Below are 57,671 nucleotides of genomic sequence, written 5' to 3'. Positions count from 1 at the left end.
CAAAAGATTCGGTTGATGTAAAAGGAAGTAGTTTACTTGTTTTAGGTAGTTTTCTTTTAGTCTATCAAATCATTTATTTTAAAAATATCACGTCAGTCGTTATTATTTTAATCGGATTAGCTTTGCTGTTTTTCTTTAGAAAAGTAGAAAAAGTAAGATTAAATAAAAAACAAACTGTATTAGTGGATTTTTCAGTATTCCAAGAGCCTAATTTTTTAAGAGGAATTGCGAGTGTTTTTTGTGTTTATATGAGTATGTTTGGTTTATTCTTTTTGATGACGTACTACGCACAACTTGGTTTAGGAAAAAGTGTTTTTCAAACTGGTTTTATCTTTTTACCGTTAGGGATAGGATTTACATTTGCTTCTATTGCCTCAGCTGACTGGTTAAAAAAAATTGGCAATCAATTACTGCTACTTGGTGTTTTAGGCATGCTTGGAAGTCTGGTAATACTTATATTTAGCCTGAAATATCAACCAGATTTATTTACTTTTTTCAATTTATTTTTATTATTCCTATATGGTCTATTTTTAGGAATAACAACAACGCCTTTAATAGGAATCATATTAATTGATGTTTCTGCTGAATTTAGTGGATTAGCTTCTTCTATTATTAATATGGTCATGTATTTTTCTAATATTATGGGTGTTGCACTGATTGGAGGGGCATTTAAAAAAATTGCTGGACAAACAAATAATTATCTCTCTGGCTTTAGTTATTCGTTAATTGGAGTTTTATTGTGTTTAGTTTTAACAGGTTATTATTTTAAGACGACTTTTATAGAAGAGAAAAAAAGGAGCTCTAGCATTTAAGCTGGAGTTCCTTTTTCAATGGCATATTTAATTAATAATGGTGAAAATAGAGTAGTTAAAATAATCGCTACAACTATAGCTGAGTAAAGTCCTTCATTAATTAAACCAAGATTTTCTCCCATTTTTACAATAATAAGGGCCATCTCTCCTCGAGACACCATCCCAGCACCAATGATAAGTGATTGACTACGATCTAGTTTCGTCACACGACCACCTAAATAACCACCAATAAGCTTTGTTAGCGTTGCTAAAAGTGTGAAGACGATAATGATGACTGCATACTCTTTAAAGGCTGACAATTCAATATCAAGGCCAATAGAGACAAAGAAGACAGGAATAAAGACCGAGTAGCTAATCACAGAGATGTTATGCTCTATTTCATGTTTACCTTCTTGACGAGATAGTAATAGACCAATAAAGAAAGCACCAATCACATCACTCATTCCTACATGCTCAGAAAGGATGGCAAAGCCAAAACAAAGAGCTAGAGCAAAAGCTGTTTCAGCCTCAACAGCTACAATTTTTTTAGTTAAAGACAAGAGAGGATCTAAAATGAAATTAGCAAATAGATAAAGACCAATGAAAAAGAGAATTTTAGTTCCTAAAAGGTCCCAAATAAAGCCAACTCCCATGGAAGACGTATTGCCATCCATACTTAAGACAGCACTAAAAATACTAACAATTAAAACAACGGCAATGTCATCAACAACTGCAGCTCCTAAAGTGACAGAACCCTCAGCCGTATCAAGACGCTTGTATTCTTTTAACACCTGAACTGAGATACTAACTGATGTGGCACTAAAAATCACTCCTAGAAAAATAGCTTCTTTCCAAGGAATATCAAAGAGATGGGCTGCTCCACTGATAAAAATCATGGGAAACACAATCCCGAATAAGGCAACCATAACAGAAGGTGTGAGGTATTTTTTTAGTTTCTCTAAATCACTTTCTAATCCAGCTAAAAACATGAGTAAGATAACACCAACTTCTGCAAAAATAGAGATGGTATCTGTGTGTGCAACCCATCCTAAAAGAGCAGGTCCTAAAATAACGCCAGTTAATAATTCACCGATAACAGCAGGAATTCCGATTCTGTGACACAGGTGACTGGCAAACTTTGTTCCAACAATAATTAAGATTAAAGCGAGTAATAATTCCATTAACATTTATTTCGACCTCCTAAAAAATAATTAAAAAAAGGCGTGCTTAGGCGTCTCTTCCCGCCCTGAAAGAGTTCACCTTGAAGCTAACGCCTAACCTTGCAATTTATTCACTTTTATTTTTACATATGCTGAAAAAAATTTCAAATATTTTCTATTGCTATTTGACTAATTCTTTAAAAGTTTCTCCAAGAGCTTCTACACGTTCTTGCCAATCTGTTAAAGAAAGATTATTTTCAACCACATAACGATTACGTTCATGAACGCGACAGTTATGAGAGCAACCACGAAGGTATTTATGTTCATTTTCTTCAGAACATAAAATTTGTCTGTTACACTCTGGGTTAGCGCAATTAACGTAGCGCTCTGAGGGTGTACCATCAAACCAGTCTTTTCCAACGATAACGGGATTAACGTGATTGATAGGAACGCTGATTCGCTCGTCAAAGACATACATAGCTCCGTCCCATAATTCACCTTGAACTTCAGGATCTCTACCATAAGTAGCAATCCCGCCGTGAAGTTGTCCCACATCTTTAAAGCCTTCACGAACTAGCCAACCAGAGAATTTTTCACAACGAATACCACCAGTACAGTAGGTAACAACTCGTTTGTCCATGAATTCTTCTTTGTTGTCACGAATCCATTGAGGTAATTCTCTAAAAGAACGAATATCAGGACGAACAGCACCTTTAAAATGACCTAAATCATATTCGTAATCATTTCTAGCATCGATAACCACAGTATCTTCATCTAGAATTGCTTCCTTAAATTCTTTAGGAGATAGATAAGCTCCAGTTAACTCTAACGGATCAATATCATCTTCTAAGGATAAGGAAACGAGTTCAGGGCGAGGTCTGACAAACATTTTTTTGAAAGCTTGTTCCTCAGATGGATCTATTTTAAAGAAAATATCTTTGAAGCGTTCATCTGCTCGCATATGAGCAATGTATTTTTCGGTATCTTCTGTTAAGCCAGATAAAGTTCCGTTAATTCCTTCATTAGCAACTAAAATACGACCTTTTAAATTAATCGATTGGCAAAAAGCTAAATGTTCTTTAGCAAATTCTTCAGGGTTTTCTAATGGAACATATAAATAATATAATAAAACTTGATATTTTGACAAAGCAATTCCTCCTCTAGTTTGTACCAAACTATTATAATTTAGAGGTGAATAAAATAGCAACATAAGTGCTTTATTCACAAAGATAAGGTATATTAATAAGTAATTAAATAGTTGACGTACCTTTTTTTTCAGGATATGTTACTAAGAGTAAGAAGAGATTTTACAAATGAGGAGAAAAAACACGCATATGATATGGAAAGAACTTAAAAAGCAGTGGCGATTTATGGATGGTGTGGTCATTATCTGTCTGATAATTTTGTCATTTGCTCCTCTTGTTGTTTTTTCATTGAATCAAACAGATGAAGCAACTAAAGAAGGCAACATTGCTATCATTTCGATTGATGGTAAAGAAGTTGATCGTTTTGAATTGAATGAAAAAACAAAACACAAAGAAAAAACCTATTATCCAGGTAAGGATAAATATAATATAATTGAAATGGAAGGCACGAAGATTCGGGTAAAAGAAGATAATAGCCCTGATCAAATAGCCGTTCGAACGGGTTGGATTAGTAAACCAGGCCAAACAAGTATTTGTTTGCCTCACAAACTAGTAATTGAGATAGTTTCTAATGAACCAGTTGATGAAGAAGATGACATGATTATTACTTATTAGGAGTGGATCATATGATAAAAAAAGTAACAGACAGAAAGTACTTGGAACAAATACATGAATTAGGAAGCTATGCTTTTAATTCAAATCATACTAAAGAACAACGTGATATTTATTTAAAGAAAAATGAATCTATTGATAATTATGTGGATGAAGTCGATGGGCAGGTGACAAGTCAAATTGTTGGCTATCCGTATCAGGTAACAATCAATGGCCAAGTAATGGGAATGTCAGGTATTGGAGATGTAGCAACTTATCCTGAAGCACGAGGCACAGGAAGTATTAGATTACTTTTTGAAGCTATCTTTAATGACTTACATGAAAAAGGAACAGAGCTTTCTTATCTAGCTCCCTTTTCTCAAACTTTTTACCGAAAATTTGGCTACGAAAATATCTTTGATTATGATGAGATAAGGATTCCAAAAGAGACAATTGTACAAATTAAACCAGAAAAAACAGGTAGCATCAAACGTGTTTCATGGGAAAATAAAGAGGCTCAAGAAACCATTAAAGAATTATATCGCAAGACATTAGGTACGCATAATGGAAGTTTGGTTCGGGAAGATTATTGGTGGGATTTTGTGTTAACTTTTAATCAAGGAAGAAGACTAGCTATTGCTTATGATGACCAAAAGCAAGCATGTGGTTACATTGTTTATGGCTTAATTGGGGCATCAGAATTTATGATTTATGAGATGAGCTATACAAATCTTTTTGGTTTAAAAAAATTAATGACATTTGTTTCTTCCCATAGTGGAAGTTTTGATGAGTTCGTCTCAACTAATCTGCCGGATCCAAAAATATTAGAACTTTTTACTGAAACACAAAATATTGTTAGAAAAACTCATAGCAGTATGATGGCAAGAATTGTTAATTTTAAAGAATTTATTGAAAAATTTAATTTTAAATCTAGTCCAAAGAAAGAAATTGTTTATTTAGAAGTTAATGACAGCACATGCTCATGGAATAATGGTATTTTTAAGTTAAGCATTGTTAATGGAAAATCAACTTGTGAGAAAATAGATCCATCTAATGAAGCAATGATTCATTATAGTGGCAGCATTCAAAGATGGACACAGATTTTTATGGGAAGAGTGACATTTGAAGAGGCTCAATGGCTTAATTTGATTGACTCTAAAAATGAAAATACCAATTTCTCAGAATTATTCTCACCTAGTACACCACGCTTGTACGACTATTTTTAATTAAATTAGAAATAAGGTTGTGATAGAAGTTACTTCTATCATGACCTTTATAATAAATGAAGGAGTGAAAGCATGATAAGAAGAGTAACAGAACGTCAAGAAATTGAGGAAACACGTCAATTAGCTAGTTATGCATTTAACGCGAATCACACAGATACACAAAAAGAGGAGTTTTTAATTAAGGGACAGTTTATTGATAATTATGTAGAAGAAATTAACGGGAGAGTTACCAGTCAAGTGATTAATCATCCTTATGAAGTAATGATTAATGGACAAGTCATGACTTCAGCAGGGATTGTTGATGTGGCAAGTTATCCAGAACGAAGGGGAACAGGTAGTATTACGCGTTTATTTGAATACGCTTTCAAAGATTTGTATGAAAGAGGAACTGAACTGTCTTATTTAGCCCCTTTCTCGCAACCCTTTTATCGAAAATTTGGCTATGAGATGATCTTTGATATTGAAGAAACATATATTCCAACGCATGTTATTCAACAAGTTAAGCAAGAGAAAAAAGGATACATGGAACGTGTTTTCTGGGAAGATGAAGAAGCACAAAAAATAATAAAAGCGCTTTATCGCAAAACGCTAGGGAGTCAAAATGGAAGTTTGCTTAGAGAGGATTATTGGTGGGACTTTGAGTTCAAATATTTTGAAGGTAAAAGATTAGCCATTGCTTATGATGATAATGATGTTCCTTGTGGCTATATTAATTATAGTTTAATAGGTTTTTCTGAATTTAAAATTAATGAATTAGCCTACACTAATATGTTTGCACTTAGAAAATTAATGACGTTTGTCTCTTCTCATAGTGGTAGTTTCCCGATGTTTGTTGCCAAAAATATTGATGTCAAAATGGTGTCTGAATTATTCACTGAAACCATTGAAGTCAGAAGAAAGAAACAAACAGATATGATGGCAAGAATTCTTGATTTTGAGCGTTTTATCGGAAAATTTAAGTTTAGAGATGTGTCTACAAAATATAGTCTTTATCTAGAAGTTAATGATGCGAATTGTCCTTGGAACGACGGTATGTTTAAAGTAGAGATTGAGAATGGCCAAGCAAACTGTCAAAAAGTAGAGGAAGGAAAAGCAGATTACAGCGGAACTATTCAGAGATGGACGCAAGTATTTTTAGGCAAACACACTGTTGAGGAAGCTATTTGGGCTGAATTTCTTGAGTTTAACGGGGAGAAAGAAGTATTATCTGATTTGATTGAACCAAATACACCGCATTTATATGATCATTTCTAGAAATAAATAAGAGTAAATTTTTAATCCCCTAACTATAAAAAACTAATCAAATAAAAAAGTTGACGTTGGGTCAGCTTTTTTAATTAACTTTACATGAATATTTGTATTTATTTATTCATGAATAAATGTTATAGTATATTCATAATGAGAAGGAGGCCTGAAGATGTCAAAAAAATTCTCAGAGTCTGATTTAAAAGAAATAAAAAAGAAACTTCAAGAAGCGTGTTTGGAAAGCTGGAAAATAAGAGGATACAAACAAACTAATATTCCTTTACTAACTAAAACAGTTGGTATTTCTTCGGGTGCTTTTTATTTAATATATAAAAGAAAAGAAGATTTGTTCTTAGAGGTCTTAGAAAATGTACAAGATAACTTGTTGATGACTTGGTCTAAGTTTATTGAAGAAGAAAATCAAAAAATAGAAGGCTTTAAAAAAGGATTACAATGGCTATTTCATGAATTCCAAACATTTCCCAATTTGTACGACATGAATAGTGCGGAATATGATTTGTTTTTAGCGAAATTACCGACAGACAAAATAGAGGAATTAAAACAAAAAAGTGCAGAGTTATTTGAGCAGGCAATTAGTCAAGCGAATCTTAAGTTACTTTTACCTGAAGATGAGGTAATGAATATCATCCATTCAATTCTATTTTTATCCTTAGTTGATCGAGATACACTACAAGGAACAGAAAAAACATTTAATTTTTTATTGGATCACACACTTTATGATTTATTTGAGGAGGGGAAAAAATAATGATGATTGAACAATTTTTTAAAATCGGTTTAGATAGGATTCATCCTCATTTGGGGAATATTTCTTTAATAATGGGAATCATTGCTATTATTTGTTTAGTGTTAGCAGGAGGAATGGCGTTAAGAAAAAAACATCAGGCTAAATGGTTTGGTCTAACAGGATTTTTGTTGTTAATTAACCCGGCTATTTATTTTTTCACTAATTAAAAAGGAGAATAAGAATGATAAGAACTATTAATCGAAGTATCAATAATATTAATAAAAAAATTGGTCTTGATTTAACTATTTCCATGCCATCAAAAGAGTTATTAGCCTTTAATGAAAAAACAAATACAGTTATTGCTGTTGCATGTGTTTCAGTAGGTGTTTTGGCGTCATCTAAAGTTTTATTTGGTTTAGGAGTTGTAGCAGGAATCGGTGCCGGTGTATCACATATAGAAAAGAAAAAATTATAAAAAAAGCCAATCAACTTTTTTATGTTGATTGGTTTTTTAGTAATCAATAATAGTTAAAGCATCGCTAAACTCTTTTTTTAAGTGTTTAGCTCGATATTCATTAAATTCATCTTGTTGATTTCTTAAAATTCGTCGTACTTTGTAAGGATTAAAAGAAGTCATCAATTTATTTTCGAGCATGAAATCTTTAGTAAGATGCCACTCATAGAAATAACCTAGAGGACGAGCTGAGTAAGAAATCCCATTAATCACTTGATTATCTATCCGACGATGGGTATGTCCAAAGACAACTCGTTGAATATTGTCATAAGTCTCAAACAGTTCTCCTGTTGCTTTAGCACCTAAAAAAGCATTAATTTGATTCCATCTCTCATATTCTCCATCAAAATAGCGGACAAATTCTTGTTTAGGAACAAAATGAGTTGCTACAATTACTTGTTTACCCGCATTTTTTAAGTCATCTAAACTGTATTTAAGTTCTTTTAAAATAGATACCAACGTATCAGGATCATTTAATGGTCGTTCAATGATTCGGTCATACCAGTATAGATTTTTAGAGGCTACAATTTTGTCATAGTCTTTTTCTAGGGCAAAACTGTAGTCGTACCACCCGTTAACACCTAGTAAAACAAGTTGGTTGTTGAGTTCTTTATGAGAGTGATTAAGAAACCGAGAATCAGGATAATCTTCCATTTCAATCGTCTTTTTTATGCTAGGCAATTCATGGTTACCAAAATTAAACGTAGCTGGTATTCCTTTACTTTCAATAAAGGAAAGTGTATCTAAAAGAAAGGCTACTTGATTTGCAGTATCTCCTGCTAAATGAAGATGAGTTATTTTTTTCTCATGTAAAAGATCAGTTAAAAGCTCTAACTCAAATTGACCTAATTTATTTATATCAACATGTAAATCACTCATAATACCTAATCTTCCCATAAAATCACCTCCTTAAAAAGTATAGCTTAAAACGCTTGTAAGTTGAAAGAAAAGGATTGTGACACAAAAAAACAGGTCATCTCAAAAGATGACCTGAAAAAGGAGTTGTTTATTTACTTTGGAGGAGTAAATAAATGAAAAAGTTTGTTTGGGTTGTTTTGTTGGTATGCTTATATAATAAGGGATAGATATGTCAAAATAATGATAAAAATAAGATAAATAGTGAAAATTCTTTAAAGAAAAAGTTAAGAAGGAAATAAAAATAATTATTTTATTAAAAAAACTGCAACTAATTAGGGATGAAAAACGAATATAAAGGTGATAGGAAAAAGGAGGGTAGTTCTAAAATGATTAGTGATAAATACCTAATTCGAAAAATCATAAAAAAAGGCTCTAGTGCTGCAGCGGATGAATTGGTTAGACGCTATTATGATGAGCTGTATCTTTTTTTATACAGACAAATTGGGAATAAAGAAGATTCCTTGGATATGACACAAGATGTTTTTATAGCAGCACTCGATAATTTAATGACTTATAACGCAAGACGAGCCAGTTTTAAGACCTGGTTATTTCGGATAGGTACTTATAAAGTTATTGATAGTCGTCGTAAAAAACAATTACTTTACGAAGAGTTAGATGATAATCAGTGGTTAGAGGAAGTTGAAATAGATGAGAAGTTGTTAGAAAAAGAAATGTTAGAAACTGTTAATCGATATGTCGCTACTTTTAGGCCAGAAATTCAAGAAGTATTTCGTTTAAGGATATACGGTGGACTATCGTTTAAGGAGATAAGTGAGTTACTTGTAGAAAAAGAAGAGAAAGTAAAAGCGCAATATTATCGCTTAATAACAAAGATTAGAAAGGAGTTTAGAGATGAAGCCTAAATATTTGGAAGAAAGTGTCCTAAGTAATCAAGAAAAAGAGAGAAGCATTCAATATATTTTAGAAAACACAACGTTGAAAAAAGCAAATTTTGGTGAGTTTATCTGGTTATTTTTTAAAGCATTTGATTGGAAAATTGTCTTTTGGGGATTAACTGAAATCTTTGTTTTAGTGATGAGTGTTCTACTTGCTTTAATTATTTTTATTTTAAGTGCATCTAGTCGAGGCTCTTTTAATCACATGTGGTTGTTTCAGGAAGTAGGTGAAAAAGTCTATTTTTATACATTTTTGTGTGCGCCTATCTTTTTTAGTTTGTTTCACTATTTAAGCATTTGGAAAGAGATTCAATTTAAAACATTTGAATTAAAAATGACACTGAAAGTATCTTTACAAGAAATAATGGTTATTAGAACGTTATTATTTAGCTTACTTTCATTAACCGCTTCTGTTTTATTAAGTGTTGTTATCTGGTTTGCTGCTAATCAAGAATTATCGTTATTAAAATTAATTAGTTTATCTAGTACATCACTTTTTCTATTTTCTACCGGTCAATTAATACTGGATCATTTTTTTTCAATGAGAAATAGTTATAAAATAAGCCCGATTATTTGGTTAGGCATTGGAGCAGTTTTAGTTTTAAAGATAGATATAATTTATCCCTTATTAATGGTGTTACCTGAAACAATAGTAGTCTTGATGGCTGTGATAGGTTTTTTCAGCTTTATCTTGATGCTTCGCTATGATTATTTAAATCAACGAGAAAGGAGTGTTTACTATGTTAGAACTTAAAAATGTTAGTAAAAACTTCAAGGAAACTCAGGTACTAAAAGATATTAATTTAACCTTTGAAAATGGTGTTTATGGCTTACTTGCTCCAAATGGCGCTGGTAAAACAACTTTAATCAAGATGATAACGACTCTTTTGTTTCCAAGTTCTGGAGAAATACTTTGGGAGGGGCGCTCAATCGCAGATTTAGGGAGGGTGTACCGAGGAAATTTTGGTTATTTACCACAAGATTTTGGTTACTATGGAAATTATACGCCAGAAAAATTTTTGATGTATCTTTCAGTGTTGCAAAAAATGGACAAAAAAGTAGCTAAAAAAAGAGTAGATGAATTACTTGATTTAGTTGCTTTATCTCATGTGAAGCGTAAAAAAATGAAAACTTTCTCAGGTGGAATGATTCAACGAGTGGGCATTGCCCAAGCGATGCTAAATGATCCTAAATTGCTTGTTTTAGATGAACCAACAGCAGGCCTTGATCCAAAAGAAAGAGTTCGTTTTAGAAACTTGCTTCATCAATTAGCAAAAGATAGAATCATTATTTTATCTACTCATATTGTTTCTGATATAGAAACAATAGCGAACCAAATTATTCTTTTAAAAAATCATGAAGTTTATCTTTCTGCTTCTCCAGAAGAAGTTACTCAAACGGTTCAAGGTAAAATTTTTGAAATTCCTAGTAATGGAAAAGTAAGTTCTGAGCAATTTATCTTGAGCGAACGTCAGACAACTCAAGGAGCGGTTTTACGTATTGCAAGTGAGAACCAAATCGAAAAAGCTAAAGTAGTTACACCAACATTGGAGGATGCTTTTTTATATATTTACCGAGATGAGGTGTAGACGTGAATTTACGATTGGTTGGCTTTGAAATAAAAAAATTAGTAGAACAACCTATTATTTTTCTTTTTTTATTCGGATGTCTTTTGTTTAACACAGGTCTGCTTTTAACATTAGATGTAAATGATGACTATCTTAATAGTATCAAGCAAGTAAACATAGAAGAAGGACAGAAAGTCACACCAGAATTAAAAGAAAATATTCTATCTAAAGAAAAGAATCAACGGGTGAAAAATGATATTAAATCAGTTGAGGATATTTATGACACTCTTCAAGGAGAAGAACTATCGAAAAAAATGATTGATGTGTTTCAAGTTCAAGGAAACTATAGGGGAAAATTGGAAGAAAAATACCAACAATTAAATCCAGTAATAACACAGTTGAGTAAAGAAAAAGCTGCTTTAGATATTGCTCTTGGTAGTGAAACGTTGCCTGTCTTTAACCATCTTAAAAATGTGGTTCTAAAAGCACTATTAATAGAGAGTTTAATTTTTGCTTGTCTAATTGGTTTGTTTTCTAGTACAGCAGAAAAGCTAACCAAAACAGATAAGTTATTACTCACCTCCGAAATAGGGAGAAAGGTACAGGTGAATAAGTATATAGCAGGTATTTGTTTGTCTCTTCTTTTTTATATCATTCTTCATCTGTTTAGTTTAAGTACACTTTTTCTTTTTTATCCTATGACTGAATTGCTAGATAGCAGTGTTTCTACTTACTTTTTGACTAATATTTATGAAAACAGCTTATTATTTGTTGAAATGCCATTTATTACTTGGCTACCAATGTCTATAAAAAATTATGTTATCTTTTCTATTCTTTTAGGTTTAGGATTACTAATTATTTACTTTACCTTATTTTTCTTTATCGGTTTATGGAAGGAAAATATGGCTAAAGGACTGGGAGTAGCCATTGTTTTATTTTGTGTGCACAAAGGCCTTGTGTCATATACGAGTAGTAAAATGGACTATTTCTTTTTATTGCTAATGTTTTCTCCGCAACAAGTACTTGAAAATTATTCTTTTTGGTTCACTGAAACAGGTCCCTACACAATAATACCTTTTCAAGAAACAGTTGTTGTTAGTGCTAGTTTAGTTTTATTAAGTGGTTTTAGCCTTTTATTTCGTTATTTTTATTCAAAAAAGGAGGTGCTTTAACATGTTTTTACAAGAGTTGAAAAAAATAATTCGACCCGCCATGTTAGTAGTTGCTATTCTCATCAGTCTTATTTTTTATAAATTAGAAATCAGCTTCTTTTATACGATGTGGCCAAATGGCTCATTGATTGAATCTTATCAGTTTGCCCATCAGTGGAAAGATGAGTTTGGGAAAAAAATGCAAGATGAAGATTTTAAACAAGTAGCAAAAGAAACAGATAAATTGATAGAGACAGCAGATAAACAAATTTCAGCAAGTGATTTTGGAAAAAAACACAAGTTGACTAACTATCAAGAATTTGTGTCATATAGAGACTCGTTACCAGAAGGAGCCGTGTATGATTTAAATGAAAAAGATAAAAAAGAAAGACAGCTTTTATTTAACTTTTATCAAGAGTTAAATAAAAATCAATTAATCAGTAAAATAGAAATAGCTCAACAGATTCAAAAAAGTATCTCTTATTTTAAAGACGAGAAGGTTTTTTTAAAACAGGTTAAAGTAAAAGATGAAAAGGAGAAATTGAGAATTAAGCAGGCAATATTTGAAGAGGAAGATTGGCGCAATATTTTACCAGAATACTTACCAAGTACAGTAACAAGTTTAATGGAAAATGTTTTACTGCTAAGTCTGGTTCTAATGGTTGTCCTATTACCGAGTCATTTAGTGCGAGACAATATACTAAAAGTAAAAACGCTCCAGTGGAGTAGCAAAAAGGGAAGAAAAATTAACTATACACAATATGTCTCAATTATGTTTGCTGGTTTCATGATTATAACCATTTCTTTAGTCGTCTTTCTTGCTCCTATTTTGAGTACAGGATATGTACGCTATTTTGATAGTGGGTTAAATTCATTTTTTTCAGTAACAGACTTTGATTTTATTTATTCTTATCTCTCAATAACCTTTGGGAAGTGGTTAGGTCTGTTAATCTTACTTATTTATTTAATCGGGATGGGATTCTGTAGTTTATTATTTACTTTATCTCAAACAAGTAAAAATTATTTATCCATGACACTGAAGATAATTCCTTTATTAACGATTTTTACTTTAGTTACAATGAGCATTATGAAAAATGCTTTTTACAATCAAAATTTTTGGTATCGTTCTTTTGGTTTTTTTAATGGTGAACTTTGCGTAGCAATTTTCCTATTTTTAGCAGGTATCTTATTTGCTATGAGACTATTAATAAAAAATCAACGACAAGATCTTAGGTAGACAAAAAACAGGTCATCTCAAAAGATGACCTGAAAAAGGAGTTGTTTATTTACTTTGGAGGAGTAAATAAATGAAAAAGTTTGTTAGGTTTGTTTTGTTGGTATGCTCATATAATAAGGGATAGATATGTCAAAATAATGATAAAAATAAGATAAATAGTGAAAATTCTTTAAAGAAAAAGTTAAGAAGAAAATAGGTGACAAGAATGTAAGTAACATCAATTTTTCCTGTAAGATGAGTTTGTTAAAGTGTAACTATAAACAAATAAAGGAGAGATTATCATGAAAAAAATTATCCCGATTATTTTTGTTGCCATATTAGGAGTAGTTGGATTTAAAACATACGCTTATTACAATGATACATATAAAGCCACAACAGCTTATGCAGTAGTACCTGCTGAAGTACCTGAGAAGAAAGAAGCTCTTGATATGAGCGGAAAGAAAATTAAAGAAAGTGATGGTACTTTAAATTATTCTTACGATTATTCATTTGATTTTGTTAAGGAAAATGGAAAAAGACAAACTCAAAGTTATAGCATGACAAGTCCTAATCCAACTCCTTATCAACCAGGAACGATTGTGAAAGCAGAGATTTCTAATAAAAGAGTCGTAAAAGGGCCTTACGTAACGGAAGAAAAAAACGTTCCAAAAGATATCTTAGAACAATTAAGAAAATAAAAAGATAAAAAAGCAATCAAGTAACTGTCTCTCATAGTAACTTGATTGCTTTTTTTGCATTGATCTCAAGAAAAAGACCCCTAGTCAATACTAGAGGTCAAAAAAGGAGTTGTTTATTTACTTTGGAGGAGTAAATAAAATGAAAAAGTTTGTTAGGTTTGTTTTGTTGGTATATATATATAATAGCTTCTAATTGTGAATAAACTTTGATAATCATGACTCCTTTTTATGAAAGATTTATTTTGATATAATAAATTGTCGCCTATCCGACAGTCTAGCGGCTGAGAAGAGGTGTTACTGTGATAACGAACTTTCTTTGCTCCCTTCTTGTAGGTATATTAATAACCTTTTTTGATTACTGGCTGAATAATCGAGACAAGAAGTAAAACAAAATTAAGGCGACATTAGCCCACAAATAAGCCCCTGAAGAATCCGACTTCTTCAGGGGCTTCGTGTTACTGTGATAACTTCTTTGCGATACCATTATAGCATGATATCAAAATTGTATCAAAATATTCATGAACCTTTTACAGGGACTGGCATTCCTTTTCATGAAAGATTTATAATAAATAAAAAAAGACTAGTCACCCCAAGACTAGTCTAAAAAAAGGAAAAGTATATTTACTCATTAGGAGCAAATAATAATGAAAACAACTAAAGTTGTTATAGTCATACCTTAACAAAATGCTGTGACAAAGTCGTGACAAAATAAAAACTTTTTTTAGATTGCTAAATAATTGCGCAATTAAGAAGATAATTGCTGTAAAATGTAAAAATAATCTGTCATGATTGAGTGAGGAGGTCAGCAAATGAGTGAAGACGCAGGTAACTTGATATCGCAAAAGAGAAAAGAAAAAAAGTTAACACAAGATGACTTGGCAAAAGAATTACATGTAACAAGACAAGCTGTTTCTAATTGGGAGAGAAATGTAACAGTTCCTGATAGACCAACTATAGAAAAGTTATCAGCAGTATTAGGAGCTAATCTTGATCAGCTAGTTCGAAAAGAGCAAAGTAGTAAAATAGGAGATGACCAAAAGATGATTGATAAGGAAGTAGAAAAAATGGAGATGCCAATTAATAAATACGATACGGCTATTGGTTTATTTTATGCTGTTTCGCTATTTGTAGGAATGATGGTTTCATTGCTATTAGTTGTCTTAAAAAAACCAGAAACTTGGCAAATGTGGACTATTTTAGTGGCAATAGGCTTGCTAGTTTTTCTTATCCTAGGGTTAACAATTCACGGTATTATTACACTAGTTCGAAAAGATGAGGGCAGAAATAATATCTATTGAGAATGATTAAGGTCCGAAAAAAAAGTGTTCCCAAGAAAAAAATTAGACCAATACTAAAGGTGACTGTTAGATTGAGAAAAAACAGGAAGTATTTCATTTTTGTAGACTCTATTTTTGAAGCAAAGAAAATACCGATAGCACCAATAATTGGCGTAAAGAATATGAATATAGGCGGATCATTAGGGTTGTAAAAGAATAGATTTGGAATCCAACAGATCCAGCCTAAAATAAAGAGAGAACAACTTATAAGTGAGAAAAAATAAGATTTATTCATTCAAATCATCTCCTTTTCTTTTTTGAACTTCTTAATTTAGAGAAAATAGTTGAAAATAGATTTGGACGAAATGAATCAGATATATCTTCCCATGTGTCTAAATTGGGTATTTCTTTCTTTTCAAAATAATTAAGAAAAATAGTGATGACTTCATTCATATTTTCAGTTTCATAAGAATAGTGTCGTATCTCGTCATTAGGTAAAACAAGGCGTAATTCTACAGAAAACCCGTAAATTATTTGAATATAGAGGCTGTTTTTAATAGGCGTCTTTGGTTCCAAAACGATAAAATCAAGTTCATTTTTACTTAATTTTTGAACTAAATCAATAATAGTTTGACTAGTTATATGGGGTGATAGAAAAAGGTTATCACCAGTATCTAGTTTAAAAGTATTTTCCATTTTAAAAGTATCCTTTTTATTTTATTGAAATAAATATTGTATCTAATTATACCATGATGCCTTTAAATCAAAAAAAAACGACCAGTCATCGACTGATCGCTTTAAAAAGGAGTTGTTTTATTTACTTTGGAGGAGTAAATAAAATGAAAAAGTTTGTTAGGGTTGTTTTGTTGGTATGCTTATATAATAGAACATAGATGTGTATAAATTGTGATGAAATTAGGATAAAATAAGAAATTTTTATAAAGGAATTATTAAGAAAAATAAAAAATTAAAAAATGAGATGATAAACTAGCGTTTGGCAAACCGTATTAAATCAAGCTGTAACGAATTGTATCACACTTTTTTTAGATGAAAAGGGCTTATTTTTAAACGGATAAGGTATGATTAATTAAAGGGGTGGTTACAATGAAAATAGGTGAGATGATAAAGGAAAATCGAGTGAATAAAAATATGACACAAGAAGACTTAGCTAAGAAGTTATTTGTGAGTCGTCCTTTGGTTTCAAAATGGGAAACAGGAAAAAGCTATCCTGACTTACATCAACTCATCCAATTAAGCGATTTCTTTGAGATATCTTTAGATGAATTGATGAGAGAAGATATTCATTTAGTTAATAAGAAAGATAATTATGTTAAAAAGGGCATAGCTTGGGAAAATTGGAACAATCTAGTAGGGTTGATTCTTGTATGGTTAGCAATCGATATAGGATTTAATTTTTTTGAAGGAAATGAGTTATTTGATATTGATTACGCTTGGTATTTTAGATTTATTATGCTTGTTTTAATCGGAACAATCCTTTGGCATAATTTTTTAGAAAAAATAATAAAGAAATTATTGAAAATTGATTAATTTTTAAATGACGAATATTTTATTACTGGATAAACCACTGCACCAAAGTCGGAAGGACAACAATTGTATAAATGGTTCGACTGATTTGGATAGCTGCAATTTTTGGCATATCTCCTCCTAATTCGCCAGCAATCAATGAGATGTCTGTTGCACCAGCAGGAGAAGACGCAAACAAAGCTGATTTTAAATCAAGAATACCTCTCTTATAAATAATGACACCAAATAAGACATTAATAAAAAGATAACTAAATAGTAATAAAGTTGCTGGGACAATCAGTTGATGAATTTGAGTCATACTATGTCGAGTAAAAGTGCTTCCTATAATTGATCCAGCAAGAATTTGGGCAAGATATCGAATATTGCTATTAAGTTGAGCGGTGTTTTTAGTTAATTTTAAAAGACAAGAGAAAATAAGTGAAAAGATTAAAGCGCCAACAGGAATTCCTAGATAAATACCAATTGCCCCACCAATACCTGAAACAATTAAAATAAGTAGGTCATTTGACAAGTGTCGATTTGTACCAATGGGTAACGTTTTTTCTAATTTTTTTGGAGACGTATTGGAAGAAGTTTCTTTCTGTTCGTCTCCAAAATGTTTTAATAAAAAATTAATCCAGACTGGTAAAATTAGAAGAATTCCGACAAGACGAGAAAGCTGCATTGTTGCGACTATTTCTGATTCTGCTCCCATATCAATACTGATAAGTGAGACATCCATAATCCCACCAGGCATACAACTAAGTAGGGCAGTCACTAAATCCATTTGAAAAAAATGATGAAAAACAAATCCCATAGCAAACATATTGAAAGTAAAAAGTAACATCAAAAAGAGAATAGATTTCCCTATTTTAGGTAAGTTTAGTAGGTCAGCTTTACTAACTTGTTGTCCAATATAGGCTCCACTAACAATTTGTGCAATTATCTTGAACGTACTAGGCATAAGAGTTTGCTCAGTTAAAACAGAAAATAAAGCGACAGCAAGCATACTACCAGTCATAAAAGGGGCTGGTATTTTTATTTTTTTAGCGATAATGCCACCTAGTAATCCTACGATAAACGTTTCAACCATTCTTAAAACCATCCTATTCACTCCTCTGTCACTTTATTATAAAGTAGATATTTTTATATGAAGAGGATATCTAAAAAAAGAACAGTAAAAGGACAAAAATATAAATTAGCACTAATCAGTAAAAATTAAAGTAATCCGAACGTTCGGACAGAATAAACGAATGATATTTATAATAAAAAACATTTTAATTCGTATTTTAAGTTAAATATCTTGAATTTAAATATAAAAATGATATATTGTTCTTAAATAAGTGATGAATGGGGAGAACAATGTGTCAAAAAACATATCGTTAGATTTTATTAAGGGATTACCAAAAGCTGAACTACATTTACATTTAGAAGGAACACTAGAACCTGATTTAAAGTTAAAATTAGCTCAAAAAAATAAAGTGGATATTGGTCAAGAAACGATTGAAGAAATTAAAGCTTCTTATCAATTTGATTCTTTACCATCATTTTTAAATATTTATTACCCAGCAATGAATGTACTTCAAGAAGAAGAGGATTTTTACGAATTAGCCATGGCTTATTTGAGAAATGCTAAAGAACAAGGAATCAAACATGCTGAACTTTTCTTTGATCCTCAAGCACATACAACACGTGGTGTATCCTTTGAAACGGTTGTTAATGGTTACCATCGTGCTATTTCAGAGAGTGAAGAATTAGGAATTACTTCAGAATTAATTATGTGTTTCTTACGAGATATGAGTGCTGAATCTGCTGAGAAGACATTAGAAGAAGCTTTACCTTATAAAGATAAATTTATTGGAGTGGGGTTAGATTCAGATGAAAAAGGAAATCCACCTAGTAAATTTGCACACGTTTTTGAGAAGGCTCGTGCGGCAGGTTTAAAATTAACGATGCATTGTGATATTGATCAAGAAAATTCAATCGAGCATATCAGACAAGTCATTGAGGATATTAAAGTTGACCGAATTGATCATGGAACAAATATTGTGGAAGATCAAAAATTAGTTGATTACGTGAAGGAACATGGCATTGGTTTAACAAGCTGTCCTGTCTCAAATGGTTTTGTTGTGGATGATATGAAAGGAAAAGAAATCATTGAGTTACTAGATCAAGGTGTTAAAGTAACAGTGAATTCAGATGATCCAGCCTATTTCCAAAGCTATATTTCAGATGATTTATTTGCCTTAGCGACTAAATACGATATGAGCCAAGAACAAGTAGTTCAACTAGCTAAAAATTCATTTGAAGTGTCATGGATAACAGAGGAAGAAAAGAATCGCTATTTAGAGATGATTGATACTTACGTGAAAAATTATTAGTAATGATGAAGGTACCTGATACAACAGGTGCCTTTTTTTGTATTATTCTTTGTAAATATCATGATAGAAAATAAGTTCGTAGATAGTTAATAAAATAGAAATGATGATTGTGGCGCCAAAAAATATAAGCATGACAAATAGGTTGTGAGAAAAAGTTAGCCACAGGAAAAATAAGATGACAATAAGGAGAAGTTTTCCTTTTCCAGACATTTCATATTTGATGTATTCGTCTAAGCGATCTTTCTTTTTGTTCATTTTAAGGTACCCTTTTTAGATGGTTTTCCTTAAGTATATAATAAAAAGGCTGACATACAAGTCAACCTTTAATTTTTATAAATGAAATACAACGCCTAAAGCAAATAGAATCACTTGAACCATCACAATTAAGGCTAAATTTTTAATAGCAAGTGGAAATGTTTTCGTTTTAATTTGTTCTTTACTGTAGAGTTGTGTGTTTTTCCAGATTTTTGGAAAAAGTCCCCAAAGAAGTAATAGGGTTAATGGCACAATTTTAAAAATGACACTTAGAGTAGCTGCTACAAAAGAAGCAACAACTAAAATTTGAAATAAACGCACAGCTCTTTTTTTACCAATATAATAAACAAGGGTATGTCGATTATTTAGGACGTCTTCTTCTAAGTCGCAAGTGTTGTTAGCAAGCATTAGATTCGCAATAGAAAAAGCAGCAGGTAGTGACATGAGTCCAACTTGCCAAATGAGTGAAGCGTCAAAAGGAACTAGGTCATAAATGTTGAGATACACACAAATCAATGGAATAACAATTCCCATAGTTAAACCAGATGTAATTTCACCAACTGGAAGACTAGAAAGCGGCTTTGGACCAGCGGAATAAAAAATACCCATAGCGTAGCTAAACATACCTAGAAAAAGAATAACCCAACTTGTTTGAGAAGCTAAATAAACACCCATTAATGCAGAAGTAATAATAAAGCTCCACATCATATTTCGAATCAATGAAAGAGATAAGTTTTCTCTTCCAATAATATTAGTTTCATGCTTGTAATCATGTACATCTGTGGCGTTGTGATAATCCATGTAGTTGTCCATAATATCCACTGCCATGTTGAATAGGACCATGGAAATAAAGAATAAAAGCATATTTCCCCAATAAATTTGTTGGTAATGATACCATGAATAAAGAAATCCCATTAAAAAGGGAAAAATACTAGCTGTTTTAGCCTTTAATTCGACTAATTCTGCAAAAATTTTAAAAGTCACTGATTAAACATCCCTTCACATTTGTCTCAGTGTTTATTATACTGTTATAGTAGGAATTTTCAATGATTTGAAATTGACAGTTATTCGTTAATAGGCTAAATTTAAGCTATGATTATTTTAGTAGGAGGCCAATAATGGCAGTACATCCACTTTGGGAAAAATACCCTGACATAAGGCAAGATTTAATAGAAACTAAAAAAGTGATGGAGAAATCTGTGAAAATCAGAAACAAAGACATCACACAAGCTTTGCAATTATTTTTTGAAGCAGGCGGCAAGTTGCTACGCCCCGCTTATTTTTTGTTATTCTCAAAATTTGGAGAAGAGGTTTCTGAAAAAAAAGCCCACCGAATGGCTGCTTCTCTAGAAATTTTACATGTAGCAACTTTAATTCATGATGATATTATTGATGATTCACCCATGAGACGTTCATTACCTTCAATTCAAGCAAGTTACGGACAAGATATTGCTGTTTATACAGGGGACTTCTTGTTTACGGTTTATTTTCACTTGCTATCCACTTCAACAAAGGATTTTAAAACAATTGAAATGAATGCTCACAGTATGAAACGAATCTTGGTTGGGGAACTTGACCAGATGAACTTGCGGTACAACACAGAAATTACAATGAAACAGTACTTCCAACATATTAAAGGAAAGACAGCTCAATTATTTGAGTTTGCTTGTTATGAAGGAGCACATTTTGCAGGTTGTTCTAAAAGGTTACAATTAACAGCTAAGCGTGTTGGTTACAACATAGGAATGGCTTTTCAAATTATGGATGATGTACTGGATTACAAATCAACTGAAACAGATATGCAAAAACCAGTGTTTGAGGATATGAAAAATGGTTATTATACCTTACCTTTGATTTTAGCAATGGAAAAAAATCATGATGCATTTGTTCCTTATTTGGAAAAAAGAACAGAGTTGAGTGATAAAGATATCAAAGAAGTTCAAGAGTTAATCGTTGAAACAAAAGGTCTTGAAAGAGCAGAAGCGATTGCAGAAAGATTTACAGATAAAGCATTAGCTGGTATCCAAAAATTACCAGCCTGTGAAGAACGAGATATTTTATATGATGTCACGTCTACACTTTTAAAAAGAAAAAATTAGTTATATAAGAGACGGTGTAGAAAAAATCTACGTCGTCTTTTTTTATCTTCTGATTTGAAGATGATAGAATAAGATAAAAATATACTTGTTCATTTTTCGAAAGCAAGCGTCTGTAAAACTTTATATACTATCAGTAAAATAAGTATTAAGGAGTTGATGGAAATGACTATATCCATGGAACAAAAACAAGAATATTACGAAGCGCTAGTCAAAAAAGACTCAACTTATGACGGGATTTTTTTCGCTGGAATCAAAACAACGGGTATTTTTTGCCACCCGACTTGCACAGCAAGAAAACCTAAATTTGAGAATTGCCAATTTTATCTGACTGCAGAAGAAGCTCTTTTAGCAGGTTTTAGACCCTGTAAAATTTGTCATCCCATGTCTTTTCCACACGATATCCCAGAGGAAGTAAAACAATTAGTCACAGCAGTCGAAGAACATCCAGAAAAGAGATGGCAAGAAAGTGACTTTAGAGAACTAGGTTTACATTCAGCAACTGCAAGAAGAAAGTTTAAAACTGTTTACGGGATGACTTTTGTTCAATATGCGAGATCACGGAGGATGGGTTTAGCTTTTAAAGAAATTGAAAATGGAGGTAAAGTCATTGACCAACAAGTGGCGACTGGTTATGAATCAGCTAGTGGGTTCAATGATGCTTTTACTAAAATTATGGGAAATCCCGCTAAGAAAACAGCTATTAAGGTTTTGAATGCCAATTTCATTTCAACACCGATTGGCCAAATGATGAGTATTTCAGATGAAGAGTATATTTATTTGCTTGAATTTGCGGATCGCAGAGGGCTTGAGCGAGAAATTGAGCGACTTCGATTAAAATTAAATGCTCGTATTATTCCAGGACAAAATAAAACGAATGAGTTACTAGAACAACAATTAGGTGAGTATTTTAAAAAAGAAAGAACAACATTTGATGTCCCGTTATTTAGAATGGGTACTCCTTTTCAGAAAAAAGTCTGGCAGATACTAGAAGAGATACCAAAAGGAGAAGTGTGGAGTTATAAAGATATCGCAGAAAAATTAGGGAATAAAAACAAAGTAAGAGCTGTGGGAAATGCTAATGGAGCGAATCAGTTAGCTATCATTATTCCTTGTCATCGGGTGATAAAAACAAACGGAGAACTTGGTGGATATGGTGGCGGCTTAGAGCGAAAGAAATATTTATTAGCTCTTGAAAAATAATTTATTTAAATAGGAAGTAACTTGTTTTCTGCAAAAAAATAATGATATTATTTCAAATTGATTTTCAAATATGCTATACTTATTGCTGAGATTGTTAAAAAGTGAATATATAAACGGTTGGGCGTAGGCTTTCAAGGTATGTTTTTCTAGGGCGAGAAAAACATGCTTGAGTACGTCCAAATGACAAGGCGTGTTCTTTAAAAGAATACGCCTTTTTTGATATCTTTTTTTAATTAATCATCAATGAATAAGAGTCGTTGTTCAAAAGAGGGGAGAGTTATTTTTGAAAGATGTTATTTTTGAAATTATGTCAACTGAAAAAGTGATTGAACAAGAAAGAACAGATTTAGAAAATCAATTAAAGCAAATAAAGAGTAAAAATCTTGAAGCATTAAAGAATAGAGAAAAAGAATTGCAACAAGAACTTTCTGATGAACTAAAAGCTTATGAAGACAAGCAACAAAAGCTACTAGATGACTGTATGAAAGAAAGTCAAAGGTGGAAACAAGAAACATCTGCCCAGTTAGCTAAATCTTTTGAAGCCAATGAAGATTCTGTTGTTGACACATTGTTGAAGGAGGTTGAAACAATTTATGGCCATTTCTAAAATGGAAAAAGTAACGATTATTTCACCTAAATGTGAAGAAGAGAAAATCCTACGCATTATGCAAGACCTTCAAAACATTGAAATGGTTGATAGTGTGACTGAATTGAATAACCAGTACCAAACAAAGCGATTTGATGTGATTAATCTTGATGCAAACAGACAAAAAGAAGAGGAATTAAATCAGTTACAAAGTCGTATTCAAAAGGCGCTTAACTATTTATCTATCCATATTTCTAAAGCACCTGAGCTGTTAAATGAAACTCAGACATTTTCAGAATTTGAAAAAGAACTTGATTTTGAGACGATTCAAGATTTATTGAATCAAGTTAATAACTGGCAAAAGAAAGAAAAAGCTATTACAGATGAGATAGATGAAATCAGAGTAGAGATAGAAAATTTAAGACAATGGCAATATTTAACTATTAATCCGAACGAAACAAAGGATTCTAAATACCTTCGATCTGTTTTAATAGATTTTTCTTTAACCGTTAAAGAAACGTTGTTAGAAAAAGTAGAAGAGTTTTCGACACTTTTTGAAGTCGTCTATGAAAGTCAGTCCAGACAATATGCTTTCATTGTCTTTTTAGAAAAAGATGAAGAGCTGATGAAAGAGTTAGTATCAACTTATGGCTTGAACGTAGTGGATTATGCTTATGATCAGGCACCTAAAGAAGTATTTGAATCGTTAGAAACTAGATTAGTTACATTAAAAAAAGAAAAAGAAGAGATTATCAAACAGGTTAGTACGCAACATCAAATGGTTAATCCGTTAAAGATGGCAGAAGAATCAGTATTGGCGGAAATTGACCGAATCCATGTCAAAGAGATGCTTGCAGAGTACAAAGATTTAACCGTTATTCGTGGTTGGATTGAAAGCGACAGAGCAGAAAGTTTTGAAAAAAATGTGAGAACTCAGCTAACAAGTGAATTACCTGTTTTAATGACATTTGATGAAACAACGCAAACAGAAGATGTCCCAACAGCTTTAAAGAATAATAAATTAGTGAAACCATTTGAATCACTAACAGAAATGTATAGTTTGCCTAAATATGGTGAGCTTGATCCAACCCCACTTCTAACCCCATTTTATATGGTGTTCTTTGGAATGATGGTAGCAGATGTAGGTTACGGCTTGTTGATGCTTGTTGGAACTCTGCTTTTAAGTAAGAAAAAGACTTTAAGACGAGGCGTTAGAAATTTTATTAGTTTATTCAAAATATTATCTGTTCCTGTTATGATTTGGGGCTTAATTTATGGTTCGTTCTTTGGGGTATCACTTCCGTTTCATGTTTTGTCACCAACAGAAGATATGAACAGCATTTTGATTCTTTCCGTTTGTTTCGGGATGATTCAACTGCTAGTGGGACTTTTAATTAACGGTATTCAATTGGTGAAGAAAAAAGATTACTTGAAAAGTGTCAGTGAATCATTCGCTTGGCAAGGGATTTTAATTGGAGTCGTGCTACTTGTTTTAGGGAATATTGTACTAAAGAATGAAGGCTTAAAAAATGCCGGTTTGATTTTATTTGTTATTTCAAGTGTGCTAATTATTTTAGTCCCAATGATAACAAACAAGTCAAAAGGTAAAGGGTTAGCTCAAGGTGTGTATTCTTTTTACGGTATCACAGGATACATCGGAGACTTGGTTAGTTACACTCGTTTAATGGCACTAGGTATTTCAGGTGGGAGTATTGCAGGAGCCTTTAATATGCTAGTAGGCTTTATGCCACCAGTAGCCAAATTTACAGTAGGTATAGCGCTAATTATCGTACTTCATGCCTTAAATATCTTTTTAAGCTTGCTGAGTGCGTATGTCCATGGGGCAAGATTACAGTATGTTGAATATTTTGGTAAGTTCTTTCAAGGTGGCGGACGGAAATTTTCACCGTTCAAACCAAAAGAGAAACACATTGATTTTAAAGTAGATAAATAGAAAATTTAGGAGGAAATATTTATGTTTACGTATTTAATAGAGAATAACGGTGGGATTGTTTTTGCTATTTTAGGAATGGCGATTGCAACTATTTTTTCAGGAATTGGTTCAGCAAAAGGTGTAGGAATGACTGGTGAGGCTGCGGCTATTTTAACAACTGAGCAACCAGAAAAATTCGGTCAAGCTTTGATTCTTCAATTACTACCAGGAACACAAGGTTTATATGGTTTCGTTATTGCCTTCTTTATCTTAGGTAAGATTTCACCAGATATGGGAATGGTTGATGGGTTAGCTATGTTAGGTGCGTCACTTCCAATTGCTTTTACAGGTCTTTCTTCAGGAATTGCTCAAGGTCGTGTAGCAGCTGCAGGGATTCAAATTCTTGCTAAAAAACCAGAACATGCAACAAAAGGAATTATCTATGCTGCAATGGTTGAAACGTACGCAATTCTTGGGTTTGTTATTTCTTTAATGTTGATTTTACAAAACTAAGAAAGTAGGAATAAGTGATGAAAAATCAAGAACAATCAAAGGAAGAAATGATTCAGTATATCCTAAATCAAGGGAAAACTGAAAATGATACTTATTTTGCTAAAGAAAGTCATGTGTTAAATGAAGACTTCGAGCAAAAAATGACGAAGCTTGAAACAGATAAACAAGATCGTTATCAAAAACAACAAGCTGCGATAAAAGAGACGTATGAAAAGAAAATACAACGAATTGAATTAGAAAAAAATCAAAGTATGATGTTAGAAAAACAAGCTTATTTAAGAAAAGTAACTGATAAAATGGCGGCAAGATTAAAAGCATTGTCAAAAGAAGAGTTACAATCTTTTATTAGCCCAATTTTTATCACGAATGATTTGAGTGGACAAGTAGACGTTTTAGTTGGAGAAATTAGTCAAGAAGCTATTACTCAAGAGTGGCTAGATCAATTAGCTAATCAAAATGAGATGACTGTGACTTATGTCCTTTCTTCAGAAATAATTCCAAATGATGGTGGATTTATCTTATCTCAAGATGGGATTGAATATAACTATCTCTACTCAAGTATTTTAGATCAAATAAGTGAAGAAAAGGAATACGAGATTGTTTCTAATTTATTTAAAAATGAGGTGATCTAATGAAAGACATGCTCTATAACCAAATTAATACAATGGTTCGAATGGAAGAGAGTAATCTATTAAAATCAGAACACCTGAATAAAATGTTACTCAGTGACAGTTTCGATGAAGCGAAAGAATTACTGCGAAATACGAAATACGACTCATTTATTGATGAAGCAGATTTTCTGATGAATTTTGATTATTATTTAAGAGAAGAGCAACATCGATTATTTAAAAAAATGTATGAAGTAGCGCCAGAAAAAGAAGTCATCGATATCTATACCATGCGATATACGTATCATAATTTAAAACTAATTACCAAAGCTTATTATAGCAATCAAGAGTTGGATCAGTATTTTGTTGATGACGGGCAATATTCATTAGCAACGATAAAAAGTGCTGTGAAAAACGGAACGTCAACTTCTGTTAAAGGGCTTTTGATGGATAGTATTTTAGATGTTAAAGCATATCTAGAAGAGTACCAAGATATTCGAGGGATTGATGTCATTTATGACCGCTACTACTTGAGACATCAACGTCAGGCTGCTGATAAATTAAATTATCCAGAGTTAACCAGAGAAGTGATTGCCTTTATTGATTTGACGAATATATCCATGGTTTTTCGTGGGATTAAGCAAAAAAGAACACCAAACTTTTTATTAACAACGTTATCTAGCTTTGGTTCATTCGATAAAAAACAATTAGCTGGTTTTGCTAATCAAACCGCTGCTGATTTTATTTCATTTTTGAGTAGTAGTGATTATCATGAAGTTATTTCTTCTCTAGTCAACAAAGAAACAGGCGAGATGAGCCTTCTTTTATTAGCTAAAGAAAGAGATAATTTCTTAACCAATCTCTATAACTTAGCTAATACACAAGCATTTGGTCCCTTGCCTTTACTGTCTTTATTAAATGCAAAAGACATCGAGATTAAAAACATTCAATTAATTTTAGCTGGGAAAAAGAATCATTTCTCAGAAAAAGCAATAAGAGAAAGGATTCGTGAAAACAATGAGTTATAAAATTGGTGTTGTTGGTCATAAAGAATCTGTGATTGCTTTTAAATTAGTTGGATTTGATGTGGTTTATGCAGAAACAAAAGTAGAAGCAAGAAAAGCAATAGATGAAATGGCTCAAAAAAATTACGGTGTCATTTATGTAAGTGATACCTTACTGTTAGAAATGCCTGAAGTGGTGAGTCATTATGAAAGTAAAGTAAAACCTGCGTTGATTAGTATTCCAACCCATTTAGGAAGCAATGGTTATGGAAAAGGAAAAATCAAAGAGTATGTAGAAAAAGCGGTAGGACAAGACATTTTGTAAGACGTAACAAGAATTAGAAAGGAAGAGCATATTGAATAGTGGAAAAATTGTTAAAGTATCTGGTCCTTTAGTTCTTGCTAGTGGCATGTCAGATGCAAACATTCAAGATATATGTCATGTAGGTGATAACCAATTAGTAGGTGAAATCATCGAGATGCGTGAAGACGTAGCATCTATCCAAGTATATGAAGAAACATCAGGCATCGGGCCTGGTGAACCGGTTGTGACAACGAAAGAACCTCTTGTTGTAGAACTTGGGCCAGGAGTTATGTCTCAAATGTTTGATGGAATTCAACGTCCTTTAAAAACATTCCAAGAGACAACTCAAAGCAATTATTTAAAAAGAGGTGTTCACATTCCTGCTTTAAACCGGGAAAAAAGTTGGGCATTTACTCCTTTAGTTGAAGTAGGAGATAAACTAACAACGGGAGATTTTATTGGTAGTGTTGAAGAGACAGCTTCTGTTAGTCATAAAATCATGGTACCTCATCAAGTAGCAGGTGTCGTAAAAGAAATTAAATCTGGTGATTTTACTATTGATGAAACAGTTTGTGTGATTGAAACAGATAGTGGTCTAAAAGAATTAACGATGCTACAAAAATGGCCAGTAAGAAGAGCACGTCCGATTTCAGAAAAAGTTTACCCAACAGATCCTTTAATTACTGGACAACGAGTTATTGATACGTTCTTCCCAGTAGCAAAAGGTGGAGCAGCAGCTGTTCCTGGACCTTTTGGCGCTGGAAAAACAGTGGTTCAGCATCAGATTGCTAAATGGAGTGACGTGGACATTGTTGTTTATGTTGGATGTGGTGAACGTGGTAATGAAATGACTGATGTTATTAACGAATTCCCTGAGTTAATCGACCCAAACACAGGTGAATCTTTAATGGCTAGAACGATTTTAATTGCCAATACCTCTAATATGCCAGTGGCCGCTCGTGAAGCGTCTATTTATACAGGAATTACAATTGCAGAGTACTTTAGAGATATGGGTTACTCTGTTGCAATTATGGCAGATTCAACCTCTCGTTGGGCAGAGGCTTTAAGAGAAATGAGTGGTCGTTTAGAAGAGATGCCAGGAGACGAGGGTTATCCAGCTTATCTAGGAAGCCGTTTAGCAGAATATTACGAACGAGCTGGTAAGGTTGTTACTTTAGGAACTAACCGACGTGAAGGAAGTATTACAGCAATTGGTGCCGTATCACCTCCAGGAGGAGATACTTCAGAGCCAGTTACTCAAAATACCTTACGAATTGTGAAAGTATTCTGGGGCTTAGACTCAACATTAGCTCAAAAGCGTCACTTCCCTTCTATCAACTGGCTGTCTTCTTACTCTTTATATCTTGAGGAAATGGGAAGTAAGATGGATGATCTTTTAAATAAAGATTGGTCAAGCTTGGTAAAAGAAGCAATGCGTATTTTACAAGAAGAATCTAAACTAGAAGAAATCGTTCGCTTAGTGGGATTAGATACATTATCTGATAAAGACAAATTAACGTTAGAAGTAGCTAAATCAATTCGTGAAGACTACTTACAACAAAATGCTTTTGATGAAGTAGATACATTCAGTTCAAGAGAAAAACAATTTAAAATGCTAGATACGATTCTTTCTTTTGGTGTAGAAGGTAATAGGGCCCTTAGTTTAGGTGCTTACTTTAAAGAACTAATGACAAGTACAAAAGAAACAAGAGATTTAGTAGCTAGAATGAAATACTTACCAGAGTCTGAGATTGAAAAAATTGATGATATTAAAGAAGAGTTGAAACAAGTGATTCAACAATTATTAGAGGAAGGAGGAGAAGATAATCATGCGTAAAGAATACAAAACGATTAAAGAGGCAGTCGGTCCATTAATGCTTGTTGATAAAGTAACAGATGTTAAATTTGATGAATTAGTTGAAATCAAAATGCAAAACGGTGAATTACGTCGTGGGCAAGTCTTAGAAATTACAGAAGACAAAGCGTTAGTTCAGTTATTTGAAGGAACAAGTAATATTAATATTAGAGATTCAAAAGTTCGATTTTTAGGAAACTCGTTAACTTTAGGTGTTTCAGAAGGTATGTTAGGTCGTGTTTTTGATGGACTAGGTAACCCTAAAGATGGTGGAGCCAAAATATTAGCAGAATCTCACTTAGATGTTAATGGTGAAGCGATTAATCCAATGGCAAGAGATTATCCAGATGAGTTTATCCAAACAGGTATTTCATCTATTGATCACCTAAATACGCTAGTAAGAGGTCAAAAACTACCAATATTTTCTGGTTCAGGACTTCCTCATAAAGAGCTTGCTGCTCAAATTGCTAGACAAGCTAGTGTTTTAAATAGCGATGAAAAATTCGCTGTGGTCTTTGCAGCTATTGGGATTACTTTTGAAGAAGCTGATTATTTCATGAATGACTTCAAGAAAACAGGCGCGATTGACCGTTCTGTGATGTTTGTCAATCTAGCTAATGATCCGGCGATTGAACGAATTGCGACACCAAAAATGGCATTAACAACAGCAGAATATTTAGCCTATGAAAAAGGGATGCACGTGTTAGTTATTATGACTGATATGACTAACTACTGTGAAGCGTTGCGAGAAGTATCAGCCGCAAGACGTGAAGTACCAGGAAGACGTGGTTACCCAGGTTATCTTTATACCAACCTTTCTACGTTGTATGAGCGCGCAGGTCGTATTACAGGATTGAATGGTTCTGTGACACAGATTCCTATTTTAACGATGCCCGAAGACGATAAAACTCATCCAATTCCTGATTTGACGGGCTATATTACAGAAGGCCAAATTATTTTATCTCGTGAATTAGATAAAAGTGGTATCCAACCACCAATCGATGTTCTCCCTTCATTGTCTCGTTTGAAAGATAAAGGAACTGGAGAAGGTAAAACAAGAAAAGACCATGCCGCAACAATGAATCAGCTCTTTGCAGCTTACGCTCAAGGAAAACAAGCAAAAGAATTAGCCGTTGTTTTAGGTGAGTCAGCTCTTTCTGAAGAAGATTTAATCTATGCTAAATTTGCGGAAGAATTTGAGTTTAAATACGTGAACCAAGGATTTACAACGAATCGAAACATTGAAGAAACGTTAGAATTATCTTGGGAATTACTATCTATGTTACCAAGAACAGAACTAAAAAGAATTAAAGATGATATGCTAGATGAATTTCTTCCTGAAAGGTAGTGAGATAACATGGTGAGGTTAAACGTCAATCCAACACGTATGGAATTAACGAAATTAAATAGTCGTTTATCAACTGCTACTAAAGGATACAAATTATTAAAAGATAAGCAAGACGAATTAATGCGTCGCTTCATTCTTTTAGCAAAAGAAACAAATGAGTTGAGGGATAAAGTAGAAGCTGAATTAGTCGATTCAATGCAAGCTGTCATGTTAGCAAATGCAACAATTCATGAAGCTTTTATTGAAGAGATATTTGCCATACCAGCTGAAGAAGTTGAATTAGATATTGTCTTAAAGAATGTTTTAAGTGTAGATATTCCAAGTATGATGTTTTCATATGACGAGTCCCTTGACACAAACTCTTTGAATTACGGGTATTTAAATTCAAACGAAGAGTTGGATGAAGCAATCAATAAATTAATTCAAGTATTGCCAGATTTACTTAAACTAACAGAACAAGAAAAAGCTTGTCAGTTAATGTCAGATGAAATTGAAAAAACAAGACGTCGAGTAAATGCACTAGATTCTTTGACGATTCCTCAACTAGAAGAAACGATTAAGTTTATCAAAATGAAGTTAGAGGAAAATGAACGATCTAATATTACACGGTTAATTAAAGTTAAAAACATGAATAAATAAACAATCTGTTACACAGTTTATTTGGATTTCAATGATAAAATGGAGGTTCAGGTGAAATGAAAAGTAGGTATAAGAAGATTTTGGTTGGTATTGATGGAACAAAGGAGTCAGACAAAGCTTTTTATGAAGCAGTTGAGATGGCAAAAGACCATGAAGCAGATTTGTTTATTGCTTGGATTAATACAGAGATGGAAAGAAATCCAGCTCATAAAGATATGTCAGATAGAGAACAGTTGATTTATGATCGAAAAGTTTCAAAAAAAGAAGCAGAAGCAAAAACTTTAGGTGTTCATACAGTGACCCCTATTGTTGCAACGGGAGATCCTAAAAAGTATCTATCTAAGTGGCTTCCTAAAGAACATCAGATTGATTTAATCATTTTGGGTGCTACGGCAAAGAAAGTTATTGCTAACTTATTAGTTGGTTCAACAGCCAAATATGTTGTTGAATATGCGACTTGCCCAGTTTTTGTTGTCAAATAATAGCTAAAGAGGTTAAAACAAACTTGAAAAAGAATTGTTTTAACCTCTTTTTTTGTTAGAATAAAAGTAGGTATTAAATGAAAAAGGAGAAGTGTTATGAAGAATAATGAAATGCATATTTTAGTAACTGTTGATGAAAATTATTTAAAACCATTAGAAGTTATGCTTTATTCTATGTATCAACATCATCAAAAACACAAGGTTGTTGTCTGGTTAATTCATGAGAAGATAACGGAAAAACAACTGGCTCCTTTAAGAAAATTATTAGGGAAGTTCAAGTGGGATTTAGAGGCCATAAAAATAGAAGATGATTTTTTTGAAGGTGCTCCAACAGTGGAAAGGTATCCTAAAGAGATGTATTTTAGACTTCTTTGTGGGGATATACTACCTAAAGATTTACATCGCGTATTGTATTTAGACCCGGATTTATTAGTGATTAACTCCTTACTTCCTTTATGGCAAATGGATTTAGAAGGAAGTTTATTAGCAGCTGCTACGCATACCGGAGTAACTAATATCACGACAGGTTTAAATAATTTAAGACTAAATACGGATCATAATTATTATAATTCTGGTGTGATGTTAATAGATTTAGATGTGGCAAGAGATAAAATAAATTTAAAAGACATTGGTGAAACAATTGAGAAATATGCAAGTTTATTACTCTTACCAGATCAAGATGTTTTAAACCATTTATATGGGCATTATATCAAAGAGATTCCAGATGAGATTTGGAATTATGACGCTAGAAAATATATTAGCTATTTAACAAGAAGTGTTGGAAAATATGACCTACACTGGCTAATGGAGAATACAGCTATTCTTCATTTTTGTGGTAAACCAAAACCGTGGCAAGCAAAAAGCGACACGAAATTCACGGCACTGTATTTGGATTATGCTCGTCAAATGGATTATCTGTAAGAAGCAACTGAATTAGTTTGAAAGAGAAAAAGAATATGCTAGAATAAAGTCACATCTCAATAGAACGGAGCGTTTATTTTATGCTAAAACTTATTATCGCTGGTTAATTCCTTAACCAATTAAATAAGGAATCATTAACTCTTTTTTTCAGCAAGTAGCTGAAGATTATTTAGTGATGGTTTCAAGCGATAATAAAAGCAGAGTAACGTTTAAAGATATCGCAGTTTTCTAATTTTTTAGAAAGCTGCTTTTTTGCGTTCTTTGGGAGGTGAGTCCAGTGAAATAAGAATAAAAAAATAAAATTAGAAAAAAGAAGGAGAAGACAGAAATGAGTCATTATCAAATGAGCCACAACATAAAAGAGATAGAGCAACTTAGAAAGAGTTTCAATGAATTAGCTATGGAGACTTTCGGTATAAGTTTTGAGAGATGGTACGAATTAGGCTACTGGCAGGAAAACTACATTCCTTATGCCTTTATTAAAGACAACGAGGTGATTGCTAATGCTTCGATTACAAAAAGTGAACTAGTTATTAACGAACAACAATATCAGGTGATTCAAATCGGAACAGTTATGACTAAAAAAGAGTACCAAGGACAGGGCTTATCTAGAAAATTAATGGAAGCAATTATTGAAGATTACCAACAAAAAGTTGATTTTATCTATCTTTTTGCCAATGAAACGGTATTAGAATTCTATCCTAAATTTGGCTTCAAACGAGTGGATGAATTAAGTGTTTCAATTGATGCGAGTCAAGTGAAAAATAGAAAGATAGGAATTGAAATATGTGATTTCCAAAAGCAAAGAGAGGAGTTAGAAAACCGCGTTAAAAGACGCTCAACGAATCATCTAACAACATATGATAAAGAGAACGTGTCATTATCATTGTTTTATTTTTCAACAGTTTTTAGTGAGTGCTTGTATTATATTTCAGAATTAGATGTATTTCTAACATTTGAAATAGAAGAAAAAGAGTTACATCTCTATGATGTACTAATGACTAAAGATGTTTCGTTTCAAGAAATACTAAGTTACTTACCTCTTGAGGTAATAGAAACTATCATTTGTCACTTCCAATTAAAAGAGGTAGAAGGTTTGCAAAAGAAAGAAGAAATTATCCCAATTGATGATGATGCTCTATTTATTTTAGGGGTAGAAGAATCAAAATTAGGTGAAATGAAGTTACCATTGTTTAGTCACGCTTAATTACCTACTTATCATTAATCGGATAATAATTAATGATAAACGATAATTAATTATTGAATAAAGATGAAAGAGGTGTTTCTTTTATTAGGAAGTGCGATGTATACTTTTATGACAGGTTTATTGCTAGTCATGTATTTTTTTCAAGATCACTCATTTTCAATTAATGTCCCTGTAAGTGGTTTTGGCTTATTTAAAGCGACTTTAAACTCTCCGGTAAAAGAAGATTTATTGCTCGCAGGTTTATTAGTTAATGTACCAGTTGGAATTACTTATACAATCGTATTTTTTAAAGGAAGTCGATTTTTTAAATCTCTCGTTCAAAATCAAACACCGTTTTCCAAAGATAATAAAAAATTGATATCAAGAATAAGTATCGTATTAATGATTTTAGGGTTAGCACCATCGTTGATGTACTCAATTATTTTGTCATACCTCATGACAAATGGTTACTATATGAGGTTTGATATAGGAGTTAGTTTTGTAGTAGGAGCAATTCTTTATTGTGTGTCAGAGGTTATCAATTATGGTTTAGAATTACAACAGTTTTCTGATGATGCTGTATAAGGGGGAGTTGATTGAGATGGCAATTGTTGTTAGGCTAGACAGAGTGATGGCTGACAGAAAAATATCTCTTAAGGAGTTGGCAGATGAGGTTGGTGTGACGAATGTGAATTTATCTAAATTAAAAACAGGTAAAGCAGCAGCAGTTCGTTTTTCAACACTAGAAGCAATCTGTAAGGCGTTGAATTGTCAGCCAGGAGATATCCTGGAATATGAAGAAGATTAAAATAGATAAATAAAGGAAAGTTCTCAGAAATAGTCTGGGGACTTTTTTTATTAAAAATATGACATGATATTGCACCATTTAGCTAACAGATATAAACTAAAGATATTATTAGATGCTCATAAATTTTAGGATAAATTTAATGGAGTTCATTCTTAAAGGACAGGGATAAAAAGATGAAAAAAAGAATAATGTTAACTTTATTGTTATCGAGTGTTTTTCTTGTGTTTGGTTGTGTTGCTGATGGAAAATCAATTATAAAGAGCTATGAACCTTCTTTGGGTAAATCAATGAATCAATCAGAAATAATTCAAGACCTATCTATGAAAGAAAATATTACCTTCAGAGAAGCGGAATTAAAATTATTTCCAAATAAAGAAAAGATAGAAGGAAAAAATCAAGGACCTGAAATAGAAAATCAATTTAGAATTATTAGTGGAACACCTGAAAAGGCAACAGGATCGAGTGATTATCTGACTGATTTAGGAAAAATATATTTTTATACTCTAACAACTTCAAGCCAAAATTTTAGAGCAATTAAACAGATTTTATATGCTATATATATACCAAACAATCAAGTGTTTTCAGGTTCACTGCAATATTGTTTAACTGATTCTAATAAAATTCATTATACGTTAAATGGCAGATTATTTGATGGTGATAGGTTTACTACATCAGGAATAGGTAAGGCTAATCTTTATGAATCCTCACTTTTAAATTTCATTGTTCCTACTGAATCAAGTTGTGATCAACCTGTTTTTATTGATAAAAATATTTATTATTAAGACTTTTGAAATCTGACTTGATTTTTATAAAAAAAATAAAAGAACTCTTACTTTAAAACTTGTACTATTTATTTTACAGCATAATTGAAGAAAGATAAGAGGAGGTCTTTTATATGGAAGAAGTTACCTATTCAAATTTTAGAAAAAATTTACGGAGTTTTATGAAACAAGTAAATGACGATGCTGATGCTTAATCGTTACAACAAAAGATGTTGAAGACACCATAGTGGTTTTATCAAAAAGAAAGTTCAGCTTTTTAATTAGCTGAACTTTCTTTTTGATTATTCAATTTTTCCCCACTGACTTGGAGGCCAGAAAGAAACTTTAGCTTTTCCAATAATATTTTTTTCTGGGATAAAGCCGACTTCTTTAACACGGCTATCTTTTGACACTTGACGATTATCACCTAAAACAAAATAAGTGTTTGCAGGAACTGTTGCTTGACCTGTCATTTCTTCTAGAGTGAAATCTGGTGTTAAAGGTTCAATATTACCGGCATTTTGCCAATCTTGTTTGTATTGGTTAAGATAATCTTCTTTTAAAGGTTTTTCGTTAACATAAAGCATATCGTCTTTGTAAGAAATAGTATCTCCAGGAAGTCCGATGACGCGTTTTACGTAATAAAGAGAGGGATCATCTGGTGCTTTTAAAGGAACAATATCAAAACGTTCAATATCTCCAACTTTTAAAGCTATTGCTTTTTCTCCATCAATTAGATTAGGCATCATGGATTCACCTTGTACCTTGATAGGAGAAAAAATATAAAATCGTAAAGCAACTAAGATAACCGCTAAAGTAACTAGCCATAAACAATCGTATATCCAAGATTTTTTCATTATTTAACCACCTTAATTTATTAGGCATATCATATCATAAACAACTCACTTTTTACTACACCATGCTCCGTTTTTGTCAAAATAAGTAGCTTCTTCAAAAGAGTCTTGAATGATTTCATCTGGAAATCCCATCGTTTCAATTAATTTAATAGCATTTCTAGAGGTGGCAACACCTTCTTTAACCTGATAGTCAAAGGAGATACCTTCAGCTTCTGAGACAGTTTCTTCGAAATGGATATTCTCACATTCTTTAGCTAAAATTTGAGGTAACTCGATGTCGTGAGTAGCCACAAAGGCTAGTTGATTTTGTTTGGCCAACCACCGAATCATGCTTGAAGAAGCAGAAATACGCTCAATCGTATTAGTTCCTTTCAAGATTTCATCTATGAAGCAATAGCAAAAATTTTCCTTCTTAACTTGCTCAACTAATCTTTTTAGTGATTTTAATTCAGCGATAAAATAGCTGTCCCCTTCAATGACGTTATCTTCTACACCCATTGATGACAAGACATAGCCTGGTTTCAATGAAAAAGAAGTTGCTAAACAAGTGTGGATAGTTTGGGCTAATAGGCCATTGATAGCCACGCTTCTGACATAAGTTGATTTTCCAGAAGCATTAGAACCCGTTACAAGGGTGCTGTGTTCCCAATTAACAGAGTTAGGTACAGGCTCACTTAGTAAAGGATGAATGACATTAGCAGCCGTAACGCCATTAGAAGAAGCAGTTGGTAAACACCAATTAGATTCGTAAATAGTTCGTAAGTTTAAAATAGCGATTGCCACTTCTAAGTTGCCTAACAAATGCCAAACTTCTTGTGCTTCTGTTGAGTATTTTTTTAGTTTTTGAGAAACAGATCCATAGGAAATAAAAGGCAGTAAGAAAGAGGCTGTAATCATCTCAAACATAAGCTCTGTTTCGCTCCCTGTTTTGACACGAAATGAAGAAGCAAATTTTAAAAGTGATTTCAAAGAATGGGTTGATTCAGTGAGTTCTTTTTTTATAGGTAAATTTCTTTTGCTAAGTGTGACGCTTAAAGAAATACCTTGAACTAGATAACTCATTGTGGCTAGTTCAGTTTCTAATTGTCCTTTTTTTATAAGATAGAAAATGGTGTTAAAGCACAAAGCTGAGATACCAATTAAAATACCGATAGAACCCAGAAATATAGCAGAAATAAAACCTAGTATAGGCAGTAACCCGAGAAAAACAAATAAAAACCGATGACTAAAAGGGGTAAGCACCTGTTGATTAAGATAGGCTTTTGCGTAATTGAAATCTTTTTTTCCAAGACGAGCAAATTGATAAGAAACAGCTTCTCTTTCCGATGGATTCTCGTTAAAAAAAGTAATTAATTCTTCCATTTTTTCATGGTGAGTTGCATTAGTTTCTAACGAGTATGAACGTAAGCTTTCATACAAACTTTCAGAGCCGATACTTGAGTAAGTCAAATTAATACGTTGAAATACATCAAACATGTTCAAATCAGACCAAGTTAAATCATCCACGATAAATTCAGACTCTTTTTTTAGAAAACCAGCAGCTCGTAAACTTTTTTCTGAATCTTTTCGTTGATTAGTTGGGAATTTTCCCCAGTCATGTTTAATTTGTTTTTTTAATTTAAGTCGATTAGTGATTTCGAAAATAACTACAAAACTAATAATAGCTATTAAAACAATAGGAATAAAAAAGACATCACTCATAGAGCACCTCCAACATTTTACTTATATTATACATCAAGTTAGTGGACTATAATTAAGCTGGTAAGCGTTTTTTTAGCTGTGTTATAATTAAGAAAAAATGGAGGTGCATAAAAATGAGTTATGAAGAAAAAGACTGGATTATGCGTCAAATTAAACAAATTGCAGTAGGTTTAGGAAAAATGTTAGGAAGAGATAGTCTTAAAGAAATGATTAACTTAGAATTAAGCGCCTCTGAAAAACTGACAGATGAAGAAATTGATACTATCTTACTTTTAGTAGAAGTAGAAGATAAAGTAGAGACTAAACAAATAAAAACTGAAGACTACCCTGAAAAAGTAGGGATTCCTAGAGAACGTTTAACAAACATACTAATAGATTACACCCTCGTGACTGAAGCAGAAAAAATGCGTCTTAAAAAATTTATCGGAGAAATAGAATGAAACAGATCTATTTTATCAGGCACTCCATTCGAGATACTAGTATTCAAGATGATCTAACAGCCCCTTAACCTTAAAAGGGCAACAATTAGCTGAGGAATTAAAAAGAATAATTAATTTAGAACATGTAGATACCATATACTCAAGCCCTTGTGTAAGAGCAGTTCAGACAGTGGAACCTATCTCAGAGTCTATAAGTAAACCGATAGTAATAAAAGAAAACCTAAGAGAAAGAGAAATCAATGAATGGTTAATCGATTTTGATGAGTTCACAAAAAGACAATGGGATGATAAAAGCTTTAAAACAAACCATGGAGAGTCTCTGGTAGAAGTGGGAAAGCGTGCTGTTACTTGTTTTGAAGAGATTGTTACTGACTCAAGTCAAAAGGTGGTTATCAGCTCCCATGGTACTTTTTTAGCTTGTCTATTTCATGAGCTAACATCTGGGCAATTTGGATATACTGATTTTTTAAATATGACACAACCAGATATTTATCTCGGTTTATTTGATGAGAAAAATCAATTGGTCGAATTAAAAAGAAAAAGAATTTCATCTTTAACTTGACCTGAAACGGGTTTTAGAAAATATAATGAAGAAAATAAATGTTAGAAATGAGATGAAACAAGTGACGACTATTCATGATATTGCCAAAAAAAGTGGCTACTCGGCTTCAACGGTTTCAAGAGTTTTAAATAGAAAAAAACATGTCTCTACTGAAACAAGACAAGCGATTCAGCAAGTAATTGAAGAGCTAGACTATGTTCCAAGTGATATCGCAAGAGATTTAAGTCGTGGAAAAACACTCAATATTGGTTTTGTCCTACCTAACACGAAACATCCTTTTTTTACCGAAATTTTGACAGGTGCTATAGATGCTGCTTTTAAAACACCTTATCATTTGGTGATATTACCCTCTGAGTATGATGAAGAAAAGGAAATCGAATACCTAGAGCAACTAAGAAGTAATGCTTATGATGGCTTAATATTTACATCTCACGGAGTACCCTTAGAAAAATTAGCTGAGTATACGAAATATGGTCCGATTATTTGTTGTGAAGATCCATATGATGTACCTATTTCTGCAGTATATGCCAAGCGTCGTATTGCACTAACAGAAGCTTTCACTTGGCTAAAGGAAAAACAATATAATAATGTAGGATTCTTTTTAAGCCGTGAAGAAAAACTGAGTGCAACAAGTAAAGAAACACTAGGTGCCTATCGAAGAATTTTTAAGAATGAACCGGAAAAAGAGCTAGTTAAGACAGGTGTTACAACTTATAAAGATGGTTATCAAGCAGCTAAAGAATGGGTAGAAAATGGAATTGTGCCAGAGGTTATTTTTTCAAATGGAGATGATATCGTCACAGGAGCCAGGCAATACTATCTAGATCATAACCTGCCACTGCCATTTTTAGTTGGACAAGAAGATCAGTTAAGCAGCCAGTTATTAAATATTTCAACCATTGATTACCAGTTTACAGAAATTGGTAGACAAGCCTTTGAACTTGTTTTGAAAGCAGAGGGAATTGAAAAAATAGGGATTCCGTCAACGTTTATTGTGAGGTAAATGTTGACGGAATTTTTCCTAGTTTTGTTGAGGGTTCAAACCTTCCACCGTCAATTCATATAGTTGCTTCTCATCAAGAGATGAAATAAATTTTCTATCATGGGAAATAGCAATAATGGTTCCTTGATACTCACTAAGTGCATCATAGAAAAATTGGTTAGTTAAAGGACTTAGATTGCGAGTAGGTTCATCTAATATAAGAACCTCATTTTCCTCAAGCATTAGTTTCACTAACAGGATTTTAGCTTGTTGACCACCGCTTAGTTCACTAACGGCATGAAGCATCTCGTCTCTTGTAAAGTTTAGGTTAGCTAACAGTGTTCTAATGCGTTGCTCTTCATTACTTTCACCTGTATTAAGTACTTCTAAAACACTTTTAGATAGATCAATGACTTCTTCGTAATTTTGTGGCATAAAGCCTATTTTATATTTAGATTGTTGCTGTAAAGTCTCATTTACTTTTCTAATAAGAGTTGATTTTCCTATACCATTTTCTCCCGTAATAATTAGTTTATCTTGAGTAAAAATAGGTAAGTGAATGTCTTTAGCTAATACGCCTTTTTCATTTTCTAAAACAGGTAAGTCTAAATCCAAAATAAGTTGTTTCTTTTTGGGTGATGAGACAGGAGCAAAGAAAAAGGTTGGTTGTTCTTCAATGGTTCGAATGTCTTGTACATTGTCTTTTTGAGTCGCCAATTTTTCTTTCTGCTGTTTGAGAGACTTCACTTTTTTCTGAAGTCTTGGATCAGCTCGAGACACTTGTGTGTGTTGATGTTCTGCTTTATTCCAAACATCACGTAACTTAGTTTCTTGTTTTTTCAAAGCACGTTGCTCATTTTTGACTTGAAGATTATGAGATGTAATAGCTTTTTCTCGTTTTTCCTTATAGGTATAAAAGTCATCTTTAGACAAGGTATAAAGAGGGACTTGGTTTTTCTTTGTTAATTCAAGATGAAGTAATTCGTTTGCTGTTGCTTGGATAAATGCCTCGTCATGGGAAACAAAAATCACGGGAATACTTAATTGCTTGATAAAAGTTTCTAGCCATTCAATACCGTTTAAGTCCAAGTTGTTAGTCGGCTCATCTAATAAGAGAATTTCAGGATTAGTCGCTAAAATAGCTAAAAGTTGGTATTTTAATTTTTCACCACCAGACAAGTCAGCGTAGCGTTGTGTACTAAATAAATTATCAATTTGAAAAGCTTCCATTGCTTCAATTAATAAATTATCCCACGTCATTTCTTCAAATAAATCAGCAACAATCAAATCAGAGTTTTCAGCATCTAGAGATTGGTTTAAGTAGCCAATGGATTGATAAGTAGAATCGATTTTTCCTTCTACTTGAAGGTAAGGGATTAAATCTTGTCTGTTTCTTATGACGTGTAGCAAACTTGACTTACCGTTTCCTTCTTCACCAATGATAGCTAGTTTGCTATTTTGGTTAATGACAAGATCTAGATCGCTAATAAGAGAGCGTCCTGTTTTTTCTTCGATTAGAGAGATATGAGTTAATTTCATCATGTGAATCACCTTTTTCTTTATATTTTTTTAGATAGGTAATGTTAGTAGCATTCAGTCCATCCTCCTTTTTAAAACACAAAAAAGCACTCCTATACCTGACAGGAGTGCGAAATAGCTTAAATAAATTAAGCTATTCAATTTTTCTTCATAAGGATACGCGAACTCACTGTTTATTTATTAGAATTAGTCTATTAAATAAAACAATGTTCAATTCGGTACCCTCCTTTAGTCTTTTTGATACAAGAAGTATAGTCTGACTTTAAAAAAAAGTCAACACTTAAAAATAAATTAGCTGCGATAAGTTCGATAAACAATCTGATTAATTAAATTAACAGACACAGGTTTTAAGGTAACAGCCCTTTTGATAGGATGGAATAAAGGAATTCCTTCACCTAAAATAACTGGAATAGTCGCTAAAATATATTCGTCAATTAAATCATTTTCAACAAGAGGTTGAATAATACTAGCACCACCAACAATAAAAACGTCTTTACCTGGTTCACTTTTTAGTTTAGTCACAAGATCAACGACAGATTGATCTGTAAAGATTATGTTTTCTTTGTTTTCTCGTAATTGAGAAGTTAAAACATAAGAAATACTATCTGCGTAAGGGTAGTTGTCAGGAGCTAGTGAAGTCGTTACTTGGTCATATGTTTTTCTACCTAAAATAACCGTGTCAACATGTTGATAAAAATCTTCATAAGAAGTGTCCACCGTTTCTTCTATCGCACCTGTTCCTAACCAGTCGATGTCACCATTCTTATCAGCGATAAACCCGTCAATACTGGTTGCGATATAAAGAATTATTTTTCTGTTTGTCATAAAAAGCTCCCCTTTCTTGATAAGTTTATTGTAACGTGTTTTTTCTTGTCTGATAAGAGACAAAAGGATATAATGTCGCTAAAACCAGAAAAAAAGGAGGTTAATCATAGTGAAAGAAGCAATGGATAATAGTATATGGAATCATTTTTTTGACATGATGGTTAATCAAAAGAAAAACTTTGGAGATATCCGAGTAAGGGAAATCTGTGAAGATGCTAACATTCATCGTTCTACTTTTTATCGTCACTTTGAAGATAAGTACCAACTCTTAGAATTTGGATTATTTATTCTATGGAATGATTTCTTTGAATTAGATGAAAGAGAAAAGTTTTATGCACCGTTTAAAACAGCCGATGAATTCTATCAAAAATCAGAAGCCGAGCAATTAATTTTCCGCAACCAATCAGATGATCGCTTTCTTGAAACGGTTAATAGTTTCTTCTTAAAGCAAATGACAGCTTCATTTAAGGCAATATTGAAAGAGGTTAGTCCTAATCAATTACCGACTGATTTAATGGCAAGACACGTCGTTGGAAGTATTCAATCTTTAGATGAGTGGTCGAAAAATCAGGAAGGGGTAACGTCTGAAAAATTAGATAGCTACTATAAAACACTTGTCTTAACTCCGCTTGGTTTGAATTGCACTGAATAACTATCTTTTAATTTTTGTTTAGCGTAAAATAAGACTAGCCCCAACGGCTAAGAGGAGGTAAAAAAGAAGTATGATTGATTTATGGCATCGATTAAAAGCCAATGATTCGGCAAGAAGAACATTGGTGTTATTGACAGTTTGTTTGATTTTGTTTTTAATTCGAAATATTTTAAGTTTAGTCTTATTAACTTTTATCTTAACGTATTTAATTGTTCGAGGTGTTGAAGGTATTCATAGCGTCATAAAAATACCGAAGAAGATAATCGTGATAGCTGTTTATTTGCTAATTGTGATTTTCTTGTATTTTTCAATTACCGTTTATGTACCAAAAATGTTTAATCAAACCATTAAAATGATTGAGGAAGTTTTTTCTTTCTATCAACGAGTTAATAGTGATAACAGATTATTCGAATGGATTTCAGCTAATGTGAATTTCCAAGATATTAAGCAACAACTAACTACAGGAGCAAAAGTTATTTTCAATACGATTACAAGTATTGGCTCGATGGGATTAACTTTCTTCATGTCGTTTATGCTAAGTTTCTTTTTCATTATTGAAAAAGAATGGGTAACAGATTTTGGTAGAGCTTTTTACAAGAGTAAGATAGGTGTTTTCAGTCAAGATGTGGGTTATTTAGGTCGCAAATTTATCAACACATTTGGTGTGGTAATTGAAGCGCAATTTATTATTGCTTTGATTAACACATTGCTAACAACAATTGGCTTGTATCTAATGAAATTTCCTCAAGAGCAGTTGCTTAGTTTAGCTTTAATGATTTTTATTTTAAGTTTGATCCCAGTAGCAGGTGTAATTATTTCATGTATCCCACTTAGTTTAATTGCGTATACAGATGGTGGCGTACAAAATATTATTTATATTTTAATTATGATTGCAGTGATTCATGGGATTGAGTCATATATTTTAAATCCTAAATTAATGAGTAGTAAAACTGATCTACCAGTCTTTTATGTGTTTGTTGTTTTAATGTTCTCAGAGAAATTCTTTGGTGTGTGGGGATTGATTATTGGTATACCAGTATTTGTCTTCCTACTAGATTTACTTGAAGTTAAAACAGAACATAAAAAACATGGATTACCTCAAATAGTTCCTCCAAAAGAAGAAGTGGATAAGTAGTTTAGGAGAGAATAAGATGTTAGAAAATAAATTAAACATTGAAAATCAGTTACTGCTGAACAAAGAAGAAGAGAGGCTAAGTAAACTAAGAGCTAAAGAACTATATGAATCAGGGAAAATAGATCCTTTAGCAGTTGGAACATTTGCGAGTCTATCTTTTATCCATCATTTTTTATTTCAAGACATCTATTCTTTTGTAGGAGAAAGACGTTCTGTCAATATTTCATAAGGAAATTTTAGATTCGCACCAGTTGTGTATCTAGAGCCGGCTTTAAATAATATTGATCAAATGCTGATAAATTCTTTTGAGGAAATTATTGAAAAATATGTTGAGATGAACATTGCTCATCCCTTTAGAGAAGGAAACGGAAGAAGTATGCGGATATGGCTAGATTTAATATTAAAAGCCCAATTAAAATCAGTTGTTAACTGGAATTTAATTGATAAAGAAGACTATCTTCTAGCAATGGAAAGAAGTCCTGTTAAAGATATTGAATTGAAATTTGCTATTAAGAATGCGTTGACTGATCAAATTGATAACCGGGAAATTTACATGAGAGGCATAGATATCAGCTACTATTATGAAGGTTACACAGAATTCATAACAGAAGAATTAAATGAAATAGAGCATGAGACTCAAGGTTTACCTTGGGTTTCATGCTCTGTTTTGTTTATTTATTAGCCATTACAGCGAAATAATTATTTTCTTTATCTGAAAAATGAAATTGTTTAACACCTGTTTCATTAATTATCTCACTAACAAAAGGACTAACCAGTTTAAGTTGTTGATGAAGAGCTTCAATGTTATCTGTTTTAAATAAAAGGGAAGGGGTGTTCATTGCAACTTCTGGTGAAAATTGTTGAATAAAAACTTTATCAAATAACTGCAGTGAAACTTGATTTAAAAGTGTTAATTTAATAGATAAAAAAGATTCTGGTAAATCAACAGTTTCAACCTCTGTTACACCAAAGCCTTTTTGCCAAAACTCAGCAGCCTCATTAACATTATTAACGTATAACATAATATCGACTTGATTAATCATTTGTCACGACCTTACATATCAAAATTTCTAAAGCGAATAAAGGCAACTAACTCTGAAATACCAGCTAGAGTCAATACAACGCCGAAAAATCTAAAGAACATCATCGCACTAGAGAATGGGAAGACCATTAATAGAACACCAGCACCAATCGTAATAGCGCCGTAGATGAACATTGGTAACCAATTAACATTAACGTACTGTCTTAAACCTAGTGATTGAGATAGACGAACACCGCCACCGATAACACACATCAAACCTAAGAAGAAAGGTAGAGAGGCAACAAGTGGTTTAGCAAACAAGAATAAAATCAAAGCGAAAATGAAATAAAAAATTGCAACAGGTGTTGAAGAGCTGTACCCATTTTGTTTGTTTTTAATAGATGAAATTAAATTAAATACACCCATCACAACATTATAGCCAACAATTAAATATAAAATAGTTTGGGACACTTTGTTTGGCTCTAAAAAGATGGCAATACCTAGTAAGATATAAGCAATACTTCTTAGTAAAGCGTGTCGTTGAATGGATTTAAACATGGATGTCATAGTGAATCATTCCTTTTAATTAGTATATAAAACTTACTATTACTTTAATCATAAAAAATAAAAAAATCAAGAGTTAGCCCCTTGATTTTACATAGAATCTTTAAAAATGTCTTTGTTCTTAGCGAAATAATCAACACCAGAGTAGATGGTGAAAATTAAGCAAGTATAAAGCATAATTTGATCAACTGGTAAATTAAGACCGGCAAATGGAATATTGTTGATTAATAATAAAATAATCGCCACCATTTGGGTTGCTGTCTTAACTTTACCTGGCCAAGCAGCAGCCATAACTTCGCCACCCTCTACAAGTAGAAGACGTAAGCCTGTTACAGCTAGTTCACGACAAACAATGATTGCAACAATCCAAGAAGCCGCTTTTCCTTGTCCTACTAAAACAATGAAAGCTGTCATAACAAGCATTTTGTCCGCTAAAGGATCAGCAAATTTTCCAAAATTAGTTACTAGGTTATCACGACGAGCGATGTAACCATCTAACCAGTCGGTAATACTAGCAATAGCAAAAATAATTGCAGCAACTAATTGAGTTACTTCTAAAGATGTTCCAAGAATACTTATTTCACCCCAATTAAATGGTGCAACTGCAAGGATAATAAAGACAGGAATCATAAAGATTCTGAGCACAGTTAGTTTATTAGGTAAATTCATCTTATTCAAATACCTCTTTCTGTTCATTTGTAGTTGTAGTCGAATCTGCATCCGAACTATCTGTCTTTAATGTTATCATTTTTTTACCAGTTGTGGGAGTTTTTTCGTTAAATTTAAGCTCCTCACCGTTAATGCTAATTTTAACATTTGGCGCAGCACCTACGACAATATCAAAACTAGTCATTTCTTCAGGGACAAACGTTTCTAAGTCTTCACCTGGTTGAATCGTGTATTGATAAAATAATTCTTGCGTTTCAGGAGATTGTAGACCAACCCAAGCAGGGCCGTCAGTACCTTTAAAGGTAACTTTTACAGGTTTTTCAAGTTCCTTAGTTGTAAAGGCAGCATAATCCCCAGTATCTTGTTCCAATGTGAAAGCAGCAGCTTTTTTATCTTTTTTCTTCGTTTTCTTTTCTTTTTTCTCATCAGTTGATTCAGCTGATGAACTATCTTCTTCTTTAGACTCTGACGTTCTCTCTGATTCTAATGTGTTAGAGCCAGCTAGGTTTGTCGTTTTATCTGGTATCGGAACAATAGGCCCTTGCTCTGAATCGATGAAGATAGCATAGCCAATCGTCCCAATAATTCCCATCACAACCAAAACAAGTAAGGCTACAGGAATATAAGATTTGACTAAATTCTTTTTGGTGTTAGTTTCATTGTATTTTGACTTTCTAGAGCCCTTTACAGGGATCGATAAAGCCATTGTATTCATTAAGTCGTTTCGCTCTGGTTTGCCGTCTAAACGTCTTAAAAGCGGTTTTGGATTAAGTCCAACTGCTTCGGCGAATTGTCTAATGAATGTTCGTTTGTAATAATCACTTGGCATGGCGTCAAAATCATTGTCTTCTATTGCTTCTAAGTAACGTCGTTGTATTTTAGTTATTCGCTGTAAATCACCGATTGTAAGGCCACGTTCAAGACGTGCAGCTCTCAATTTTTCACCAATCGTTTCCAAGTCTTCGCCCCTTCTTTCTAAAATTGCCGTGTCTGTTTTTCAGGTAGCTTATCAAAACTAAATGCATCCTGACTAGAGGTGTAACGGCTAATTAAATCATCTGTTTCTTCTCTTTATACTATATAAAATTTTTTTATTTTTGCCAATTAGACTATAGACCGAGCTTTTATTTTGGATAAATAAAGAAGCGGCTTAATCCTTCTGGTCTAACAAATGCTTCTTGAGCAGCTAATAAATCATCTAATTCGATACTATCAATAATTTCAGCTAAATCAAAAAGGGTAGTGTCCCCAAATTTGGCTCCACTAAATTGATTTGCAATATACTCAAGAGAATCAAGAGATTTCAAATGTTTACCCATCATTTTTCGTTTAGCTAAATTCAAGTTTCGTTCAGTTAATTCAGGACTGTCCTTAGATTTTAAAATCAAGTTAATCATTTGATTGGCAAAACGCTCTGGTTCATTTGTATCAGTACTAAAATCAGCAAAGTGAAAACTGCGATCTAGAGTGAACTCAAATGAAAAGGAATCATCAATTAGTCCCTCATTGTACATGCTTAAATAACTCTCAGAGGTGTCCCCGAAGAGTAATTGTAAAAGTAATTGAAGAGTCGTTTGATATTTAAGACGTTCAAACCCGTCTTCTGGAACATCATCAAGTCCTTTTAATCCAACAATCGCTTTTGGGCGACTAACAGAAAGATTAATTTGATCTTCTTTAATAATGTCTTTTGCATTTTCCACTGGGAAACGACGTTCAATTGGTTGAGCTTTAACAAATTCTTTTTGTTTTTGGTTATCAATAATAAATTGCATTAACTGCTCAGGGTCCATTTTTCCTACAATGAAAATATTCATGTTGCTAGGATGATAGAAGGTATTGTAGCAAAGGTATAAATCTTCAGCTGTAATATGTGAGATACTTTCTTCTGTTCCTGCAATATCAATATGAAGAGGATGTTTTGGATAAAGGTTGTTTAAAATACCAAAGTAAAGGCGCCAGTTAGGGTCGTCTTGATACATCTGGATTTCTTGACCGATAATTCCTTTTTCTTTGTTTACAGATTCTTCTGTAAAGTAAGGGTCTTGAACAAAATCAATTAAAGTTTGGATATTTTCCAACATATTATCCGTACTTGAAAAGAGGTAGCTTGTACGAGTAAAGCTAGTAAAGGCATTACTTGACGCACCTTGTCTCCCAAATTTTTGGAATACATCTTCATCTTCTTTTTCAAATAATTTATGTTCTAAAAAGTGAGCAATGCCATCAGGTACTTTTGTAAAAGAATCGTGTCCTAAAGGGATAAACTCATTATCAATGGAGCCATAATTAGTAGTGAACAACCCATAAGTTTTATGAAAATCAGGTTTAGGAAGTAAGGTTACTTCTAACCCGTTATCTAAAATACCTGTATAAAGGGTTTCGTTGATTGAAGGATAAAAAATCTTCTTCATAATTAATTTCTCTCTCCTTCCATGAAATAGACAGCTTGTAAGCGAACGCTTTTAGCAACTTCTTGAATGTCAGCAATCGTTACAGCATCAATTCGGCCCAACCATTCTTCTTGAGAAATATCTGCCACAGGTACTTTTACTTTTAAATAAGCCTGTTCTAAGAGTGCCCGTTGATTATCTAAACCAAGTAAATATTGATTTTTCAACATGACTTTTGTTTGATGTAAGTCTTCTTCGCTTACTTTTCCTTTAACAAGCTCTTTAAGCTGCTCGTTAATCAGTCTTAGCACTTTCTCTCGGTTATTACCATCAATACCTGTTTGAACTGTTACAAGTCCTCTAAAGGGCTCTAAGGCACTACTCGCATAATAAGCTAAACTATGTTTTTCTCTAACATTTAAAAAGAGCTTAGAATGAGGGAAGCCACCAAATAGTCCGTTAAAGACCATCAAAGCAAAATAAAGGTCATCATAATAAAAAATGTCACAATGATAAGCTAAATTTAATTTAGATTGAACAACAGGTAGGCTCTCTGTTTTTTGCTGAATGACATTTTGAAAAGGTGGCTGATAAAATAGTGGAACAGAAAAAGCTTCACGATCAGAAAAACCAAAATCTTTAAAGCAACGTTCTACATAACCTTCAGCAACATTACCAATGACTAAAATATCCACACGATCATTAGCAATCATCTCTTTGTAATAATCAGCCAGTGAAGCAGCTGTCTCTTTTTCAATCGTTTCAACATCACCAAAACTTGGTGTTCGTTGACTACTTGATTGAGAAAAGAATAAATTTTGAAGAGAAAGAGCAGCGTATGTTTGTTTATCATCAAAAATAGAGTTGATGTATTCAATTAAATTAGCTTGTTCCCGATTAAATGTGTCTTGTTCAAAAGAGCCGTCTTTAATATTAGGTGAAAATATGATTTCTTTTAGGAAGGCCACAGAGGATTCTAAAACACTTGTTCCATTTGGTACTAAATCATCGTTAATAATATTTAGAGAAATAGTAAAATAGTGTTCATTACCACTTCGACTAACTCCAATTCCAAAACCTGCTCCGTAAAGGTCAGATAATTTTTTACTTAAAGCGACTTGGTCAGGATAATTAAGGCTGTTAGTTTCCATTAAGCTCGCAAGTAAAGAGCGTTGACTACTAGTTACTTTATTTAAGGGTGTCGCAAAGCGCACCAAAACACGTACAGTTTTATATTTTTCAGTCGGAATGACGTGTAAATTCACTTGTTTATTTAATTCGAAAGTCATAAATCTAATCTCCTTTGTTGATCAGATGGTGTCTGTATTTGTAAAATAAGATACACCTAACTAGATTACCAAAAATCGAGGTAATTTGATAGGAAAACACTTGATTTTAAGCGAAAAAAAGTAATCTTAAGAAAAGATTAAGGAATCACTTAAAGAAGTGTATTATTATTGTTCTTTACAATATCATATCATATATTACAAATATTTCATGTGTCAAATCAAAATTAATGCACATTAAAAAATTCTTTTGTATAATGAGTAAGTATTAGGGGGGATATTAATATGTTAAAAGAATTTAAAGAGTTTATTTCACGGGGAAATGTATTGGATTTAGCAGTTGGTGTTATTATTGGGGGAGCATTTACTGGTATTGTTACAAAATTAACAGACAATGTTATTACGCCGTTAATAGGGCTAGTTATCAGTTTAATCTTTAACGATGTAAAAAATGTTGAGGATGCCACAAAGGGATTAAGTTTTAGTGTTAATGGTATAAAATTTGATTATGGTGCAGTTATTTCAGCTGTTATCACATTTTTAATTACGGCATTTGTCTTATTCTTGATTATTAAAGCTGTTAATAAAGCAAATACGATTATTCCTAAAAAAGAAGCAGAAGAGATTGAAGAAGAGGAACCAGAAACAACTGAAGCTATTTTAAATGATATTCGTGAGTTACTAATTGAACAAAATAAGTTAGAGGCTTCACAAAAAAAAGAGGAATAAAATAAAAACTGTTAACAACTTTTTAGCTGTTAACAGTTTCTTTATTATTTTTTAGTTTCAAAAAGTGGACTAACAGGTTTATTTTCATGAATGCGTTTAATCGCATCTCCCATTAATTCGCCAACGCTAACGATTTCAATTTTATCAGATTGTTTGTCATCTGGTAATAAAATTGAGTCAGTGATGATTAATTTTTCAATGGATGAATTATCGATTCTTTCGATAGCTGGACCTGATAGAACAGGGTGAGTACAACAAGCAACTACTTCTGTTGCCCCTTTTTCTTTTAAGGCTTCAGCAGCTAGTGTAATAGTACCAGCTGTATCAATCATGTCATCAATTAAGACACATTTTTTACCTTTAACTTCCCCAATGATATTCATTACTTCAGCAACATTCGCTTTTGGACGGCGTTTGTCAATAATCGCGATAGGTGATTTTAAAACTTCAGCCAATTTACGGGCACGCGTTACGCCACCGTGATCTGGAGAAACAACGACAACATCGTCTCCTTCATAGCCATGATCAATAAAGTAATCAGCTAAAAGAGGAGCTGCCATTAAATGGTCAACTGGGATATCAAAGAATCCTTGAATTTGAGCAGCATGTAAATCTAGTGCTAAAATACGTGTTGCACCAGCTTTTTCAAGCATATCCGCTACTAACTTAGACGTGATTGGCTCACGAGAACGAGCTTTACGATCTTGACGAGCATAGCCATAATAAGGCATAACAACGTTAATTGTTTGAGCACTTGCGCGTTTTAACGCATCAATCATAATTAACAGCTCCATTAAATGGTCGTTAACTGGGTTACTAGTTGATTGGATTAAATAAACGTGACTACCACGGATACTTTGCTCAATGTTGATTTGAATTTCACCATCGCTGAATTGTTTTACTTCTGATTTTCCTAACTCAACACCAACAGCATCAGCAATTTTTTTTGCTAAAGGTTTGTTAGAGTTCAAAGAAAAAATTTTTAGTCTTGGATCAAAGTAATGATTAGACATGAGGACCTCCACTTTCTATTTCTAAACTTAAGATTACACTTCCAACTAAATAGTAGTCATTTTTTACGAATAAATCAAGTGATTTCAGGTCTTTTTATTCGTTATATGGCATTTTTTTCGCATAACCCTCTAAATTTGATTGACGTCCTCTAGCAATTCCTAGTGCGTCTTCTGGTACATCTTCTGTAATGGTCGACCCAGCAGCAGTCGCAGAGTTACGCCCTAAAGTCACAGGTCCAACTAAATTGGTACCACTGCCAATAAAGCTGTGATCGCCAATTGTTGTGTGGAATTTATTTTTTCCATCATAATTAACAAAAACAGTCCCACATCCAACATTTATATCTTTTCCTAAAGTAGCATCTCCCACATAAGTTAAATGACCAACTTTAGATTCTTTACCAATTGTTGCTTTTTTAATTTCCACAAAGTTTCCAATGTGTGCATTTTCGTGAATTTCGCTATTAGGACGAATGTGAGCATAAGGACCAACATCGGCTCCATCTCTAATAGTAGATTCCTTAATATTAGATGAGTGTACTTTGACATGGTTGCCAAGAACGCTATCTTTAATATCTGAGTTGGTACTAATATAACAATTATCACCAATAATTGTTTTTCCACGTAAGATAACACCGGGTTCGATTAAGGTATCGTGACCAATCACAACATCACTTTCAATATAAGTGTTACTTGGATCAACAAAGGTAACACCATTTCTCATATGGGCTTCATTGATACGAGCGTTCATCAATTGGCTTGCTTTAGCTAGAGCGACACGATCGTTAACGCCCATTGACTCATCTTCTGAATCCATGACAAAGGCTGTGACGATTTCGCCTTGTTCTTTTAAGATGCTTATAACATCAGGTAAGTAGTACTCACCTTGAGCATTATCATTTCCAACTTTTGTTAGAGCTTCAAATAAAAATTCATTGTCAAAACAGTAAGTGCCAGTGTTAAATTCATTGATTAATAATTCTGCTTCTGAAGCATCTTTATGCTCAACTATTTTTTCAACTAAGTTATTGTCGTTACGAACGATACGACCATAACCAGAAGCGTCACGAGCAATAGCAGAAAGAATCGTTGCTTTTGCGTTTGTTTCTTCGTGGTGCTTAACTAATTTATCTAATGTGTCTGAAGTTAAAAGAGGTGTATCTCCACAAATAACAAGAGTTGTTCCTTTTTTATCTTTTAATAAGTCAGCAGTAGCTAACACGGCGTGACCTGTTCCTAATTGTTCTGTTTGAAGGGCATATTTTGAACGTTCACCTAGATGATCTTTTACCGTTTCAGCGCCAAAGCCGACAATTGTGACAATCTCATCAACATTAATTGCTTCTACTTGTTCAATAACATGCTCTACCATTGGTTTTCCTGCAACAGGATGTAAAACTTTGTAAAGTGATGATTTCATACGAGAACCTTTACCTGCTGCTAAAATAATTGCATAACGATTTTCCACTAATTAAACACTCCTTGTAAGACTAATCTAAACATTTTAAGTTATTGTACCAAAAAAAGAGCTGATGTATCAAGCTCTTTTGTAGTATCAATTGACTAGACCAATTTAATTTTTTGTATCAACATCAAAGTAGTTCCCAGGAACAACCGTGATATTTTTAGTTCGTGTGTCAACATCTTTTACACAAAGTAAAGAGGTGTAATCATCAATCATTCGACGACCACTAAATGTTGATTCAGCAAAAACAGTAATGCCAACTAAAGTTGCTTCAAATTCTTCTATTAAAGCTTTCATTCCGTTAACTGTTCCGCCGCCTTTCATGAAGTCGTCAACGACTAAGACACGAGAGCCACGTTTCAAGCTTCGTTTAGAAAGCTCCATTTTTTCAATTCGTTCAGAACTACCTGAAACATAATTAACACTTACAGTTGAACCTTCAGTAATTTTTGAATCACGTCGAACGATGACAAATGGGACATTTAAATAATAAGAGACAGCTTGTGCAATTGGGACACCTTTTGTGGCAACAGTCATCACAGCATCAATCTCTTTATCAACGTATTGTGAAGTAATAATTTGTCCAATTTGTCTTAAGAGTTGAGGATCACCTAATAAATCCGATAAATAGACATAGCCACCAGGCAATAGACGATCTTGTTCGGATAAACGTTCACATAAACTATCGACCATTTGTTTAGCATCTTCAAAAGGAATTTCAGGCGTAAAAATGACGCCACCAGCAGCACCAGCAACAGTTTGTAATGTACCAAAACCACGTTCTTTAAATGTTTTTTTAATAATCGTTAAATCTTCACTAATAGAAGACTTAGCGGATTCATACTTTTTAACGAAAAAAGTAAGAGGAGTTAACTCGTGAGGATGACTTAAGATATAACTTGTCATGTCAATCAATCGTTCACTTCTTTTAATCTTCATGGGAGAGCTCCTTTATAATTTAAGTAATATTGACTATTATAGTATGTTTTGAGCAAAAAACAAAGTATTTTTATGAAAAAAAAGAAAATGTTCGCGAATTTAGACTTGATAGTCAATAGATAAAAGGAAAAATAAATTAAAAAAATGGGATGAATATCAAATAAATAACTGAATCGCTTATTTTTTAGACAATAAAAAAGGAACAAAGGGATTTCTCCGATTGCTCCTTGTTAATAGATAAACCTTATTTTCGTGTTGATAACGGGCCCCAATTATTAGCTTGGAAAGCTCTGATAGTTAATTGTTCGGTATCAGCTGATAATGCTTTACCAGAGTATTTAACGGCTGATTTAGAAACAACCCCATCATTTCCCATTGGGTCAGATCCATCAGTTGTATAGTAAATAGTGACATTTTTATCTGAGCTTAATAGAGTGAGTTGGTTATCTTTTTCTTTTATATTAACAGGTGTAAGAGTATGTGCCATATTATATTTTAGCCACATTTCTTGAGAAAAATTAACTCTATCTGGTACTTGGTTAAGAATTTTTTCTTGTTGTGTTTTCCAATTTTGATACATATCTTTTCTAGCGCTCATGTAAGCTGCATCTAATTTATAGGCATCATCTAATTCATTAATATTTTCGTTGATAAGCTTTTGAATGTTTTCTACTGAAAGCGGAGCTGTTGCTTGTTCATCAGAAAATTGTCCAAATTGTTTGGCTACTCGGTCCTTAACCATTGTTTTAAATTCGAGATTTCCGAGATTAGCATTTGTGCTATTTCCCGAGAATGCTCCAAAAATCTTACCAGGGCCCTCTTTAGATCTAGCATCTGAATTCCATTTGTAACGATAAGTTCCACCGCCACCAGCAAGTGGTGCTTGGCCAGTACCAGTTTTATTATTGTTATGGAAAGCTCCATCAGTGTCATTCACATTAAATTTCATTTTAGTAGCTTTTGGATCATTTTCTAAAACACTGTTTTGAACAACTGCGTCAATTTCACGTTCTGTATCAACAAACATGAAGAGAATTTGAGTTGTAATTAAATCATCAAAATCGATATATTGTTTAGCTTTTTGGAAATCTTTACTTGTAACTGATTTATTGATGGTTGGCCAGATGATAGATTCTTTGTCACTAACAAATCCTGTAGAGAACTTGGCATCTTGGAAACGAATCTTAGTGTAATCATCATCATTACCACCAAAGTATTCTTCAAACATTTTTTCTCCGAAATCTTCTCTTAATGTTTTAACACCAAAATAAGTTCCATTATAAAAATAGTGAACATAACGAGCGTCAAGGGAAATTTTTCCCATTTCCTTAGCTAGAGTATTGGTTACTTTTTCGTCGTAACGATTATAGCCGAGACCGTAAATATCATTTTGAGGACCATCTTGACCTTCTTTTAATTCCAGTTTCGCAAATTTTTTAACCACTGGATAAGGGTCGTTTGGTGTTTCTTCAAAAAATGAATATTTAGCTTTTTTTGTTAAAGCACTTCGGTTAAATTTAACAGCAACACCTGAATTATACTGATTAGAACTGACTTGTCCGAATTTTTTATTGGCTGAAAGGCTAAAATAATTTCCATGGTTAGTAGGAGTATGCGTATCAATATACTCGAACGTTCCATTACTTTCTGTCTTAGTTAGGTTGGTTTGATTACCAGTGACAGAAATAATTGGGAACTGTTTTAGACCAGTTGCATATTCTTTAGATGTTATAGAATCTTTGTACTGCCATTGTTTGCCACTTCTTTTTTCATTTTGATAGTTATCTTCTAATACATAAGAGTGGGCTATGATGCCTGTTTGTGAATTATCATTATAAGCAATTGCTTTTACAACGGTTGTTTGCTTAATAGAGATTGGTGATTTATAAATCGTTCCATTAGTAGGTGTTGGATCTGTTCCGTCTGTAGTATAACGAATTGTTAAATCAGAATCAGCACCAAGTGTTAAATTAAAAGCAGAAGGGTAGAGTCCTCTTTCATGACTAAATGTTAAATCAGAATCAGTTTTTGCCTGATTATTACTCGTTTCAAACGTTGGCTCATTTATTAAAACGACATTAAGAGCTCCGTCAGGTTTCCTACCAACCGTTTGATTGTATTTGTGTTTCGTATAATCAATTGAATCAATCACTCTTTTGTTATTAACCAAACTTAAATTACCAGAATTACTTAGTTCAAATGAGGCATGATCATTACCAAGTTCTGGTTTGGCATCCATATAAAGAACACGGTGACTTTTAGCTGGAATAAAGAAATGAGAAAAAGTAAACTTTTTCTTTTTGTTAACAAGAGAAATATCGCTATCTAAAAGAACGGGTTCCTCATTATCATTATAAAGCTCAACCCAACTTTCTTTTGAAGCTACAGTTCCTTCTGTAGAAATTTCATTGATAGAAACACTTTTTATTTTCTCAGCATCAGTTATCACGTCATCAAAAGTAATAGGGTTATCACTATTTTGATATTTAATTACTAATTTAGGTGAATTGGTTTTATCAAAGGAATAAACATGACCTAAAAAGGCATCTCCCTCTAATTTAAAACCAAGAGATTGTCCTTCTTGCCAACCTAATAAACGATTTTCATTAATAATATTAGCAAGATTATTAGTTCGGATTGTTTCATTTTTAGTTTGAAATTGATTGAAGTTTGTTTCAGTTTTTAATTTACCGTAATGACGATTACTAATATGACCATTTTCTTTTTTGTAGGCTTCAGCATTTCCTATTTCTGAGTAAGCACGAACAGTTGAAGTTGCAGGTTTTTTAGAAGTCGTCGCAGTGACAAATTCGATATATGCGTCTTCAATAGCTGCATTTTCAGGTAAATCAACCTGATTAAAGCGCAAACCAATTAATTGTTGCCCTTTTGCTGATTCTCCACCAAAGGCAAGATTTCCTGTTGTTGTAACTCTAGTAGTGTCTGCTGCTTCTTGAGCTGAATTGTCTGCAGATTCAATAGGTATAGAAATTTCATTCGTATTAGATTCATATTCAAGAACTAATTTTGGAGCCATTTCAGGGCTTGATTCAAAAGATTTGGCATTAAATTTTCCTTCTTGATTGCCTTTTATTTTAAAAACTAAATCATTTAAAGCATTATTATGGCTGAGCATTTCTTCAATAATGGCAGATAAATCATCAGTTTCTAAAGTTTCGTTAATAGCTACTTTGTCAGGAGTTGTGACAACAATCTGGTTGTCGCTCATCATACGACTGCTAAAAGAATCAGGAGTTCCATTAAAAGGACTGTTACTTCCGATTTCTCCTTGCACAGTAAAGGTTGTGCTATTTTTAGAAGATGTTTTTGCGGTAAAAATAAGTTTAGCTG

At 32.8% G+C, this 57,671-nt stretch carries 60 protein-coding genes, 3 pseudogenes and 1 other annotated feature (2 of these 64 only partly in view); of the genes and pseudogenes, 42 read left to right on the top strand and 21 right to left on the bottom strand.

The window, feature by feature from the left end; genetic code table 11:
* Positions 1-812 carry the 3' portion of an MFS transporter gene (locus H9L18_RS14625; protein ID WP_126794622.1) on the top strand. Its footprint begins 583 nt before the window's first position, so only the last 812 of its 1,395 coding nucleotides appear in the window; its start codon lies beyond the left edge, outside the window; it ends in the stop codon at positions 810-812.
* Here H9L18_RS14625 and H9L18_RS14620 read toward each other — a convergent pair.
* Positions 809-1,978, bottom strand: coding sequence for a cation:proton antiporter (locus H9L18_RS14620; protein WP_126794619.1), 1,170 nt, complete (start codon positions 1,976-1,978; stop codon positions 809-811). The two genes, H9L18_RS14625 and H9L18_RS14620, sit on opposite strands and share 4 nt — an antisense overlap.
* A gap of 154 nt (positions 1,979-2,132) precedes the next feature.
* Complete coding sequence (trhO, locus tag H9L18_RS14615; protein WP_246433299.1) at positions 2,133-3,098, bottom strand: oxygen-dependent tRNA uridine(34) hydroxylase TrhO; 966 nt, start codon at positions 3,096-3,098, stop codon at positions 2,133-2,135.
* Positions 3,099-3,285: 187 nt separating this feature from the next.
* Here trhO and H9L18_RS14610 point away from each other — a divergent pair, with 187 nt between their 5' ends.
* The 6 genes from H9L18_RS14610 to H9L18_RS14585 all read left to right on the top strand — a co-directional run bounded on the left by H9L18_RS14610 (position 3,286) and on the right by H9L18_RS14585 (position 7,378).
* Positions 3,286-3,711, top strand: a complete 426-nt coding sequence (locus tag H9L18_RS14610) for a NusG domain II-containing protein (RefSeq protein WP_246433298.1) — start codon at positions 3,286-3,288, stop codon at positions 3,709-3,711.
* Between the two features lie 11 nt (positions 3,712-3,722).
* On the top strand, positions 3,723-4,913 hold the full coding sequence (locus H9L18_RS14605) for a GNAT family N-acetyltransferase (protein WP_126794611.1): 1,191 nt from the start codon (positions 3,723-3,725) through the stop codon (positions 4,911-4,913).
* 72 nt (positions 4,914-4,985) lie between these two features.
* Positions 4,986-6,167, top strand: a complete 1,182-nt coding sequence (locus H9L18_RS14600) for a GNAT family N-acetyltransferase (RefSeq protein ID WP_126794608.1) — start codon at positions 4,986-4,988, stop codon at positions 6,165-6,167.
* A gap of 163 nt (positions 6,168-6,330) precedes the next feature.
* Positions 6,331-6,924, top strand: coding sequence for a TetR/AcrR family transcriptional regulator (locus H9L18_RS14595; protein ID WP_126794605.1), 594 nt, complete (start codon positions 6,331-6,333; stop codon positions 6,922-6,924).
* A complete protein-coding gene (locus H9L18_RS14590; RefSeq protein WP_126794601.1) occupies positions 6,924-7,130 on the top strand; it encodes a hypothetical protein in 207 nt (68 codons plus the stop codon). Before H9L18_RS14595 ends, H9L18_RS14590 begins: the two co-directional genes overlap by 1 nt.
* Positions 7,131-7,144: 14 nt before the next feature.
* Positions 7,145-7,378: a hypothetical protein gene (locus H9L18_RS14585; protein ID WP_126794598.1), complete on the top strand. Its 234-nt coding sequence runs from the start codon at positions 7,145-7,147 to the stop codon at positions 7,376-7,378.
* Positions 7,379-7,414: 36 nt separating this feature from the next.
* On the opposite strand, the gene H9L18_RS14580 is transcribed toward H9L18_RS14585, so the two are convergent.
* Positions 7,415-8,314 (bottom strand): metallophosphoesterase, encoded by a 900-nt coding sequence (locus tag H9L18_RS14580; protein ID WP_126794596.1) that lies wholly within the window; start codon positions 8,312-8,314, stop codon positions 7,415-7,417.
* Between the two features lie 347 nt (positions 8,315-8,661).
* Here H9L18_RS14580 and H9L18_RS14575 point away from each other — a divergent pair, with 347 nt between their 5' ends.
* From H9L18_RS14575 to H9L18_RS14540, 8 genes are all read left to right on the top strand, one after another.
* Positions 8,662-9,198, top strand: coding sequence for an RNA polymerase sigma factor (locus H9L18_RS14575; protein WP_126794594.1), 537 nt, complete (start codon positions 8,662-8,664; stop codon positions 9,196-9,198).
* The gene (locus tag H9L18_RS14570) at positions 9,188-9,985 is read left to right on the top strand and encodes a hypothetical protein (RefSeq protein ID WP_126794592.1); all 798 of its coding nucleotides are present in this window, start codon (positions 9,188-9,190) and stop codon (positions 9,983-9,985) included. The genes H9L18_RS14575 and H9L18_RS14570 overlap by 11 nt, the downstream gene beginning before the upstream one ends.
* Positions 9,972-10,820, top strand: coding sequence for an ABC transporter ATP-binding protein (locus H9L18_RS14565; RefSeq protein WP_126794590.1), 849 nt, complete (start codon positions 9,972-9,974; stop codon positions 10,818-10,820). The genes H9L18_RS14570 and H9L18_RS14565 overlap by 14 nt, the downstream gene beginning before the upstream one ends.
* Before the next feature lie 2 nt (positions 10,821-10,822).
* Positions 10,823-11,971 (top strand): hypothetical protein, encoded by a 1,149-nt coding sequence (locus H9L18_RS14560; RefSeq protein ID WP_126794587.1) that lies wholly within the window; start codon positions 10,823-10,825, stop codon positions 11,969-11,971.
* 1 nt (position 11,972) lies between these two features.
* Positions 11,973-13,187: a hypothetical protein gene (locus tag H9L18_RS14555; protein WP_126794583.1), complete on the top strand. Its 1,215-nt coding sequence runs from the start codon at positions 11,973-11,975 to the stop codon at positions 13,185-13,187.
* Positions 13,188-13,468: 281 nt separating this feature from the next.
* Positions 13,469-13,864, top strand: a complete 396-nt coding sequence (locus H9L18_RS14550; protein ID WP_126794580.1) for a DUF1093 domain-containing protein — start codon at positions 13,469-13,471, stop codon at positions 13,862-13,864.
* 299 nt (positions 13,865-14,163) lie between these two features.
* On the top strand, positions 14,164-14,250 hold the full coding sequence (locus H9L18_RS14545; RefSeq protein ID WP_126794680.1) for a type I toxin-antitoxin system Fst family toxin: 87 nt from the start codon (positions 14,164-14,166) through the stop codon (positions 14,248-14,250).
* A gap of 423 nt (positions 14,251-14,673) precedes the next feature.
* Positions 14,674-15,162, top strand: coding sequence for a helix-turn-helix transcriptional regulator (locus H9L18_RS14540; RefSeq protein ID WP_126794577.1), 489 nt, complete (start codon positions 14,674-14,676; stop codon positions 15,160-15,162).
* Positions 15,163-15,441: 279 nt separating this feature from the next.
* Here the strand turns inward: H9L18_RS14540 and H9L18_RS14535 are convergent, their stop codons facing one another.
* The gene (locus H9L18_RS14535; RefSeq protein ID WP_126794574.1) at positions 15,442-15,837 is read right to left on the bottom strand and encodes a hypothetical protein; all 396 of its coding nucleotides are present in this window, start codon (positions 15,835-15,837) and stop codon (positions 15,442-15,444) included.
* Positions 15,838-16,245: 408 nt separating this feature from the next.
* Between H9L18_RS14535 and H9L18_RS14530 the strand changes: the two genes are divergently transcribed.
* Complete coding sequence (locus tag H9L18_RS14530) at positions 16,246-16,689, top strand: helix-turn-helix domain-containing protein (protein ID WP_126794571.1); 444 nt, start codon at positions 16,246-16,248, stop codon at positions 16,687-16,689.
* Positions 16,690-16,711: 22 nt separating this feature from the next.
* Here H9L18_RS14530 and H9L18_RS14525 read toward each other — a convergent pair whose 3' ends face one another.
* Positions 16,712-17,770: an AbrB family transcriptional regulator gene (locus H9L18_RS14525; protein WP_126794569.1), complete on the bottom strand. Its 1,059-nt coding sequence runs from the start codon at positions 17,768-17,770 to the stop codon at positions 16,712-16,714.
* Between the two features lie 259 nt (positions 17,771-18,029).
* Here H9L18_RS14525 and H9L18_RS14520 point away from each other — a divergent pair, with 259 nt between their 5' ends.
* Positions 18,030-19,046 (top strand): adenosine deaminase, encoded by a 1,017-nt coding sequence (locus H9L18_RS14520; RefSeq protein WP_126794566.1) that lies wholly within the window; start codon positions 18,030-18,032, stop codon positions 19,044-19,046.
* A 42-nt stretch (positions 19,047-19,088) separates the two neighbouring features.
* Here the strand turns inward: H9L18_RS14520 and H9L18_RS14515 are convergent, their stop codons facing one another.
* Both H9L18_RS14515 and H9L18_RS14510 read right to left on the bottom strand, forming a co-directional pair.
* The gene (locus H9L18_RS14515; protein WP_126794563.1) at positions 19,089-19,301 is read right to left on the bottom strand and encodes a hypothetical protein; all 213 of its coding nucleotides are present in this window, start codon (positions 19,299-19,301) and stop codon (positions 19,089-19,091) included.
* A gap of 75 nt (positions 19,302-19,376) precedes the next feature.
* Positions 19,377-20,285, bottom strand: a complete 909-nt coding sequence (locus H9L18_RS14510) for a prenyltransferase (RefSeq protein ID WP_126794560.1) — start codon at positions 20,283-20,285, stop codon at positions 19,377-19,379.
* Positions 20,286-20,419: 134 nt separating this feature from the next.
* Between H9L18_RS14510 and H9L18_RS14505 the strand changes: the two genes are divergently transcribed.
* The 18 genes and pseudogenes from H9L18_RS14505 to H9L18_RS14420 all read left to right on the top strand — a co-directional run.
* On the top strand, positions 20,420-21,400 hold the full coding sequence (locus H9L18_RS14505; protein ID WP_126794557.1) for a polyprenyl synthetase family protein: 981 nt from the start codon (positions 20,420-20,422) through the stop codon (positions 21,398-21,400).
* Positions 21,401-21,562: 162 nt separating this feature from the next.
* Entirely contained in the window at positions 21,563-22,600 is a 1,038-nt protein-coding gene (locus H9L18_RS14500; protein ID WP_126794554.1) for a bifunctional transcriptional activator/DNA repair enzyme AdaA, read from the top strand.
* A gap of 115 nt (positions 22,601-22,715) precedes the next feature.
* Positions 22,716-22,761 (top strand) — a sequence feature (sodium ion sensor (DUF1646 type); this cis-regulatory element may regulate processes involved in with the transportation of sodium ions).
* Between the two features lie 122 nt (positions 22,762-22,883).
* Positions 22,884-23,207, top strand: a complete 324-nt coding sequence (locus H9L18_RS14495; protein ID WP_126794550.1) for a hypothetical protein — start codon at positions 22,884-22,886, stop codon at positions 23,205-23,207.
* A complete protein-coding gene (locus tag H9L18_RS14490) occupies positions 23,194-25,140 on the top strand; it encodes a V-type ATP synthase subunit I (protein WP_126794546.1) in 1,947 nt (648 codons plus the stop codon). Before H9L18_RS14495 ends, H9L18_RS14490 begins: the two co-directional genes overlap by 14 nt.
* A gap of 21 nt (positions 25,141-25,161) precedes the next feature.
* Positions 25,162-25,632, top strand: a complete 471-nt coding sequence (locus H9L18_RS14485; protein WP_126794543.1) for a V-type ATP synthase subunit K — start codon at positions 25,162-25,164, stop codon at positions 25,630-25,632.
* A gap of 17 nt (positions 25,633-25,649) precedes the next feature.
* Positions 25,650-26,264: a hypothetical protein gene (locus tag H9L18_RS14480; protein ID WP_126794541.1), complete on the top strand. Its 615-nt coding sequence runs from the start codon at positions 25,650-25,652 to the stop codon at positions 26,262-26,264.
* On the top strand, positions 26,264-27,268 hold the full coding sequence (locus tag H9L18_RS14475; protein ID WP_126794538.1) for a V-type ATPase subunit: 1,005 nt from the start codon (positions 26,264-26,266) through the stop codon (positions 27,266-27,268). The genes H9L18_RS14480 and H9L18_RS14475 overlap by 1 nt, the downstream gene beginning before the upstream one ends.
* On the top strand, positions 27,258-27,569 hold the full coding sequence (locus H9L18_RS14470) for a V-type ATP synthase subunit F (protein WP_126794677.1): 312 nt from the start codon (positions 27,258-27,260) through the stop codon (positions 27,567-27,569). The genes H9L18_RS14475 and H9L18_RS14470 overlap by 11 nt, the downstream gene beginning before the upstream one ends.
* Positions 27,570-27,600: 31 nt before the next feature.
* Entirely contained in the window at positions 27,601-29,385 is a 1,785-nt protein-coding gene (locus H9L18_RS14465; protein WP_126794536.1) for a V-type ATP synthase subunit A, read from the top strand.
* Entirely contained in the window at positions 29,378-30,751 is a 1,374-nt protein-coding gene (locus H9L18_RS14460) for a V-type ATP synthase subunit B (RefSeq protein WP_126794532.1), read from the top strand. Before H9L18_RS14465 ends, H9L18_RS14460 begins: the two co-directional genes overlap by 8 nt.
* A 9-nt stretch (positions 30,752-30,760) precedes the next feature.
* Positions 30,761-31,390, top strand: coding sequence for a V-type ATP synthase subunit D (locus tag H9L18_RS14455; protein WP_126794529.1), 630 nt, complete (start codon positions 30,761-30,763; stop codon positions 31,388-31,390).
* A gap of 56 nt (positions 31,391-31,446) precedes the next feature.
* Entirely contained in the window at positions 31,447-31,872 is a 426-nt protein-coding gene (locus tag H9L18_RS14450; protein WP_126794526.1) for a universal stress protein, read from the top strand.
* A gap of 96 nt (positions 31,873-31,968) precedes the next feature.
* Positions 31,969-32,793 carry a glycosyltransferase family 8 protein gene (locus tag H9L18_RS14445; protein ID WP_126794523.1) on the top strand — a complete coding sequence of 275 codons (825 nt, stop codon included), beginning with the start codon at positions 31,969-31,971 and terminating at the stop codon, positions 32,791-32,793.
* Positions 32,794-33,121: 328 nt separating this feature from the next.
* Positions 33,122-34,000 carry a GNAT family N-acetyltransferase gene (locus H9L18_RS14440; protein ID WP_126794521.1) on the top strand — a complete coding sequence of 293 codons (879 nt, stop codon included), beginning with the start codon at positions 33,122-33,124 and terminating at the stop codon, positions 33,998-34,000.
* 72 nt (positions 34,001-34,072) lie between these two features.
* Positions 34,073-34,564, top strand: coding sequence for a hypothetical protein (locus H9L18_RS14435; protein WP_126794518.1), 492 nt, complete (start codon positions 34,073-34,075; stop codon positions 34,562-34,564).
* Between the two features lie 16 nt (positions 34,565-34,580).
* On the top strand, positions 34,581-34,787 hold the full coding sequence (locus tag H9L18_RS14430; protein ID WP_126794514.1) for a helix-turn-helix domain-containing protein: 207 nt from the start codon (positions 34,581-34,583) through the stop codon (positions 34,785-34,787).
* Between the two features lie 173 nt (positions 34,788-34,960).
* Positions 34,961-35,569, top strand: a complete 609-nt coding sequence (locus tag H9L18_RS14425; protein WP_126794511.1) for a hypothetical protein — start codon at positions 34,961-34,963, stop codon at positions 35,567-35,569.
* Positions 35,570-35,682: 113 nt separating this feature from the next.
* Positions 35,683-35,819 (top strand): annotated as a pseudogene (locus H9L18_RS14420) (type II toxin-antitoxin system Phd/YefM family antitoxin); the annotation flags it as partial.
* 31 nt (positions 35,820-35,850) lie between these two features.
* Here H9L18_RS14420 and lepB read toward each other — a convergent pair.
* Entirely contained in the window at positions 35,851-36,405 is a 555-nt protein-coding gene (lepB, locus tag H9L18_RS14415; RefSeq protein ID WP_126794508.1) for a signal peptidase I, read from the bottom strand.
* Positions 36,406-36,450: 45 nt separating this feature from the next.
* A complete protein-coding gene (locus tag H9L18_RS14410) occupies positions 36,451-38,106 on the bottom strand; it encodes a MutS-related protein (protein ID WP_126794505.1) in 1,656 nt (551 codons plus the stop codon).
* A 113-nt stretch (positions 38,107-38,219) separates the two neighbouring features.
* On the opposite strand from H9L18_RS14410, the gene H9L18_RS14405 reads away from it, so the two are divergent.
* From H9L18_RS14405 to H9L18_RS14395, 3 genes and pseudogenes are all read left to right on the top strand, one after another.
* Positions 38,220-38,546, top strand: coding sequence for a hypothetical protein (locus tag H9L18_RS14405; RefSeq protein WP_126794501.1), 327 nt, complete (start codon positions 38,220-38,222; stop codon positions 38,544-38,546).
* Positions 38,547-38,613: 67 nt separating this feature from the next.
* Positions 38,614-39,108: pseudogene (locus H9L18_RS14400) on the top strand (histidine phosphatase family protein); the annotation flags it as partial.
* Positions 39,109-39,133: 25 nt separating this feature from the next.
* Positions 39,134-40,111 (top strand): LacI family DNA-binding transcriptional regulator, encoded by a 978-nt coding sequence (locus H9L18_RS14395; protein WP_246433297.1) that lies wholly within the window; start codon positions 39,134-39,136, stop codon positions 40,109-40,111.
* 18 nt (positions 40,112-40,129) lie between these two features.
* Here the strand turns inward: H9L18_RS14395 and H9L18_RS14390 are convergent, their stop codons facing one another.
* Entirely contained in the window at positions 40,130-41,632 is a 1,503-nt protein-coding gene (locus H9L18_RS14390) for an ATP-binding cassette domain-containing protein (RefSeq protein WP_126794495.1), read from the bottom strand.
* A 288-nt stretch (positions 41,633-41,920) separates the two neighbouring features.
* Complete coding sequence (locus tag H9L18_RS14385; RefSeq protein WP_126794492.1) at positions 41,921-42,454, bottom strand: dihydrofolate reductase family protein; 534 nt, start codon at positions 42,452-42,454, stop codon at positions 41,921-41,923.
* 109 nt (positions 42,455-42,563) lie between these two features.
* Between H9L18_RS14385 and H9L18_RS14380 the strand changes: the two genes are divergently transcribed.
* The 3 genes and pseudogenes from H9L18_RS14380 to fic form a co-directional block, all read left to right on the top strand.
* Positions 42,564-43,106 carry a TetR/AcrR family transcriptional regulator gene (locus tag H9L18_RS14380; RefSeq protein ID WP_126794488.1) on the top strand — a complete coding sequence of 181 codons (543 nt, stop codon included), beginning with the start codon at positions 42,564-42,566 and terminating at the stop codon, positions 43,104-43,106.
* 73 nt (positions 43,107-43,179) lie between these two features.
* Complete coding sequence (locus H9L18_RS14375; RefSeq protein ID WP_221884898.1) at positions 43,180-44,241, top strand: AI-2E family transporter; 1,062 nt, start codon at positions 43,180-43,182, stop codon at positions 44,239-44,241.
* A 16-nt stretch (positions 44,242-44,257) separates the two neighbouring features.
* A pseudogene (gene fic / locus H9L18_RS14370) lies at positions 44,258-44,857 on the top strand (protein adenylyltransferase Fic); the annotation flags it as partial.
* Between the two features lie 55 nt (positions 44,858-44,912).
* Here fic and H9L18_RS14365 read toward each other — a convergent pair.
* From H9L18_RS14365 to yfmF, 6 genes are all read right to left on the bottom strand, one after another.
* Positions 44,913-45,284, bottom strand: coding sequence for a VOC family protein (locus H9L18_RS14365; protein WP_126794481.1), 372 nt, complete (start codon positions 45,282-45,284; stop codon positions 44,913-44,915).
* 11 nt (positions 45,285-45,295) lie between these two features.
* Positions 45,296-45,829: an HdeD family acid-resistance protein gene (locus H9L18_RS14360; protein ID WP_126794478.1), complete on the bottom strand. Its 534-nt coding sequence runs from the start codon at positions 45,827-45,829 to the stop codon at positions 45,296-45,298.
* A gap of 87 nt (positions 45,830-45,916) precedes the next feature.
* Entirely contained in the window at positions 45,917-46,495 is a 579-nt protein-coding gene (gene pgsA, locus H9L18_RS14355) for a CDP-diacylglycerol--glycerol-3-phosphate 3-phosphatidyltransferase (protein ID WP_126794475.1), read from the bottom strand.
* A gap of 1 nt (position 46,496) precedes the next feature.
* Entirely contained in the window at positions 46,497-47,453 is a 957-nt protein-coding gene (locus tag H9L18_RS14350; RefSeq protein ID WP_185847496.1) for a helix-turn-helix domain-containing protein, read from the bottom strand.
* Positions 47,454-47,619: 166 nt separating this feature from the next.
* Positions 47,620-48,909 (bottom strand): EF-P 5-aminopentanol modification-associated protein YfmH, encoded by a 1,290-nt coding sequence (gene yfmH, locus H9L18_RS14345; RefSeq protein WP_126794470.1) that lies wholly within the window; start codon positions 48,907-48,909, stop codon positions 47,620-47,622.
* Between the two features lie 2 nt (positions 48,910-48,911).
* Complete coding sequence (gene yfmF, locus H9L18_RS14340; protein ID WP_126794468.1) at positions 48,912-50,177, bottom strand: EF-P 5-aminopentanol modification-associated protein YfmF; 1,266 nt, start codon at positions 50,175-50,177, stop codon at positions 48,912-48,914.
* Between the two features lie 282 nt (positions 50,178-50,459).
* On the opposite strand from yfmF, the gene mscL reads away from it, so the two are divergent.
* On the top strand, positions 50,460-50,903 hold the full coding sequence (mscL, locus tag H9L18_RS14335; RefSeq protein ID WP_126794464.1) for a large conductance mechanosensitive channel protein MscL: 444 nt from the start codon (positions 50,460-50,462) through the stop codon (positions 50,901-50,903).
* Between the two features lie 44 nt (positions 50,904-50,947).
* Here the strand turns inward: mscL and H9L18_RS14330 are convergent, their stop codons facing one another.
* The 4 genes from H9L18_RS14330 to H9L18_RS14315 form a co-directional block, all read right to left on the bottom strand.
* Positions 50,948-51,916 carry a ribose-phosphate diphosphokinase gene (locus H9L18_RS14330; protein WP_126794461.1) on the bottom strand — a complete coding sequence of 323 codons (969 nt, stop codon included), beginning with the start codon at positions 51,914-51,916 and terminating at the stop codon, positions 50,948-50,950.
* 94 nt (positions 51,917-52,010) lie between these two features.
* On the bottom strand, positions 52,011-53,384 hold the full coding sequence (glmU, locus tag H9L18_RS14325) for a bifunctional UDP-N-acetylglucosamine diphosphorylase/glucosamine-1-phosphate N-acetyltransferase GlmU (protein WP_126794458.1): 1,374 nt from the start codon (positions 53,382-53,384) through the stop codon (positions 52,011-52,013).
* Positions 53,385-53,489: 105 nt separating this feature from the next.
* Complete coding sequence (gene purR, locus H9L18_RS14320; RefSeq protein ID WP_126794455.1) at positions 53,490-54,320, bottom strand: pur operon repressor; 831 nt, start codon at positions 54,318-54,320, stop codon at positions 53,490-53,492.
* A 244-nt stretch (positions 54,321-54,564) separates the two neighbouring features.
* Positions 54,565-57,671 carry the 3' portion of an FN3 associated domain-containing protein gene (locus tag H9L18_RS14315; protein ID WP_126794452.1) on the bottom strand. 382 nt of this gene lie beyond the right edge of the window, so the window shows 3,107 of its 3,489 coding nt (coding positions 383-3,489); its start codon lies beyond the right edge, outside the window — the gene reads right to left on this strand; its stop codon occupies positions 54,565-54,567.

This window comes from Vagococcus carniphilus, assembly GCF_014397115.1.
Classification (GTDB): domain Bacteria; phylum Bacillota; class Bacilli; order Lactobacillales; family Vagococcaceae; genus Vagococcus; species Vagococcus carniphilus.
The sequence above is the reverse complement of the archived record's forward strand: the minus strand, read 5'-3'. Positions and strand labels throughout refer to the sequence as shown.

What these genes read in the sequence shown, in the direction of transcription:
- H9L18_RS14620 (WP_126794619.1), bottom strand. Translation starts at nt 1,978, where the DNA reads ATGTTAATGGAATTATTACTCGCTTTAATCTTAATTATTGTTGGAACA.
- H9L18_RS14610 (WP_246433298.1), top strand. Translation starts at nt 3,286, where the DNA reads ATGATATGGAAAGAACTTAAAAAGCAGTGGCGATTTATGGATGGTGTG.
- H9L18_RS14605 (WP_126794611.1), top strand. Translation starts at nt 3,723, where the DNA reads ATGATAAAAAAAGTAACAGACAGAAAGTACTTGGAACAAATACATGAA.
- H9L18_RS14600 (WP_126794608.1), top strand. Translation starts at nt 4,986, where the DNA reads ATGATAAGAAGAGTAACAGAACGTCAAGAAATTGAGGAAACACGTCAA.
- H9L18_RS14595 (WP_126794605.1), top strand. Translation starts at nt 6,331, where the DNA reads ATGTCAAAAAAATTCTCAGAGTCTGATTTAAAAGAAATAAAAAAGAAA.
- H9L18_RS14590 (WP_126794601.1), top strand. Translation starts at nt 6,924, where the DNA reads ATGATGATTGAACAATTTTTTAAAATCGGTTTAGATAGGATTCATCCT.
- H9L18_RS14585 (WP_126794598.1), top strand. Translation starts at nt 7,145, where the DNA reads ATGATAAGAACTATTAATCGAAGTATCAATAATATTAATAAAAAAATT.
- H9L18_RS14580 (WP_126794596.1), bottom strand. Translation starts at nt 8,314, where the DNA reads ATGGGAAGATTAGGTATTATGAGTGATTTACATGTTGATATAAATAAA.
- H9L18_RS14575 (WP_126794594.1), top strand. Translation starts at nt 8,662, where the DNA reads ATGATTAGTGATAAATACCTAATTCGAAAAATCATAAAAAAAGGCTCT.
- H9L18_RS14570 (WP_126794592.1), top strand. Translation starts at nt 9,188, where the DNA reads ATGAAGCCTAAATATTTGGAAGAAAGTGTCCTAAGTAATCAAGAAAAA.
- H9L18_RS14565 (WP_126794590.1), top strand. Translation starts at nt 9,972, where the DNA reads ATGTTAGAACTTAAAAATGTTAGTAAAAACTTCAAGGAAACTCAGGTA.
- H9L18_RS14555 (WP_126794583.1), top strand. Translation starts at nt 11,973, where the DNA reads ATGTTTTTACAAGAGTTGAAAAAAATAATTCGACCCGCCATGTTAGTA.
- H9L18_RS14550 (WP_126794580.1), top strand. Translation starts at nt 13,469, where the DNA reads ATGAAAAAAATTATCCCGATTATTTTTGTTGCCATATTAGGAGTAGTT.
- H9L18_RS14540 (WP_126794577.1), top strand. Translation starts at nt 14,674, where the DNA reads ATGAGTGAAGACGCAGGTAACTTGATATCGCAAAAGAGAAAAGAAAAA.
- H9L18_RS14535 (WP_126794574.1), bottom strand. Translation starts at nt 15,837, where the DNA reads ATGGAAAATACTTTTAAACTAGATACTGGTGATAACCTTTTTCTATCA.
- H9L18_RS14530 (WP_126794571.1), top strand. Translation starts at nt 16,246, where the DNA reads ATGAAAATAGGTGAGATGATAAAGGAAAATCGAGTGAATAAAAATATG.
- H9L18_RS14525 (WP_126794569.1), bottom strand. Translation starts at nt 17,770, where the DNA reads ATGGTTTTAAGAATGGTTGAAACGTTTATCGTAGGATTACTAGGTGGC.
- H9L18_RS14515 (WP_126794563.1), bottom strand. Translation starts at nt 19,301, where the DNA reads ATGAACAAAAAGAAAGATCGCTTAGACGAATACATCAAATATGAAATG.
- H9L18_RS14505 (WP_126794557.1), top strand. Translation starts at nt 20,420, where the DNA reads ATGGCAGTACATCCACTTTGGGAAAAATACCCTGACATAAGGCAAGAT.
- H9L18_RS14500 (WP_126794554.1), top strand. Translation starts at nt 21,563, where the DNA reads ATGACTATATCCATGGAACAAAAACAAGAATATTACGAAGCGCTAGTC.
- H9L18_RS14490 (WP_126794546.1), top strand. Translation starts at nt 23,194, where the DNA reads ATGGCCATTTCTAAAATGGAAAAAGTAACGATTATTTCACCTAAATGT.
- H9L18_RS14485 (WP_126794543.1), top strand. Translation starts at nt 25,162, where the DNA reads ATGTTTACGTATTTAATAGAGAATAACGGTGGGATTGTTTTTGCTATT.
- H9L18_RS14480 (WP_126794541.1), top strand. Translation starts at nt 25,650, where the DNA reads ATGAAAAATCAAGAACAATCAAAGGAAGAAATGATTCAGTATATCCTA.
- H9L18_RS14475 (WP_126794538.1), top strand. Translation starts at nt 26,264, where the DNA reads ATGAAAGACATGCTCTATAACCAAATTAATACAATGGTTCGAATGGAA.
- H9L18_RS14470 (WP_126794677.1), top strand. Translation starts at nt 27,258, where the DNA reads ATGAGTTATAAAATTGGTGTTGTTGGTCATAAAGAATCTGTGATTGCT.
- H9L18_RS14460 (WP_126794532.1), top strand. Translation starts at nt 29,378, where the DNA reads ATGCGTAAAGAATACAAAACGATTAAAGAGGCAGTCGGTCCATTAATG.
- H9L18_RS14455 (WP_126794529.1), top strand. Translation starts at nt 30,761, where the DNA reads ATGGTGAGGTTAAACGTCAATCCAACACGTATGGAATTAACGAAATTA.
- H9L18_RS14450 (WP_126794526.1), top strand. Translation starts at nt 31,447, where the DNA reads ATGAAAAGTAGGTATAAGAAGATTTTGGTTGGTATTGATGGAACAAAG.
- H9L18_RS14445 (WP_126794523.1), top strand. Translation starts at nt 31,969, where the DNA reads ATGAAGAATAATGAAATGCATATTTTAGTAACTGTTGATGAAAATTAT.
- H9L18_RS14440 (WP_126794521.1), top strand. Translation starts at nt 33,122, where the DNA reads ATGAGTCATTATCAAATGAGCCACAACATAAAAGAGATAGAGCAACTT.
- H9L18_RS14430 (WP_126794514.1), top strand. Translation starts at nt 34,581, where the DNA reads ATGGCAATTGTTGTTAGGCTAGACAGAGTGATGGCTGACAGAAAAATA.
- H9L18_RS14425 (WP_126794511.1), top strand. Translation starts at nt 34,961, where the DNA reads ATGAAAAAAAGAATAATGTTAACTTTATTGTTATCGAGTGTTTTTCTT.
- lepB (WP_126794508.1), bottom strand. Translation starts at nt 36,405, where the DNA reads ATGAAAAAATCTTGGATATACGATTGTTTATGGCTAGTTACTTTAGCG.
- H9L18_RS14410 (WP_126794505.1), bottom strand. Translation starts at nt 38,106, where the DNA reads ATGAGTGATGTCTTTTTTATTCCTATTGTTTTAATAGCTATTATTAGT.
- H9L18_RS14405 (WP_126794501.1), top strand. Translation starts at nt 38,220, where the DNA reads ATGAGTTATGAAGAAAAAGACTGGATTATGCGTCAAATTAAACAAATT.
- H9L18_RS14395 (WP_246433297.1), top strand. Translation starts at nt 39,134, where the DNA reads ATGAAGAAAATAAATGTTAGAAATGAGATGAAACAAGTGACGACTATT.
- H9L18_RS14390 (WP_126794495.1), bottom strand. Translation starts at nt 41,632, where the DNA reads ATGATGAAATTAACTCATATCTCTCTAATCGAAGAAAAAACAGGACGC.
- H9L18_RS14385 (WP_126794492.1), bottom strand. Translation starts at nt 42,454, where the DNA reads ATGACAAACAGAAAAATAATTCTTTATATCGCAACCAGTATTGACGGG.
- H9L18_RS14365 (WP_126794481.1), bottom strand. Translation starts at nt 45,284, where the DNA reads ATGATTAATCAAGTCGATATTATGTTATACGTTAATAATGTTAATGAG.
- H9L18_RS14360 (WP_126794478.1), bottom strand. Translation starts at nt 45,829, where the DNA reads ATGACATCCATGTTTAAATCCATTCAACGACACGCTTTACTAAGAAGT.
- pgsA (WP_126794475.1), bottom strand. Translation starts at nt 46,495, where the DNA reads ATGAATTTACCTAATAAACTAACTGTGCTCAGAATCTTTATGATTCCT.
- yfmH (WP_126794470.1), bottom strand. Translation starts at nt 48,909, where the DNA reads ATGAAGAAGATTTTTTATCCTTCAATCAACGAAACCCTTTATACAGGT.
- yfmF (WP_126794468.1), bottom strand. Translation starts at nt 50,177, where the DNA reads ATGACTTTCGAATTAAATAAACAAGTGAATTTACACGTCATTCCGACT.
- mscL (WP_126794464.1), top strand. Translation starts at nt 50,460, where the DNA reads ATGTTAAAAGAATTTAAAGAGTTTATTTCACGGGGAAATGTATTGGAT.
- H9L18_RS14330 (WP_126794461.1), bottom strand. Translation starts at nt 51,916, where the DNA reads ATGTCTAATCATTACTTTGATCCAAGACTAAAAATTTTTTCTTTGAAC.
- purR (WP_126794455.1), bottom strand. Translation starts at nt 54,320, where the DNA reads ATGAAGATTAAAAGAAGTGAACGATTGATTGACATGACAAGTTATATC.